40 protein-coding genes and 3 pseudogenes (1 of these 43 only partly in view) are annotated in these 40,946 nt (G+C 71.6%); 27 read left to right on the plus strand and 16 right to left on the minus strand.

Translation table 11 applies throughout. The features are described 5' to 3' along the window. The 9 genes and pseudogenes from GEV28_RS03010 to GEV28_RS03045 form a co-directional block, all read left to right on the plus strand. A protein-coding gene (locus GEV28_RS03010) for a lysine 5,6-aminomutase subunit alpha (RefSeq protein WP_291408318.1) crosses the window boundary here: on the plus strand, positions 1 to 70 show its 3' end. The gene continues 1,505 nt to the left of window position 1, outside the view; the window shows 70 of its 1,575 coding nt (coding positions 1,506-1,575); its start codon lies beyond the left edge, outside the window; it ends in the stop codon at positions 68 to 70. Then, entirely contained in the window at positions 67 to 825 is a 759-nt protein-coding gene (locus GEV28_RS03015) for an OAM dimerization domain-containing protein (protein WP_291408320.1), read from the plus strand. The genes GEV28_RS03010 and GEV28_RS03015 overlap by 4 nt, the downstream gene beginning before the upstream one ends. Then, positions 822 to 1,232 (plus strand): hotdog domain-containing protein, encoded by a 411-nt coding sequence (locus GEV28_RS03020; RefSeq protein WP_291408322.1) that lies wholly within the window; start codon positions 822 to 824, stop codon positions 1,230 to 1,232. The genes GEV28_RS03015 and GEV28_RS03020 overlap by 4 nt, the downstream gene beginning before the upstream one ends. A 66-nt stretch (positions 1,233 to 1,298) precedes the next feature. Then, positions 1,299 to 1,469 (plus strand): helix-turn-helix transcriptional regulator, encoded by a 171-nt coding sequence (locus GEV28_RS03025; protein ID WP_291408325.1) that lies wholly within the window; start codon positions 1,299 to 1,301, stop codon positions 1,467 to 1,469. A 50-nt stretch (positions 1,470 to 1,519) separates the two neighbouring features. Continuing rightward, positions 1,520 to 1,867, plus strand: a pseudogene (locus GEV28_RS42105) (DUF5753 domain-containing protein); the annotation flags it as partial. A 25-nt stretch (positions 1,868 to 1,892) separates the two neighbouring features. Next, on the plus strand, positions 1,893 to 2,216 hold the full coding sequence (locus GEV28_RS03030; RefSeq protein ID WP_291408397.1) for a Scr1 family TA system antitoxin-like transcriptional regulator: 324 nt from the start codon (positions 1,893 to 1,895) through the stop codon (positions 2,214 to 2,216). Beyond that, positions 2,164 to 2,340, plus strand: coding sequence for a DUF397 domain-containing protein (locus tag GEV28_RS03035; protein ID WP_291408327.1), 177 nt, complete (start codon positions 2,164 to 2,166; stop codon positions 2,338 to 2,340). The genes GEV28_RS03030 and GEV28_RS03035 overlap by 53 nt, the downstream gene beginning before the upstream one ends. A gap of 174 nt (positions 2,341 to 2,514) precedes the next feature. After that, positions 2,515 to 2,829 carry an N-acetyltransferase gene (locus tag GEV28_RS03040; RefSeq protein ID WP_291408329.1) on the plus strand — a complete coding sequence of 105 codons (315 nt, stop codon included), beginning with the start codon at positions 2,515 to 2,517 and terminating at the stop codon, positions 2,827 to 2,829. Positions 2,830 to 2,925: 96 nt separating this feature from the next. Then, on the plus strand, positions 2,926 to 4,980 hold the full coding sequence (locus tag GEV28_RS03045) for an AMP-binding protein (protein ID WP_291408330.1): 2,055 nt from the start codon (positions 2,926 to 2,928) through the stop codon (positions 4,978 to 4,980). A 139-nt stretch (positions 4,981 to 5,119) separates the two neighbouring features. On the opposite strand, the gene GEV28_RS03050 is transcribed toward GEV28_RS03045, so the two are convergent. After that, positions 5,120 to 6,811 carry a hypothetical protein gene (locus GEV28_RS03050; protein ID WP_291408332.1) on the minus strand — a complete coding sequence of 564 codons (1,692 nt, stop codon included), beginning with the start codon at positions 6,809 to 6,811 and terminating at the stop codon, positions 5,120 to 5,122. Here GEV28_RS03050 and GEV28_RS03055 point away from each other — a divergent pair. Continuing rightward, positions 6,771 to 7,166: pseudogene (locus GEV28_RS03055) on the plus strand (DNA-binding response regulator); the annotation flags it as partial. The gene GEV28_RS03050 and the pseudogene GEV28_RS03055 overlap by 41 nt on opposite strands. A gap of 96 nt (positions 7,167 to 7,262) precedes the next feature. On the opposite strand, the gene GEV28_RS03060 reads toward GEV28_RS03055, so the two are convergent. The 6 genes from GEV28_RS03060 to GEV28_RS03085 form a co-directional block, all read right to left on the minus strand. Further along, positions 7,263 to 8,252 carry an inorganic phosphate transporter gene (locus tag GEV28_RS03060; protein WP_291408334.1) on the minus strand — a complete coding sequence of 330 codons (990 nt, stop codon included), beginning with the start codon at positions 8,250 to 8,252 and terminating at the stop codon, positions 7,263 to 7,265. 3 nt (positions 8,253 to 8,255) lie between these two features. Continuing rightward, positions 8,256 to 8,876, minus strand: coding sequence for a DUF47 domain-containing protein (locus GEV28_RS03065; protein WP_291408336.1), 621 nt, complete (start codon positions 8,874 to 8,876; stop codon positions 8,256 to 8,258). Positions 8,877 to 8,946: 70 nt separating this feature from the next. After that, positions 8,947 to 10,185, minus strand: coding sequence for an NAD(P)/FAD-dependent oxidoreductase (locus GEV28_RS03070; protein ID WP_291408337.1), 1,239 nt, complete (start codon positions 10,183 to 10,185; stop codon positions 8,947 to 8,949). Positions 10,186 to 10,260: 75 nt separating this feature from the next. Beyond that, positions 10,261 to 11,520 (minus strand): LuxR family transcriptional regulator, encoded by a 1,260-nt coding sequence (locus tag GEV28_RS03075; protein WP_291408339.1) that lies wholly within the window; start codon positions 11,518 to 11,520, stop codon positions 10,261 to 10,263. 711 nt (positions 11,521 to 12,231) lie between these two features. After that, complete coding sequence (locus tag GEV28_RS03080; RefSeq protein WP_291408341.1) at positions 12,232 to 12,561, minus strand: helix-turn-helix transcriptional regulator; 330 nt, start codon at positions 12,559 to 12,561, stop codon at positions 12,232 to 12,234. Further along, positions 12,558 to 13,007, minus strand: a complete 450-nt coding sequence (locus GEV28_RS03085) for an SRPBCC domain-containing protein (RefSeq protein ID WP_291408343.1) — start codon at positions 13,005 to 13,007, stop codon at positions 12,558 to 12,560. The genes GEV28_RS03080 and GEV28_RS03085 overlap by 4 nt, the downstream gene beginning before the upstream one ends. A 128-nt stretch (positions 13,008 to 13,135) precedes the next feature. Between GEV28_RS03085 and lnt the strand changes: the two genes are divergently transcribed. The 3 genes from lnt to GEV28_RS03100 are packed head-to-tail and all read left to right on the plus strand — an operon-like array spanning position 13,136 to position 15,871. Next, positions 13,136 to 14,716, plus strand: coding sequence for an apolipoprotein N-acyltransferase (gene lnt, locus GEV28_RS03090; protein WP_291408345.1), 1,581 nt, complete (start codon positions 13,136 to 13,138; stop codon positions 14,714 to 14,716). A 43-nt stretch (positions 14,717 to 14,759) separates the two neighbouring features. Then, positions 14,760 to 15,515 carry a polyprenol monophosphomannose synthase gene (locus GEV28_RS03095; protein ID WP_291408347.1) on the plus strand — a complete coding sequence of 252 codons (756 nt, stop codon included), beginning with the start codon at positions 14,760 to 14,762 and terminating at the stop codon, positions 15,513 to 15,515. Further along, positions 15,512 to 15,871, plus strand: coding sequence for a hypothetical protein (locus GEV28_RS03100; protein WP_291408349.1), 360 nt, complete (start codon positions 15,512 to 15,514; stop codon positions 15,869 to 15,871). Before GEV28_RS03095 ends, GEV28_RS03100 begins: the two co-directional genes overlap by 4 nt. 69 nt (positions 15,872 to 15,940) lie before the next feature. On the opposite strand, the gene GEV28_RS03105 is transcribed toward GEV28_RS03100, so the two are convergent. The 3 genes from GEV28_RS03105 to GEV28_RS03115 form a co-directional block, all read right to left on the minus strand. After that, positions 15,941 to 16,285 (minus strand): RNA polymerase-binding protein RbpA, encoded by a 345-nt coding sequence (locus tag GEV28_RS03105; protein WP_291408351.1) that lies wholly within the window; start codon positions 16,283 to 16,285, stop codon positions 15,941 to 15,943. A gap of 237 nt (positions 16,286 to 16,522) precedes the next feature. Then, positions 16,523 to 17,284, minus strand: a complete 762-nt coding sequence (locus GEV28_RS03110) for a thymidine kinase (protein WP_291408353.1) — start codon at positions 17,282 to 17,284, stop codon at positions 16,523 to 16,525. Between the two features lie 27 nt (positions 17,285 to 17,311). Further along, the gene (locus GEV28_RS03115) at positions 17,312 to 18,739 is read right to left on the minus strand and encodes an MFS transporter (RefSeq protein WP_291408356.1); all 1,428 of its coding nucleotides are present in this window, start codon (positions 18,737 to 18,739) and stop codon (positions 17,312 to 17,314) included. Positions 18,740 to 18,988: 249 nt separating this feature from the next. Between GEV28_RS03115 and GEV28_RS03120 the strand changes: the two genes are divergently transcribed. Then, the gene (locus GEV28_RS03120) at positions 18,989 to 19,618 is read left to right on the plus strand and encodes a transglycosylase family protein (RefSeq protein WP_291408358.1); all 630 of its coding nucleotides are present in this window, start codon (positions 18,989 to 18,991) and stop codon (positions 19,616 to 19,618) included. A gap of 586 nt (positions 19,619 to 20,204) precedes the next feature. Here GEV28_RS03120 and GEV28_RS03125 read toward each other — a convergent pair. Beyond that, positions 20,205 to 20,870 carry a hypothetical protein gene (locus GEV28_RS03125; RefSeq protein WP_291408359.1) on the minus strand — a complete coding sequence of 222 codons (666 nt, stop codon included), beginning with the start codon at positions 20,868 to 20,870 and terminating at the stop codon, positions 20,205 to 20,207. Positions 20,871 to 21,009: 139 nt separating this feature from the next. Here GEV28_RS03125 and GEV28_RS03130 point away from each other — a divergent pair, with 139 nt between their 5' ends. Both GEV28_RS03130 and GEV28_RS03135 read left to right on the plus strand, forming a co-directional pair. Next, on the plus strand, positions 21,010 to 21,543 hold the full coding sequence (locus GEV28_RS03130) for an RNA polymerase sigma factor (protein ID WP_291408361.1): 534 nt from the start codon (positions 21,010 to 21,012) through the stop codon (positions 21,541 to 21,543). Beyond that, positions 21,536 to 22,279: a hypothetical protein gene (locus GEV28_RS03135; protein WP_291408363.1), complete on the plus strand. Its 744-nt coding sequence runs from the start codon at positions 21,536 to 21,538 to the stop codon at positions 22,277 to 22,279. The genes GEV28_RS03130 and GEV28_RS03135 overlap by 8 nt, the downstream gene beginning before the upstream one ends. Before the next feature lie 75 nt (positions 22,280 to 22,354). Here GEV28_RS03135 and GEV28_RS03140 read toward each other — a convergent pair whose 3' ends face one another. Together GEV28_RS03140 and GEV28_RS03145 are read right to left on the minus strand one after the other, a co-directional pair. Beyond that, positions 22,355 to 22,831: a DinB family protein gene (locus tag GEV28_RS03140; protein ID WP_291408365.1), complete on the minus strand. Its 477-nt coding sequence runs from the start codon at positions 22,829 to 22,831 to the stop codon at positions 22,355 to 22,357. Between the two features lie 42 nt (positions 22,832 to 22,873). After that, entirely contained in the window at positions 22,874 to 23,653 is a 780-nt protein-coding gene (locus tag GEV28_RS03145; RefSeq protein WP_291408367.1) for a glycerophosphodiester phosphodiesterase family protein, read from the minus strand. A gap of 102 nt (positions 23,654 to 23,755) precedes the next feature. Between GEV28_RS03145 and GEV28_RS03150 the strand changes: the two genes are divergently transcribed. The 11 genes from GEV28_RS03150 (at position 23,756) to GEV28_RS03200 (ending at position 37,760) form a co-directional block, all read left to right on the plus strand. Next, positions 23,756 to 24,118, plus strand: a complete 363-nt coding sequence (locus tag GEV28_RS03150; RefSeq protein ID WP_291408369.1) for a hypothetical protein — start codon at positions 23,756 to 23,758, stop codon at positions 24,116 to 24,118. A gap of 59 nt (positions 24,119 to 24,177) precedes the next feature. Next, positions 24,178 to 25,899 carry a bifunctional diguanylate cyclase/phosphodiesterase gene (locus tag GEV28_RS03155; RefSeq protein WP_291408371.1) on the plus strand — a complete coding sequence of 574 codons (1,722 nt, stop codon included), beginning with the start codon at positions 24,178 to 24,180 and terminating at the stop codon, positions 25,897 to 25,899. Positions 25,900 to 26,029: 130 nt separating this feature from the next. After that, entirely contained in the window at positions 26,030 to 26,227 is a 198-nt protein-coding gene (locus GEV28_RS03160) for a hypothetical protein (protein ID WP_291408373.1), read from the plus strand. A gap of 251 nt (positions 26,228 to 26,478) precedes the next feature. Next, on the plus strand, positions 26,479 to 26,727 hold the full coding sequence (locus tag GEV28_RS03165) for an acyl carrier protein (RefSeq protein WP_291408375.1): 249 nt from the start codon (positions 26,479 to 26,481) through the stop codon (positions 26,725 to 26,727). 41 nt (positions 26,728 to 26,768) lie between these two features. Further along, positions 26,769 to 27,755 (plus strand): acyl-CoA desaturase, encoded by a 987-nt coding sequence (locus tag GEV28_RS03170; protein ID WP_291408377.1) that lies wholly within the window; start codon positions 26,769 to 26,771, stop codon positions 27,753 to 27,755. After that, entirely contained in the window at positions 27,745 to 29,388 is a 1,644-nt protein-coding gene (locus GEV28_RS03175; RefSeq protein ID WP_291408379.1) for an AMP-binding protein, read from the plus strand. The genes GEV28_RS03170 and GEV28_RS03175 overlap by 11 nt, the downstream gene beginning before the upstream one ends. Positions 29,389 to 29,403: 15 nt before the next feature. Next, entirely contained in the window at positions 29,404 to 30,450 is a 1,047-nt protein-coding gene (locus tag GEV28_RS03180) for an SDR family oxidoreductase (RefSeq protein WP_291408381.1), read from the plus strand. Then, positions 30,447 to 31,367 (plus strand): SDR family NAD(P)-dependent oxidoreductase, encoded by a 921-nt coding sequence (locus GEV28_RS03185; RefSeq protein WP_291408383.1) that lies wholly within the window; start codon positions 30,447 to 30,449, stop codon positions 31,365 to 31,367. The genes GEV28_RS03180 and GEV28_RS03185 overlap by 4 nt, the downstream gene beginning before the upstream one ends. Continuing rightward, positions 31,364 to 32,251, plus strand: coding sequence for a cyclopropane-fatty-acyl-phospholipid synthase family protein (locus tag GEV28_RS03190; RefSeq protein ID WP_291408385.1), 888 nt, complete (start codon positions 31,364 to 31,366; stop codon positions 32,249 to 32,251). Before GEV28_RS03185 ends, GEV28_RS03190 begins: the two co-directional genes overlap by 4 nt. A 34-nt stretch (positions 32,252 to 32,285) precedes the next feature. Continuing rightward, positions 32,286 to 33,671: an FAD-binding oxidoreductase gene (locus GEV28_RS03195; protein ID WP_291408387.1), complete on the plus strand. Its 1,386-nt coding sequence runs from the start codon at positions 32,286 to 32,288 to the stop codon at positions 33,669 to 33,671. A 21-nt stretch (positions 33,672 to 33,692) separates the two neighbouring features. After that, positions 33,693 to 37,760 carry an alpha/beta fold hydrolase gene (locus tag GEV28_RS03200; RefSeq protein WP_367115021.1) on the plus strand — a complete coding sequence of 1,356 codons (4,068 nt, stop codon included), beginning with the start codon at positions 33,693 to 33,695 and terminating at the stop codon, positions 37,758 to 37,760. 26 nt (positions 37,761 to 37,786) lie between these two features. Here the strand turns inward: GEV28_RS03200 and GEV28_RS03205 are convergent, their stop codons facing one another. The 3 genes and pseudogenes from GEV28_RS03205 to GEV28_RS03215 all read right to left on the minus strand — a co-directional run bounded on the left by GEV28_RS03205 (position 37,787) and on the right by GEV28_RS03215 (position 40,483). Beyond that, complete coding sequence (locus GEV28_RS03205) at positions 37,787 to 38,464, minus strand: zf-HC2 domain-containing protein (protein ID WP_291408389.1); 678 nt, start codon at positions 38,462 to 38,464, stop codon at positions 37,787 to 37,789. Then, entirely contained in the window at positions 38,461 to 39,006 is a 546-nt protein-coding gene (locus tag GEV28_RS03210; RefSeq protein ID WP_291408391.1) for a sigma-70 family RNA polymerase sigma factor, read from the minus strand. Before GEV28_RS03210 ends, GEV28_RS03205 begins: the two co-directional genes overlap by 4 nt. Before the next feature lie 142 nt (positions 39,007 to 39,148). After that, a pseudogene (locus GEV28_RS03215) lies at positions 39,149 to 40,483 on the minus strand (amidohydrolase). Positions 40,484 to 40,946 lie beyond the last annotated feature (463 nt).

Below are 40,946 nucleotides of genomic sequence, written 5' to 3' on the forward strand. Positions count from 1 at the left end.
CGTCATCGAGAAGGCGCCCGGGTACGTGAACCCGGCGGCCGACCTGCTGGACGAGGGGGCCACGAAGTGACTGCTGCCAAGGAGAAGCGACACGTCAGGCCCTACGGCGACACGACCGGTGACGGCATGGTGCAGGTGTCGTTCACGCTTCCCGTGCCGCCCGGACCGAAGGCCGAGGGCGCGGCGATGCAACTCGCCAACAAGATGGGCCTCGACCCGGCCATGGTCGTGCACTCGCACGGCATCGGCGCGGAGTTCACCTTCTTCGTCGTCTACGGCTCGGCCAAGCACATCGTCGACCTCGACGAGGTCACCGTCGTCGAGCGCGAGTACCCGCTGCTGTCACCGTCCGAGGTGAACGGTTCGGTCCGGAAGACGTTGCGCCGCAAGCTGGTCGTGGTCGGCGGCTGTATCGGGACGGACGCGCACACGGTCGGCATCGACGCCATCCTCAACATCAAGGGCTTCGCCGGCGAGAAGGGGCTCGAGTACTACCGCGAGCTGCGCGTGGTCAACCTCGGCGCCCAGGTGACGGTGCCCGAGCTGGTGAAGCGGGCCCGTGCCGAGAAGGCCGACGCCGTGCTCGTGTCCCAGGTGGTCACCCAACGCGACGCGCACATCCTCAACACGCAGGAGATGTCCGCCGCGTTCCGCGAGGCCATGGGTGATCGCTGCCCGGTGCTGATCGCCGGCGGCCCCCGGTTCGACCCGCTGATGGCCGGAGTGCTCGGCGTCGACCGGGTGTTCGGCCGGGGGACCACGCCGGGTGAGGTGGCGAGCTATCTTGTGCACGCGATGGTGCGGAGCAGGGGAGTGGCGGCGTGAGTCTGGTCGAGGGTTTCTCGGTGACGCACCGGCGGTACGTGCCGTACGCGCATGCCCACTACGGCGGCAACCTGGTCGACGGCGCGTACGGGTTGGCGCTGTTCGGTGACGTCGCCACGGATCTGTCCATCCACACCGACGGCGACGAGAGCCTCTTCGCCGGCTACTCCGACGTCGAGTTCCTCGCGCCGGTGCAGGCGGGTGATGTCGTCGAGGTGACCGCGACGCTGGTCCGCATAGGGAACCGCTCCCGTGGCATCGAGTTCGAGGCCAGGGTGCTGTGCCGGGCGGCGCCGGAGCGGGGCCCGTCGGCCGCGGACGTGCTGTCGCCGCCGGTGGTCGCCACCCGCGCGAAGGGGACCGTCGTCGTCCCGGTTGCGCACGCGCCAAGCCCGGCGGGGTCCTGATACTTCCGGGTGGACTTCGGCGCGCCGGCTGGGAAATTGCGCGGTGGGCCCGGTTAGCGTTGCCACATGGGTCGAAAGGGAGCCGCCGCGCGTTTTCGCGAGCTGGGCAGTGAGCTACGCAAGTGCCGGGAACAGGCGGGCTTGAGCGGGCAGGTGGTCGCGGAGCGGACCGGCTGGGACAAGTCGAAGATATCGAGGGTGGAGTCGGGCCACCAGCAGCTGACCGACGGGACGTGATCCACTACCTCGGCGCCTGCGGGGTATATCTGGGCACCGCGGGCGAGTACATGGACCTCTGCCGAGACGCCCACCGCTACCGTGACTACTGGCTGGGCCCACATGGCGAGCACCTTGAGGACTCGCTCAGCACCTTGATCTACCACGAGTCGACCGCGACCTCATCCACGAGCTATGAGCCGCAATGGGTGCCCGGCCTGCTGCAGACCGAGAGCTACGCCCGGGCGATGATCAATCGCACGAACAGACGAAGCGCCGACAACCTGGAATTTTGCGTGCGTGCGCGGATGGAGCGGCAGCGGATCCTCTGGCGGCCGAGGCCGGCGCGGTTCGAGTTCTTCGTGCACGAGGATGGTCTGCGCCTCGACGTTGGCGGGCCTGATGTCATGCACGAGCAGATGCTGACGCTGACGATCAAGCGGCCTGCCCACTGTGGTGATCCGGATCGTGCCCTCCTCTGCAGGAGCGGCGGGAGTCTTCGGCGGACCGTTCCGGGTGCTCCGGTACGCCGAGCACCAGCCGCTGGTCTACCTGGACACCACAGTTGGCGGGCTCTTTCTGGAGGATCAGGAGTTCGTTGCGACCTACGGCGAGCTGATTCCCACCGTCGCGGACCTTGCGCTGGATGAGGGACAATCCCGGGAGTTCATTGCCGCACTGGCAAATGAGCTCGACCGAGGGAGCGATCAGCGGCATGGCCACGACCGTGTGGAGGAAGAGCAGCTTCAGCAGCGGTGGCAACAGTGATTGTGTCGAGGTGGCGTTCGGGCAGGTGAGCGTCGCCGTGCGGGATTCCAAGAACCCCACCGGCCCCGTCCTTTCCTTACCCGAAGCGGACTGGCGCGCGGCCGTAACCCGACTGCCCGGCTGAGCATGATCACGGCGCGTCGGCTGGGGCCCGACGACTGGCAGACCTGGCGTGAGGTCCGCCTCGCGTCGCTCGCGCAGGCCCCCCGAGGCCTTCGGCTCGTTGCTCAGGCGTGAACAGCGGTTCACCGAAGCGGACTGGCGTGGGCGGCTGAGCTCGTCGGACCGCGTAACGGTGGTGGCGAGGCTCGGCGTCGAGACCGTCGGGTGCGCGGGCGGGGTCGTGCCGGACGGCGCCGACGCCGTGCTGCTGATCGCGATGTGGATCAGCCCGGGCCATCGCGGGCGAGGCATCGGCGATGCGCTTGTCACAGAAGTCGTTGACTGGGCGCGGGAGAACGGCTGGTCACGGGTTGAACTGCGGGTCGCGGACGGGAACGAGGCGGCCCGTCGGTTGTTCGTCCGCAACGGGTTCGAGCCGACCGGACAGCGGGAGCCCCTGCCGAGCAATCCGACCGTTGACACGGAGATGTTGGTACGCAAGGTTTCCTAGGGTCCATATATCGGGAGTAGGGTCTTGCTCCGAATGGAGCACACTGCTAGTAAATCTAGCTTCGGGGCGTTCGCCCGCGCGAACGGAGGACCTTCGTTGTCGACAGACCTCGTCGAAGTGGTCAAAGTGCTCGACCACCCGCAGAACCGGCTGTGGACCGTGCTGAACGACCTCGAGTCGTACCCTCGGTTCGTCCGCGAGATCGCCTGGTCACACCGGACCGGCCACGCCGAGGCCGGTGTCGGCACCCAGTACGAGGTCAGATTCAGCGTCGACCAGGGACCGGTGGCGCGCCACGACGTCGAGGTTCTCGTGCACCGGCCGCCGGAGCACCTGGTGCTGGTGAGCGACCGCTGGCCGGGCGGGCACGTCGCGATCCGGCTGACCGCGGTCGACCGGAGGCGGACCGAGCTGCACCTCGCGATCTCGTTGCCGGACAGCACATCGCTGCACGCGTCGTGGCTGCGTAAGCGGGCCCGCCGGGCGATCGAGCTGGTCGACGACCATCTGGCCGGCCGGGCGAACACTGTGTCCCGGGGCGGTCTGGACCAGACCGCGAAGGGGCAGTCGCAGCTGGTCGTGGCGCGGATCCTCACCAAGGCGGGGGTGATCTCACCCGGCCGCCCGGACCGGGTGGCGAAGCAGCTGACCGCGCTGGCCAAGTGGGGCGCGACGATGGCGGGCGGGTACAGCGCGGCGGCCGCGCGGGTGCCGCGGGAGGACGCGATCGCGGACGAGCTGGGCGCGTTGACGTTCGGCGATGTCGAGACTCGTACCGACCGGTTGGCGAACGGGCTGTACAAGTACGGCGTCCGGCAGGGCCGGCGGGTGGCGTTGATGTGCCGCAACCACGGCGGGCTCGTCGAGGCGATGATCGCGTGCGGAAAGCTCGGCGTCACGGTGTTGCTGCTGAACACGGGCCTGTCCGCGGCGCAGGTCAGCGACGCGGTGGAGGCGCACCGGCCGGTGGCGGTGCTGGCGGACGAGGAGTTCTTCCCGCTGATGTACGAGCTGCCACCGGCACTTCCGCGGATCAGCACGTGGGCGGGCGGCGAGCCGACGCTCGACGGGCTGATCGAGCACGGGTCGCCGGAGAAGGTGAAGCCGCCGACGTCGGCCGGCAAGATCATCGTGTTGACGTCCGGGACCACCAGCAACCCCAAGGGTGCGCGCCGGCGCAACCCGCACGGCCTGCGCACCGCGGCGGCCGTGCTCTCGCGGATCCCGCTGCGGGCGGGGGAGCGGATGCTGGTCGCGGCGCCGCTGTTCCACACGTGGGGCCTGGCGGCGATGCAGCTCGGCATGCCGCTGCACGCGAAGCTGGTGCTGCAGCGCCGGTTCGACGCGGAGTCTGCGCTGCGGTTGATCGAGGAGCACGGGTGCACGTCGATGTTCGCGGTGCCGGTGATGCTGCAACGCATCATGGACCTGCCGCGGCAGGTGATCCGCAACTACGACACGTCGTCGCTGCGGGTGGTGGCGAGCAGCGGGTCGCCGATGTCGGAGGTGTTCGTGACGGGGTTCATGGACGAGTTCGGCGACGTGCTCTACAACCTGTACGGCTCGACCGAGGTGTCGTGGGCGAGCATCGCCGACCCGATCGACCTGCGCGCGGCGCCGACCACGGCCGGCCGCTGCCCGGTCGGCACCCGCGTCGGCATCCTGGACGCGCGGGGCAAGCCCGTGCCGCCGGGGGTGGTGGGCCAGATCTGTGTCGGGAACGACATGCTGTTCGAGGGCTACACGGGCGGCGGGAGCAACCGTCTGTACGACGACATGATGGTGACGGGCGACCGGGGCTACCTGGACGCGGACGGCCGCCTGTTCGTCTCCGGCCGGGACGACGACATGATCATCTCCGGCGGCGAGAACGTCTTCCCGCGCCCGGTGGAGGAGCTGCTGCTCACCCTGCCGCAGGTGCTGGACGCGGCGGTCGTCGGCGTGCCGGACCGCGAGTACGGCCAGCGCTTCGCCGCGTACGTCGCGCTCCGCCACGGCGCGCTGCTGAGCGCCGACATGGTCCGCGACTACGTCCACGCGCACCTGCCCCGCTTCGCGGTGCCGCGCGACGTGATCTTCGTTGACCGGCTGCCACGCAACGCCACCGGCAAGGTGGTCCGCCGCCTCCTCGCCTCCGAGGGCCTGGCTTAGGTCCGGGACGTAATCGGACCTTCGAGCTGCCGCACCAGGTCGCGAGCCAGCCGTAGCCACGTGGCCCAACGCGCCCAGCTCGGTGTGCCAGCCGACATGAACCGCTCCGCGAACTGGAGCCGCAGCTCGACAGCATCCGTCATCGCGCGACCCAATGCGTGAGACGCTCGATGTTCCGGATGAAGGGACGAAGATCCTCGTCTAGGCCGACGTGTGCACCGACCTTGCACGCCTTGAGTGCCCCGACGGCTCGGTGATCGAGGTCGGCGCTCAGGCGGCGATACAACTCGCCTTCGTGCCCCGTTGCGTCGAACACCGCCAGGCTCAGCACCGCGTGGGTCGTGGGGGCGGCCGACAACACCGACTCGACATCGGCAAGTGACTCGCCGCGCCGCAGATGGGCTGTTCGGTACTTGCGGTGCGCCGCCGCCTCGAGCGCGCCCCGGCAGCAGTTGGCCACCAGCTCGCCGCGGATGTCGCGCGGCATCTCACTGGTGTTCGCCAGTGCGCGGGCGTCGTCCAGATAGCGGTCTATCGGATCCATGGAGCGCACCACGTGCACGGCCGACTGGCGGCGGCGTTGGACCTCCCACATGGTGGGTGGGTCCGGAAGGCGGCGCACGGCCTCGGCGAGCCGGTCGTCGTGGCTGAAGACGATCACCTGCCGGGTCGTCGCGATGCGTGCCAGCACGTCGGCCAGCCCGGAGACCTTGCCCGGGTCCATCGCCTGCACCGGATCATCGATGACGACGAACCGGAACGGGCTCGCGTCCATCGTGGCGCGGGGGAGGAACAGCGACAGGCCCAGCGTGTGCAGCTCACCCTGGCTCATCACGCTGAACGCCGCGGTCTCCGTGCTGCCGATCACGGCTCTGAGGCTTACCCGCCGGCGCGTGCTCGCCCCCGCGAGCTTCACACTTTCCAGGGACACGTCACTGTGCTGGCGCATGCTCTCCCAGATGCGCTGGGCCTCGTCGCCGATCGGCGCCATGCGATCGTCCCGCAGGCTCGCTGTGGACTGCTTCAACCAGGCTTCGGCCTTCTTGAGTAGGCTGAGCAGCTCGGACTCGGCGTACAAGACGTCCGCGGCGTCGTGCCAGCCCATCAGGCGCACGGCGACCGGCTGCCAGAGCTGGTCGAGCTCCTTGAGCCTCGTCGTGGCCGAGTCGCGGGCGTGATCGAGTGCCTTCGAGAGCTCGACGTGGGCGGACACACCGGCCGAGACGAGCTCAGTCGGCGACATCGGTCGGAGATCGGTCCACGCCTGCCAAGCTTCCGCGAGGGTCGTGACGGTCGAATCACCCGTGTTCTCGCGAAGAACAGCCGGCAAGGCACCCACCAGGGACAACAACCGCTCCCGTGTGGTCGTGACGTCGGCACGCGCCTCGCGGATGTTCCGCGCCAGAGCGTGCATCTGGTCGAGATCTCGCTCCGCGCGTCGCCGCCAGGCAGTGTCGAGGTTTCCCGCACCGCACACCGGGCATGCTCGGTCGCCGGCATGTTGGTGCAGGCTCAGGGCCTCGGCCAGCAGTCGCCCAGCGCTCTCGGCCGTCTCCGCTGCCTGAGTGCTCGCACCGGCCTGCCGCTCGAGAGCGGTCCGGATCTGCTCGACCGCGGCATGGACATCCTGCCGCGCCGGGATACCGAGACCGACCAGACCGTTGAGGCGGTCGATCTCGGCCGTGTCGTCGGCGTAGAGCGCGATGTCGACCAGTTCATCAAGGTCGACCTTCCCTGCGGCGAGCAGCGATTCAGCACGTCGGGCACGGGGGTCGACGATCGTGGCGAGTTCGGCGAGGAGCGCGACCGGTGCCAGCGGCTTCCTGCTCAAGGACGCGACGCCCGACGAGCTCGTGTCCGCGGTCCGGGTGGTCGCCGCGGGTGAGGCACTGCTCGCGCCGACCGTCACCAGCCGGCTGATCGCGCACTTCGCCCGCCAGCCGAGCGTGATCGGCACGCCGCCCAGGCTCGACGGCCCCACCCCGCGCGAGCGCGAGGTGCTCGTGCTCATCGCGCGCGGCCTGTCGAACAAGGAGATCGCCGCGCGGCTCGTGGTCGCCGAGCAGACGGTGAGGACGCACATCGGCCGGATCCTCGGCAAGCTCGCGCTGTGCGACCGGGCGCAGGCGGTGATGGTCGCCTACGAGTCGGGCCTGGTGGCGCCGGGTGCCGACCCGATGCCCTGAACGCGTCGCCGGGGACGTTCAATGCCCCGAGCGCGTCGTTCAGGGCATGCCGGGCCACGCGGGGCGGCCGGGCGACTTGATCAAGCCGGGTTGTTGCTAGAACAGCGAGATCACGCCGTAGGCGAGCGCGGCCAGGGTCGCGGCCGCGGGTGCGGTGAGCACCCAGCCGATCGCGATGTCGCCGGCCACCGACCAGCGCACGGCCGACCGGCGCCGGGTCGCGCCGACGCCCATCACGGCCGAGGTCACCACATGCGTCGTGGACACCGGCGCGGCGAACACGAACGCGGTCAGGTACAACACCGACGACGCCGAGATCTCCGCCGCGAAGCCGTGCGCGGGGGTGAGGTGGAAGATCCGCCTGCCGAGCGTGCGCATGATCCGCAGCCCACCGGACCAGGTGCCGGCCGCGAGCGCGGTGGCGCACAGCACGATCACCCAGAACGGCACGGTGTAGTCGTCCTGACGCCCGGTGACCACGAGCGCGAGCACGATCACGCCCATGCTCTTCTGCGCGTCCTGCAGGCCGTGGCCCAGCGCCAGGCTCGACGCCGACACGATCTGCGCGCGGCGCAGCAGCCGGCCGGCCTTGTGCGCGTTGGCTCGCCGGAACGCCCACATCAGACAGATCATCACCAGGTAGCCGAGCGCCAGGCCGACGAGCGGGGACAGCACCATCGGGATCGCCACCTTGGTGACCACGCCCGTCCACTGCACCTGGGTCGCGGACGCGAGGGCCGCGCCGACCAGCCCGCCGATGAGCGCGTGCGAGGACGACGAGGGCAGCCCGAAGTACCACGTGGTGATGTTCCACACGATCGCGCCGATCAGCGCCGCGCCGACCACCATCAGGCCGCCGGTGGTGTGCGGGGTCGCGATGACGCCCTTCGCCACGGTGATCGCCACACCGGTGCCGGCGAGCGCGCCGACCAGGTTCATCACGGCGGCCAGGGCCAGCGCGCCGCGCAGCGACAGCGCCCGGGTGGACACCGCGCTCGCGACCGCGTTGGCGGCGTCGTGGAACCCGTTGGTGAAGTCGAATGCCGTGACGAGAACGATGATGAGGACGAGCCCGACGAGCTCCACGCGTCAGGACTCTTTCACCGCGATGCTGTGCACGACGTCGGCGACGTGCTCGAACGCGTCGGCCGCCGACTCGAGCTGGTCGATGATCTCCTTGAGCTTCATCACCGTCAGCGCGTCGAGCTCGCCGCTGAACAGCCACGACAGCAGCCGCCGGTAGACCTGGTCGGCGTCGTTCTCCAGCTCGTTGATCTTGACCCAGTAGTCGGTGAGGTTGTGCAGTGTCGACAGCCGCGGCATGGCGGCGGCGGTCAGCCGGGCCATCTGGTCGAGCAGTTCCACCTGCGCGCGCACGCCGTCGGGCAGCGCCTCCGGGTTGTAGAGCGCGGCGAGGTCGACGGCGGCGTCCATGAAGTCGATCACGTCGTCGAGCCGGACCGCGAGCCGGTAGATGTCCTCCCGGTCGAACGGCGTGATGAACGAGCGGTCGAGCTGGTCGATGATCGCGTGCGTCGCGTCGTCGCCGGCGTGTTCGGCGTCGTGCATGCGTTTGGCCAGGTCCGCGCGTTGCTCGGTCGGCGCCGACGCGAACTCCCGCAGCACGGTGACGGCCGAGACGATGTTCGTGCCGGCCACGCTGAACAGGTCGAAGAACCGGTTGTCCCCCGGCTTGAGACGTAGGCGCATCGAGGCTCCCCTCCGTGATCGTGCGGCTGAGTATGACCGCACGTCACATGAGCGAAACCCCCAGTCCACCCTACGTTCGTCGAATGTCCACTATGTGCCGAACGACGTGCTCCGCGTCCGCGCCCACGCCGGCCAGGACCGAGGACGGCTCGGAGTGCAGCCAGCGCAGGCCGATGGCGTAGAGGCCGGGGTGCCCGGTGACGCCGCGCTGGTGGCGCGGGTAGCCCCACTCGTCGAGCACGGGCAGGTCCAGCCAGCCGAAGTCGAGCTGGTAGCCGGTGGCCCAGAGGACCGTGGTGATGCCTTCCTCGTCGAGGTCCAGCTCGGTCCTCGTCGGCGGTGTCCAGCTGTCCGGCGGCGGGCGGTCGTCCGGCGGCGCGTCGATCTTCGCCGCGGCGATGTAGGCGTCGAAGAGTGGCTTGAGCTCCTGGTCGAACCCTGTGTCCACCTGGGTGAGCCGCTCGTCGAGGTCTGCGGAGAACCGCACCGTGGTGCCGTGGGCCTCGTCGAGGTGGCCGTAGAGCTTCACCCCGGCGCGGGCGAGGCCGCGCAGGTCGATGTCGTGGCCGCCGCCGGTGCCGGAGATGAGCGGGTCGCAGGCGAAGCGGGCGGCCGGCGTCGGGAGGTCGGCGACGGTGGGGAACGGGACGCCGACCTCGGCGCCGTTCAGGAAGGTCTGGAGCAGCCACCAGACGATGTCGCGGCCGCGGTACCGGCGGGGTGCCTTGGGGCACACCGAGACGGCGACGTGGACGTCGCGGCCGGCGAGGTGGAGCTCCTCGGCGAGCTGCCCGCCCGACTGGCCGGTGCCGACAACGAGCACGCCGCCGTCCGGTAGGTCCTCCGGCCTGCGGTAGTCCTGCGTGTGGAGCCGGTGGATGTGCTTCGCCAGCCGGTGCGCCGGGATCTTGGGGCGCGGGTACGGACCGGTGGCGAGGACGACGTTGCGGGCCTCGATGGTCCCGCCGTCCGTGTGGGCCTCCAGGTGGCCGTTCGCGGCGCCGAGCCGGCGGACCGCCGTGTTGAGCCGGACGGGCGCGGCGATGTCCCCGGCGTAGTCGGCGACGTACCGGGCGATGTCGTCGCGGGGCATGAAGGCGTCCGGGGCCTGGCCGCGGTAGGGCTTGCCGGGCAGCAGGATCGTGAAGTTGGGCGCGACGAGGTGGAAGCTGTCCCAGCGGTCCGGCCAGCTGCCGCCGAGCCGGTCGCGCCGGTCGACGACGAGGTGCTCGATGCCGGCCCGGGTCAGCCAGTAGCTCGTCGCGAGGCCGGCCTGCCCGGCGCCGATCACCAGCGTGTCGATGTTCATGCCTTGCGACGTTAGGTGCGGGGAGTCGTTGGCGCGTCGGGAGAATCGTGTAGTTCGGCCCGTGGGTGGTTCTGTCTAGACGAGGTGTTGCTCGTAGGCCCACGCGGTGGCCGCCGACCTCGTGGAGACGCCGAGCTTGGCGAAGATGTTGCTGACGTGGCGGGCGACCGTCTTCTCGCTCAGGAACAGCTCGGCGGCGATCGCCTTGTTGGTCCGCCCGGCGGCGACGTGCCGCAGTACCTGGGTCTCCCGTGCGGTCAGGGCGCCCTTGCCGGGCTGCCTCGCGCCCAGCTGCCGCAGGACCCAGTCGGCGGCGTCGCGTTCCATGCGGGCGGTGTCCTCGTCGCCGAGCGCGGCGCACGCGCGGCCGAGGAGGACGCGCGCGCGGGCGGCCTCGTAGGGGATGTCGAGGTCCTGCCACCGCGCCCAGGCCCGGCGCAGCTCCGTGGCCGCGTCGCGGGCGTGGCCCTCGGCCAGGAGGACGGCGCCGGTGGCGTGCCGGGCGGCGGCGTGGAGCAGCGGCGCGCCGAGTGCGTCCGCGTGCTGTGCGAGCTCGTCGGCCGCGTCGCGGGCGCCTCGCGGATCGCCGGCGGCGATCGCGATCTCGACATAGGCGGGGAGGAGGCGGCACCGGGTCGCCTGGTCGTCCGCGTCCTCGAGCGCGCGGTGGATGGAGGTGTGCGCGGTGGTCGGGTCGTCCTGGGCGAGCCGCAGCAGCGCGAGGCCGGGTTGGGGGTGGCGGCCCCAGCGGTTGGCCTGGCGGGGTAGTGCTCCTCGGCCTTGGTCAGCTCGCCGGTGAGCCGGTGCAGCTCGGCGACCTGGTAGCAGGCCGCGCCGGCCGCGGGGTGGTTCGACCCGAACCGCTGGGTCGCGCGCCTGGCGGCGTCGAGGGCCTCGGGCCAGGAGCCGTGGAGCCGCATGATCTCGGAGCGGTGGACCTGGCAGTGGCCGGCGTAGCGGGCGACGTCGGGCTGGGCGTCGCACCAGCGGGTGAGCGCGGTGGTCCACTCGGGCGCGGCGCAGGTCGAAGGTCTCCTGGCAGGCTTCGATGACGCCGCAGTAGATGTCCCCGGCGACGATGGCGGACACCTCGCCGGCCGTGACGGCGACCACGGCACCGGCATGGAGCTCGTCGAGCAGCGCGATGCCCTCGTGCGGCCGGCCGAGCCGGATGAGCGCGCGGGCCTGGATGTGCCGGGCCAGCGCGACCAGGTCCGGGTCGTCGAACCGGTGACCGATGGCGGCGGCGTGCTCGGCCCGCTCCATGCCGGTGCCGTGATCGCCGTCGAGCACGTGCTGCCGCGCGTCCGGCAGGAGCAGGTACCCGCGGACCACGCACTCCGGCTCGTCCTCGATCGCCTTGGCCGCCCGCCGAGCCAGCCGCTGCCGAGCGCGACCTCGCCCCGGTCGAGGAGCACGAACGCGAGCCAGAAGGCGCAGCGGGCGACGCTTTCCGGCGCGCTGTGTGCCCGGTAGGCCCGGGTCCAGAACTCGACGCAGTCCCGCCCGACGAGATGCGCGGCGGTGGCGAGCCGCTCGAGATCGTCGGCGTCGAGCGTGCGTTGGTCGTCGGACAGGGGCTTGGTAGGCCTGCGCCCAGGCACCGTCGAGGAACGCCTGCCGGCCTTGCTCGGTCGCGGTCATGGGCTCCACCCGCCACGCTCGCCCGCTGAGCTGCCGAATGTACCGCCGGCCTCCGGCCCCCGGTATCGATTCTACGGAGGCGCACCGACAGAACCGCCCGCCGCGGACCGCCGGCCGCGGACCGCCCGCTGTGGACAACGCCGAACCCGCGGGGGCCCCCCGCTTTCCACGCTACCGGCGGGAACCGACGGTTTCGGCCTGTCCACAGGACGTTGTCCACTGGCGCCTGTTTCGTCGGTGCCCGCCAGTACGCTGGATTCCGGGGGCCGGAGGTCAACCGCCGCGGGCCGGGAGGCCTCGCGGCGGCGGTCATCGCTCGGCTACGCGGGCCCGGAGGTCGGACGGCCGCCGGTTTACCGCTCGGCTGTACGCGGCCGCGGACCGGCCGCCGCCGGCCGAGGGTCATCGCTCGGCTATGCGCTTGATCGCGGCCAGGCGGGCGTCCCACCGCACCGCCACCGCGGACATCCAGCGGGCCGCCGCGCCCAGCGGCTCCGGGCGGACCGTGTAGCGCATCTCCCGGCCCTGCTTGTGGCCCTCCACCAGGCCCGCCCGGTCCAGCACCGCCAGGTGCTTCACGATCGCCTGCCGCGACACCGGCAGGCGCGCGGCCAGCACGGTCGCGGTCGCCTCGCCGCGGGCGGCCAGCTCGTCCAGCAGCAGGCGGCGGGTCGGGTCGGCGAGGGCCACCAGCACCACGGTGACCGCGTCGTCGCCGGCCAGTGCGGTCATCGCGACGTCAGGTACGCGCGCAGCTCGTCCAGCTCCATGCGCCAGCCGTCGGTGTTCTCGGCGATGTGGTCGGCGCGCTCGGACTCCGTGCGGTCCAGCTCGGCGAAGCCGCTCTCCACGACCCGCAACCGGGTCCCGGCACCGTCCGGGTGCAGGGTGAACTCCACCAGGGTCGTGTTGCCGGGCGTGGGCTCGACACCCGGGCGCGCCCAGCGGTAGGAGAACAGGTGCGGCTCGTCGACCTTCTCCACCACCCCGTGGACCGTGTCGACGGCCTCACCGTTGCGCCAGGTGCAGGTCATCGCGCCGCCCGGGCGCAGGTCGATGGTCGCGCCGGCGTTGCCGAACCACGTGCCGATGTGCGACGCCTCGGTCACCGCGGCCCACACCTCGGTCACCGGCGCGTCGATGAGAATCTCCCGCTCGATCTGCGAAGGAATGGTCATGTCGGATCTCCTCCTCAACTCAACGTGCTACCGAAGGGTTGCACATCGAGCTACAAAAGCGCAACCCGTGGGTTGCGAATGACGGACGCCCACGGGGAGTGAACACGGCCACGCCGTACGCTGGCCGGGTGGTCGCACCCGCTGTGTCGCAGGAGTCGCCGGCAGCGTCCGACAAACCGGACGAACACCCGCCGCGCTGGCATGTCCTGGTCAGGGTGCTCATCGCCGCCGCCGCGGGGGTGCTGCTCTATCTCAGTGGGCCGCCGCGCACGCTCTGGTGGTTCGCGCCGATCGCGTTCGCCGTCCTCGCCTGGCTGATCCACGGGCGCCGCGCCCGCGCGGGCTTCGGTTACGCACTGTGCTTCGGCCTCGGGTACCTGGTCCCGCTGCTCGCGTGGACGGGCGAGTACGTCGGCGTCGTCGCGTGGCTGCCGCTGGCCCTCGCCGAGGCGCTGCTGGTCGGCCTGGTCGGCGCCGCGATCGCGGTGGTCGGCGTGCTGCCGGTGTGGCCGCTGTGGGCCGCCCTCCTGTGGGTGGCCGGCGAGGCGCTGCGCGCGATCTTCCCGTTCGGCGGCTTCCCGTGGGGCAACGTCGCGTTCACCCAGCCCGAGGGCGTCTACCTGCCGCTCGCCACGGTCGCCGGCGTCCCGCTCATCGGGTTCGCCGTCACGCTGACCGGGTTCGGCCTCGCCGCGCTGGCCCAGCGGCTCGTCAGTCGCGAGCTCGGGGTGCGTCAACTGCTCGCGCCCGTGCTCGCGACGCTGCTGCCGATCGCCGCCGCGTTCGGCTCGCTGCCGCTGGTCGGCACGGACGCCAACGACGGCGAGGCGACGGTCGCGGTCGTGCAGGGCAACGTGCCGCGTGCGGGCCTCGACTTCAACGCCCAGCGCCGGGCCGTGCTCGACAACCACGTCGCGCGCACCGAGAAGCTCGCCGACGACGTCGCGGCCGGCCGGCTCGACCAGCCCGACCTCGTGATCTGGCCGGAGAACTCCTCGGACATCGACCCGTACCGCAACCCCGACGCGTGGGCCGGCATCGTCCGCGCTGCCCAGGCCGTCAAGGCACCGATCGCCGTCGGCTCCGTGCTGGTGGGCGACGACGGCCTGCCGCGCAACACGATGCTGCTGTGGAACCCGGCGAAGGGGCCGGTCAACCAGTACACGAAACGCCAGCTGCAGCCGTTCGGCGAGACGATGCCGTGGCGGCCGTTCTTCCGGCTGTTCACCTCCACGGTGGACCGGGCCGGCCAGTTCGTGCCGGGCACCGAGGCGACCCTCTTCGACATGGCGAACGCCCGGGTGGGCCTCGCGACGTGCTACGAGGTGGCCTTCGACGGCGTCGTGCGGGAGTCGGTGAAGGGGTCGAACCTCCTCGCGGTGCCGACGAACAACGCCACGTTCGGCTACACCGAGATGACCTACCAGCAGCTCGCGATGGACCGGGTGCGGGCCGTCGAGCACGGCCGGACCGTGGCCGTCGCGGCCACGAGCGGGGTCAGCGCGTTCGTCATGCCGGACGGCTCGGTCACCCAGCAGACCGGGCTCTTCGTCGACGCGGCCCTGGTCCAACGGGTCCCGCTGCGGTCTACGACTACGCTGTCAGATCGACTCGGTCCGAGCCCGGAGTGGGTCATGACGATCGCCGGGCTGGGTGCGTTCGCCTTCGCGATCACCGTGCGGCGGCGCAGGCGGTCGAGCAAAGCCTGACAAAGTTGCGGCGCGCCCGCGCCGGCGAGGAGGAGAACGACGTATGGCAGACCAGCTCGAGCCGGTGCTGGTGGTTGTCCCGACCTACAACGAGCGGGACAACCTCGAGCCGATCGTGACCCGGCTGCATGCGACGCTGCCGAAGGCGCACGTCCTCGTCGTCGACGACGGCAGCCCGGACGGCACCGGCGAGATAGCCGATGAGCTGGCCAAGGACGACGAGCGGGTGCACGTCATGCACCGCACGGAGAAGAACGGCCTCGGGGCCGCCTACGTCGCCGGGTTCCGGTGGGGGCTGGACCGGGACTACGCCGTGCTGGTCGAGATGGACGCCGACGGCTCGCACGCGCCGGAGGACCTGCCCCGGATCCTGGACGCGCTGACCGACGCCGACCTCGCGATCGGCTCGCGGTACGTGCCGGGCGGCAAGGTGGTCAACTGGCCGGCACGGCGGGAGTTCTTCTCCCGGGGCGCCAACCTGTACTCGCGGCTGGCGCTCGGCGCGAAGATCAAGGACATCACGGCGGGCTACCGCGCGTACCGGCGGGCGGCGCTGGAGAAGATCCGGATCGACAACGTGGCCTCGCAGGGCTACTGCTTCCAGATCGACCTCGGCTGGCGCACGATCGAGGCAGGGTTCACGGTCGTCGAGGTGCCGATCACGTTCACCGAGCGGGAGCACGGCGTGTCGAAGATGACCGGCGACGTCATCCGCGAGGCGCTGATCCGGGTGACGAAGTGGGGCCTGCGCCGCCGGGGCAACCAGCTGAGGTCGCTGTTCACCCGGCGATCCGCGTGACGCACGACGTCATCGGGGAATGGCGTTGGGGTGCGGAGCTCGACTCGGTGGTGGTCGCACCGAAGTCGCACCGGGTGGTGTTCGAGAACGAGCATGTGCGGGTGCTGGAGATCGAGGTCCAGCCCGGCTCGCGCGAGCCGGAGCACACGCACCGCCTGCCGAGCGTGATGATGACCGACCGGCCGGCCAGGATCCGTTACCGCATCGGCGACGAGGTGATCTTCGAGTCGCCGGACCCGCTACCGCCGCCCGTGGAGCTGACCGCCACCTGGTACGGCCCCCAGGGCCCGCACTCGGTGGAGAACATCGACACGGTCCCGATGCGCGCGATCCGGGTGGAGCTCAAGGACGCCTGACGCCGAATGCCACACCGGGACGGGCTGGTCCCTGGTGTGGCATTCGGCGTGGGTAAGCCGCGGGAGGGCTTACGCGGATCGGCTGCGACGGACCTTCAGCTCCTGCAGGCGCTCGGCCAGCAGGTCCTCCAGCTCGGGGATGGAACGGCGCTCCAGCAGCATGTCCCAGTGGGTGCGCGGGGGCTTGACCTTCTTGGCCTCCGGCTCGGTGCCGTCGATCAGCTTCGAGGCGGTGCCATGGAGGCGGCACTCCCACATCGCCGGGACGTCGGCGTCGTCCGAGAAGGGGACCTCGAACTCGTGGTCCTTGGGACACGCGTAGCGGATGGTGCGGCGTGGTGCGAGATCGTGGTTACGATCTGTCTCGTAGCTGACCGCGCCAAGTCGGCTTCCACGGAGTACACGGTCGGCCATCGTGACATCCTTTCGTTCGGCTCCCGCTGGAGCCAGGGTCGTGCTCACCAAGAGCAACGCTGGTGTGGGTCGATTCGTTCCCACCTGCCACACGTGGTTGCTCTGGGTGACCTGCGTCAGCCCCACAACTTAAGCTTCCACCGTTGAGAGGGCGCTTAAACGTGTTCGTGACGCAGCTGTCTCAGGTTTGGTCGCAATCATCGCCCATGTGGGGGATGAGGCTGCGCCTGATGGCCGTCAGGCCAGACTGAGTTGTCCCTTCGCGGCCACATTGGGGCCGAGATCGCCCAACCGGAAGTGTCGGCGGCATAAAACCTGGTAACGGACCGTAGTCGCCCTCGCGGATTCGGACAACGCACGTTCCGTGTCTGTCGTATCCGCTACGAGTACGGTGTCGCCGGCCCGCATCACCGCGCCGTCCACGACCCGCGCGTTGAACCGCGCCGGCAGCCCGCACCAGCACAGCACGTCGACCTGCACCGGCTCCAGCTCGTCGGCCAGCTCGAACAGCCGGCGCGACCCCGGGAACAGCTCGCTGCGGAAGTCCGTCGCGATGCCGAAGCAGTACACGTCGACCTGCACGTCGTCGGCGAGCTCGGCCAGCTGGTCGACCTGCTGGGGGGTGAGGAACTGGGCCTCGTCGACGATCAGGTAGTCGACCCGGCTGCCGGCGGCCCACCGCTCCCGCACGAGGTCGCGCAGGTCGATCCCGGCGTGCACCTCGATCGCGGTGCGCGTGATGCCGATCCGGCTCGAGATCTGCGGCTTGCCGGACCGGTCCAGGTGCACCAGCAGCAGCCCCTTGCGACCCTGTCGTGCGTGGTTGTGGTCGACCTGCAGCGCCAGCGTCGACTTCCCGCAGTCCATCGGCCCGTAGTAGAACCGCAGGTGCCCGATCACCGGCACGGCTCGGCGCGACCCCGCGGCGGGCACCGCGGACAGCGCGTCGGTCGGGTCGGTGACGGTCGGGTAGTCGAGGTTCGGCGGGATCGGCTCCACGGACCGGCAGCCTATCGACAGGACCGGCTACAGGACGGCGGGCTCCGGGTTGCCGACCGCGCGGATGGCCCTGCGGACCGGCACGAAGAACATCAGCACCAGGCCGACCGCGAAGAACACCACCAGCGAGATGATCGCCGGCCGGTACGAGCCGGTCGCGCCCGCGACCGCGGCGAACAGCAGCGGACCCATCCACGACGTCGCCCGCTCGCCGATCTCGTAGATCGAGAAGTACTGCGCCTCCTTGCCCGGCGGCACCATCTGGCTGAACAGCGACCGGGACAGCGCGTTGGTCCCACCCAGCACCAGGCCGATGCCGGCCGCGAGGAGGTAGAACTGCAGCGCCTGGCCGGCCTGCACGAAATATGCGGCGCCGATCACGACCAGCCACACGGACAGGCTGATCATGATCGTCCTCTTGGCGCCGAGCCTGCGGGCGACGAGGCCGTGCAGCACGCCGCCGAAGAACGCCACGAACTGCACGATGAGGATCGTCGAGATCAGCACCGTGTCCTCGAAGTTCAGCTCCTCGCTGCCGTACTGCGCGGACACGTTGGCGACCGTCGCGATGCCGTCGGTGTAGATCAGGTAGGTGCCGAGGAACGCGAGCGTCAGTGGGTAGGCGCGGGCGAGCTTGATCGTGTTGCCGAGCTCGCGGAAGCCACCCCTCAGCACCCCGGCGCCGTGCTCGCCGCCATGCGGGCGCTGGTGGTTCTTCAGGCGCCGCAACGGGATCAGCGTGAACGCCGCCCACCAGATGCCCGACATGAGGAACGCGATCTGCGCGGCGTTGCCCTCGGAGAGCCCGAGCGAGTCGTGTGCGAGGTAGATGGCGAGCTGCAGCAGGAGCGCGGTCCCGCTGCCGAGGTAGCCGAACGCCCAGCCCTTGGTCGAGAGGCCGTCGCGCTCGTCGGCGGTCGCGATCTCCGGGATGAACGAGTAGTAGATCACCACCGACGTGCCGTAGCCGATGTTGCCGAGGATGAACAGGATCACGCCGAGCTGCCAGTTCGTCCCGGCCACCAGCGACATCAGCGCGGTCGCCGCCGCGCCGCCGAACGCGGACACGGCGAGCATCCGCTTCTTGTTCTGCGTCCGGTCGGCGATCGCGCCCATCAGCGGCACGATCAGCACCTGGACGACCGTGGCGACGGCCAGCAGGTAGCCCCACAGCGTGCCGGCCTGGAAGTGCAGGCCGAACACGTCGATCTGGCAGTCGAGGAGCTTGTTCGTGCCGCCGTCGCCGTCCGAGGGGCACGGGTTGGGCCCGTTGGTCGCCTTGTCCGCGAGGGCGGCGTCGCCGGCCACCGACGTGAGGTAGAGAGCGCCGAACACGGTGATGACCGAGGTCGGGAACACCGAGTTGGCCCAGTCGTACCAGACCCATCCGCGCTGCTCACGGCGCCGGTCGGGCGCGCTGCCCACCGTCTCGGGGCTGTCGTCCACGACACTCATCGATCCTCCATCTGCGGGCTGGCACGCGGGACCTTATCTGTCGGCCGGCCGAGGATGATCGACTCCCGTGACCTGATGCCAAACGGTGCTCTACCAGCCGGGAAATGTTCAGCGTGTCGCTACCGGGCCGCGTATGAGTGACGTGTGATGCTTGTGTGTTGAAAGTTGCGGTTGTGACTTCTGTGACTGTCGCTTACCGTCCGATGCATGAGCGGTAGGCGTGTCTTCGTCGGATTTGTCCTAACTCTCATGGCCACTGTGCTGGTCTCCGCCGGTGTTCAGCTCGCCATGGCCGGGACGGCCGCCGCCGACCCGCCGTCGAGCGCGTGGGCGAAGCTGCGGATGTGCGAGGCCAGCGGCCGCTACGACATCGTCGCGTCGCACGGCGGCTACTACGGCGCTTACCAGTTCGACCTGCCGACGTGGCGCAGCGTCGGCGGCAGCGGCTACCCGCACCGGGCGAGCCCCGCCGAGCAGGACTTCCGGGCGCTCTACCTCTACCGGATGCGCGGTTGGCAGCCGTGGGTCTGCGCCCGCAAGCTCGGCCTGCGGGCGGACGGCGACGCGCGGAGCAAGCGGGTGCCGACCCGGGCCGAGGCCGCCTACATCGGCGGCGGCGGCGCGCCCGCCCCGGTGCCGCCGTCCGGGATGCCGGCATGGCCGGGCCGGGTGTACGCCTACGGCGACTGCGCCCCGGCACTGCGGACCTGGCAGCTGCGGATGAACAAGTACGGCTACGACTTCGAGGGCACCGGCTGCTACTACGCCGAGACCCGCGCGGCGGTCCTGGCGCTGCAACGGGCCAACGGCATCAAGGACTCCGGGCTGCTCGGCCCGAAGACCTGGGAGGCGGCGTGGAAGGGGAAGCCGCCGCGCTGAGCGGCCGGGTCAGCGGTTGGCTCGGGCGTACCGACGCCCGAGCCACACCGCGAAGCCGATCGTCGCCGCGCCGCCCAGCACGACCAGGCCAACGGGCAGGTTGGCGGCCGGCCCGTCCGCGGCGTCGACTCGACCGGGACCGCGAGGCCCGTCGGCTCGGTCATTCTCTCGTGGTGCCCGACCGGCGGCACGCGTGTCGCATCCGGTGCGCTTGGCGGGAACGACGGCGCGTGCTCGCCCCACTCCCACGGGGTCCGATACGCCAGCTCGCTCGGTGTGATCACCACGCCCCCGGGCACGGTGATCGTCGCGACCGACATGTCCGCCCCGAGGACACCCTGGGTGGCCGACACCGTCCAGGTGTCCTCGAACGGGAGCGTGACCTCGGCCGCGTAGTGGCCCTCCGACGACATCGGCCGGCCGGGGAACGCGATGGAGAGGCCCTCGCCACTGGTCAGCTGCGGGGCGGTCGAGCCGGGGTCGGCGGGCTGGTAGGGGTACGAGCCGTGCTGGAGGACCCACTAGCCGAACGTGTAGGTCACGCCGGGCTCGATCATCGCCGGCAGCGGTACGAGGACGCGCCGCGTCACGTCGCCTTGTTCGAGCGGACGTACCGGCGGCCCAGCCAGACGGCGAAGCCCACCGTCGCGACGCCGCCCAGGATCACGAGGCCGACCGGCAGCGACGAGCCGGGCTCGTCGATCGCGGCGTCGTTGCTGCGGGGCGCCACCTGTGGCGCCACGCTCTCCGAGGTGGGTGCCGCCCCCGGGCCGGCCATGCTCGCGTCCGGTGCGGTGGGCGGGAACGACGGCTGGATCACGCCCCAGTCGTAGGGCGCGCGCTTCTGCATGTCGCTCGGCGCGATCTCCACGCCGCCCGGCACGGTGACCGTCGCGACGAGGGCGTCGGGCATGAGGATGTCGTGCTTCGAGCTGATCGTCCACGTGCCGTCGTGCGGGAACAGGACCTCCGTCGAGTAGTGGCCCTTCGTCATGCTCGGCGTCCCGGTGAACTCGACCTCCTCGCCCTTCTCGTCGGTCGCGAGTAGCGCGGTCGGCCCGAGGTCGCCGCCCATGTACGGGTACGAGCCGTGCTGGAGGATCCAGTAGCCGAACGTGTAGGTCACGCCCTGCTCGATCATCGCCGGCGGCGGGTCCAGCAACGTCTCCTCCCAGTTGCCGGCCTGCGCGGTCGACGTGGCCAGCAGCCCGCTGGCCAGTACGGTGCCCAGCACCACCAGGATTCTCTTCATGCCATGACTACACCGCCGCGCCCGCGCCGGTTCCGCGCCGATCTCGCGTGTACTGGGCGGAACCCCGGCGGGCCGGCCGGTGTATCAGGGTTGGTCGAGGAGGACGCCCACGGACGACCAGACAGCCGACGACGACGCGGTGGCACGGGCCCGCGCGGGTGACCGGGACGCCTACGCGCTCCTGGTCGCGCGCTACGCCGCGCTCGCACACCGGACCGCCTACCTGCTCGGCGCCGGGGACGACGCCGAGGACGTCGTGCAGGAGGCGTTCGTGAAGGCATACCGCGGGCTCGGGTCCTTCCGGGCCGGGGCGCCCTTCCGGCCGTGGCTGCTGCGGATCGTCGCCAACGAGACCAACAACCTGCACCGCGGCGTGCGCCGGCGCCGGACGCTCGAGCTGCGGCTGGCCGAGCCGGACGTCGAGCCGGTCGAGCCGGAGCGGGAGGCCGTCGCCGCGGACGCGCGGGCTCGGGTGCTGGCCGCGGTCGACGCGATGTCCTATCGCGACCGCCAGGTGCTGACCTGCCGGTACTTCCTCGACCTTTCCGAGGCCGAGACCGCGGAGGTGCTCGCCTGGCCGCGCGGCTCGGTCAAGTCCCGGCTGTCCCGGGCGATCGTGAAGCTGCGCCGGACGCTGCCGGCCAAGCTCGTGGAGGAGGTGGCCCGTGACTGACGACGACATCGCTCGTGACATCGAGGCCGCCCTGCGCGAGCTCGGCACCAGACTCGACGTCCCGTCGCCGCCGTCCGGCCTGGCCGCGGCGGTGCTGGACCGGCTCGACGAGCCCGCCTCCGCGCCGCGCCTGCTGCCCAAGCTGGTCGCCGCCGCGGTCGCGCTGCTGGTCGCGCTCGCGGTCGCCATGACCGTATCGCCGACCGTGCGCGCCGCGGTGCTCGACTTCTTCCGCATCGGCGGGGTGGAGGTGCACTACGAGCCGCCGCCGGTACGCCCGTCGACGTCGGACGCGACGCAGCCGGGGGAGCACGCGGTGACCCTCGAGGAGGCGCGGGCCGCCGTCCGGTTCGACATCAAGGTGCCCGCGCGGCTCGGCGAGCCCGAGGCCGTGCGGGTGATCGACAACTACCCGCTCGACGGCACCCCGCCGCGGGTGGTGTCGCTGCACTGGCAAGGCGCCCGGGTCGACGAGCTCGACGGGCGGATCTCCCCGGTCTTCGAGAAGTTCCTCGGCGCGGAGGACGTGGTCCGCACGACAGTCGACGGCAACGCCGGGGTGTGGATCCCGCGGCCGCACCCGGTGCTGTACGTCGACCGGTCCGGCACGGTCCACGAGGAGTCCGCCCGCCTGTCGGCGAAGACCCTGATCTGGGAGGCGGACGGCGTCACCTACCGCGTGGAGGGCGACTTCACCCGCGAGGAGGCCGTGGCGATCGCGGAGTCGATGCGCTAGACGCCCTGAACGACGCGTTCGGGGCGTCGAGCGTCTCGAGCGCGTCGTTCAGGGCGTGAAGGCCGCGGGACCGTGTCAGAGGCCGGTGGCGCCGTCGGTCAGCTCGCGGAGGATGTCGGCGTGGCCGGCGTGCCGGGCGGTCTCCTCGACCATGTGGGCCACGATCACACGCAGTGAGTCCAGGCCGTCCTCACCCGGGTTGGGGGTCGCGGACATCGTGGACAGGTCGTGGGCGCGGACGATCTCGTCGTGCCGGGCGCACGCCGCCCGGTAGGCCGCGACGACCTCGGCGCGGGTGGTCGGGTCAGGCACCGTCCACGCATTCCGCAGGCCGGTGTCCGACCCGAGGAAGACGCGCTGGAACCAATGCTCCTCGACATAGGTGAGATGCCGCACCAGCCCGAGCAGGCTCGTCCCCGACGGGACCCCCGGTGCGCGCTGCTCGGCGTCGGTCAGCCCCTCCGACACCCGCACGACCGCGGCCCGCATCTTGTTGAGGTAGTGCAGGAGCACCTCGCGCTCGTCGCCGACCTTCTCGTAGATCGTCGTCATGGCGCGGGACACTAGTGTCCCCCGGTGGCCGCGGCTACCCGATCAGGCGACCGCCCAGAGCCCCCGCTCGCGCAGGACGTCGCGCAGCACGGCCGGCCGGTCGGTCATCAGGCCGTCCACGCCGAGGTCGATCAGCTCGTTCATCTGGGTCGGCTCGTCGATGGTCCACACGTGCACCTCGATGCAACGCCGGCGCGCGGCCGCGACCAGCCGCCTGTCGACCACCGTGAGCCGGCCGTGCCGCACCGGGACCTGCGCGATCCGCTGGTGGCCGCGCCTGCGCTGCACCCACTGCGGGAGGCGGCCCGACGCCCACAGCCTCGCGATCGCCCGGGTGCCCATCGCGGTCAGCAGCTTCTCGCCGCCGAACCGGCGGACCTTCTCCAACCGCGCCTCGGAGAACGACGCCACGCACACCCGGTGCAGCGCGTTCGTCCGGCGCAGCGTGTCGACCAGCGGCTGGATCGCCGACTCGGCCTTCACGTCGATGTTCAGCAGCGCGTCCGGCAGCTCCTCGAGCACCTCCTCCAGCCGGCTCACCGGCTCCCGGCCGCCGATCCTGGCGCCCCGCACGACCGACCACGGCAGCCGCGCGACCACGCCGCTGGCGTCTGTGGTGCGGTCCAGGACGGGGTCGTGCTGCACCACGACCACACCGTCGCTCGTGGCGCGGACGTCGGTCTCCAGGTAGTGGTAGCCCTCGTCGACGGCCCGGCGGAACGCGGACAGCGAGTTCTCCATCCCCGCGAGGTCGTCGTAGTGCCAGCCACGGTGGACGAACGCGCGCGGGTACGGTCCGGTGAGAAAGGCGTGGTCCTGCACGCTGCCGAGTCTGCCAAAGCGGCGTGGCGGGTGGGTGCACGAACCGTGGCGAGATAGCGTCGAGCACATGGCGCCCCGATCGACTACTCCGTTCGGCCGACGATGACCGCACCGGAACGGCTCAAATCCCGCGCCGAGCCTCGACACTGCGGATGGTGCGGTCTGCGGCTCCCGGACGAGCGGGACGGGCGTGGCCGGGTGGGCCGGCCACGCCGGTACTGCTCGCAATCCTGCAGGCAGCGGGCCTACGAGCGGCGCTCCGCCGTGCAGCGCGGTGGCCTGCCGGAGGACGCCGTCGTGCTGTCGGCCGCCGAACTGGCCGACTTGCAGGACCGCCTGTTCCAGCTACGCTGCGCCGCTGAGGACGTGGTGACCGCCGCTGACGACGGCGCCGCGCCCGGGGAGTTGAAGGACCTCGCGGCTCAGGTCGTTCGAAGTGCCCACGGGCTTGAGCGGCTGCGCTGAGGCGGGTCCGTCGGCTACCCTTCGTGGCCAGTTGTCAAATCAACCAATCGAGGCGTTCCATGAGCACCGACAGCACCTCGCGTGCGGAGGTGCTGACGGCCGCGCTGGAGGCGGTGCTGACCGCGACGGACACCGCGTTCGCGGTCACCGATCCGCGCGGCCGGGTGCGCTGGGCGAACCGCGCGATGGTCGAGCTCCTCGACCTCACCCCCGAGCAGGCCGCCGGCCGATCCTTACCCGCGCTGCTCGCCGGCGCCCCCGACGAGCCCCATGACGGGGTGGTGATCCCACTCGCCGGCACCGGCGGCGGGCAGCGGTGGCTCGAGGTGCGCTGCAGCGCACTGGCCGACGAGCGGCTGCTGTACCAGGCATCCGACGTGAGCAGGTGGCAGGAGCGCACGCTCGACCCGGAGCGGCGTGGCGAGTGGCAGGCCGAGCTCGGCCGCCTCGCCGACGAGGACCCGCTCACCGGCCTGCTCAACCGTCGCGCGCTGACCAGGGAGCTGGAGCGCAGGCTCGCCCTCGGCGGCGCCGGCGCGCTCCTGCTGATCGACCTCGACAACTTCAAGGACATCAACGACCTGCGCGGCCACCCGGCCGGCGACCGGGTGATGTGCACGCTGGCCAACGCGCTGCGCGAGCGGCTCGGCAACGCCGACCGGAACGGGCACGCGCTGGGCAGGCTCGGCGGCGACGAGTTCGCCGTGGTGCTCGCCGACACCGACGAACGGGCCGCCGCCGACGTGGCCGACGAGCTGCGCAACGCGGTGGCCACGATCCCGCTGATCGGCGCGGGCGGCACCACCCGGGTCACCGCCAGCGCGGGCGTCGCCGAGTTCACCTCCGGGGACACCTGGCAGGCCGTGCTCGCCAACGCCGACCTCGCGCTGCACGCGTCCAAGACCGCCGGCCGCAACCGGGTCACCGTCTACGAACAGGGCCACTACACCGACACGGCCATGCGGGTCACCGTGCTCGACCGGGTGCGGGACGCGCTCGCCGGCGGCGGCTTCGCGTTGCACGCCATGCCGATGGTGAAGCTCGGCAGCAACCGGATCGTCGGCCATGAGTTGCTCCTGCGCCTGGAGGACGGCCGCGAGCCCTACCTCGGCCCGGGGGACTTCCTGCCCGCCGCCGAACGCAGCGACCTCGTGTTCGACATCGACCGCTGGGTCATCGGGACCGCCATCGACACGCTCGTCGCGCATCCGTACCCGGGGCTGCGGTTCAACGTCAACGTGTCCGGGCGGACGTTGGAGGACGAGGAGTTCGGCGACTTCGTGCTCGACCGGCTCGCCGCCGCGGGGGTTGCGCCCGGCCGGCTCGGGTTCGAGATCACCGAGACCGCCGCGGTCACCAACCTGAGCGCCGCGCGCACCCTGGCCCAGCGGCTGCGCGCCACCGGCTGCCGGATCTCCCTGGACGACTTCGGTGCGGGCTTCGGCTCGTTCGTCCACTTGAAACAGTTGCCGATCACCGGGGTGAAGATCGACGGCGAGTTCGTCCGCGGCATCGACTACGGCAGCCGGGACACCGTGCTGGTGCAGGGAATCGTGGACATCGCGCGCGGGCTCGGCATCTCCGTGGTGGCCGAGTGGGTCGAGCGGTCCACCCAGGTCGACGCGCTCGCCCGGCTCGGGGTGCGGGTCGCGCAGGGCTTCCACCTCGGCAAGCCCGCGCCGCTCTCGGAGCTCCTGGCCCGCCCGCACGCGGCGTGGGTACGCCGGCCGCAGCTGATGTCGCGGGCCATCGAGACGCCGGTCACCGAGAACACTCCCTGATACCGCGCCGACCGGGCCACAGCCATAATCAAGCGGCACTCGACCGGGCAGGACGACCATGGGTGGAGATCCCGCGAACGGGCCCGGGGTCCCCACGATGCTCCCCACATGCCTGCGGCGGTGATATCCGATGTCCCAGTCGACTGCGAAGACCGACAGCAGCGCGGAGATCAGCGGGTTGACGATCTGTATCCAGAACACCGACGCGCAGATCGACGCCGCCCTGGACTCGGGTGACCAGCGCGCGTTCCGGGTGTGGTGCCTGCGCCGCGCCTCGCTGCTCGCGCGGGTCGAGCGGGTTCTCGTCGAGGCCGCGACAGCCGCCTGAGGCGATATCGGGAAAACCGCCCAACAGAATAGAACTCCGGTTCGCCGGCAGCCTGTGCATGGCTGCCGGCATTTCTTTTTGGATGGTTCCCGTGGTTGGTCGAGTGGTTCTCGACCAGTTCAACGGTGTCACCTCGGGCCAATCGTCAGTGGGTTGAATGTGGTTCGAGAACTGCGTCGTCCGGCAATTTCCGGCGGTATGTTCGCTGCTGTTCCGCCCGATATTCCGCCGAATTCATGAGGTGCAGACGAATGATCACCATTGACGAGATGGCCGGCCTGATCCGCCAGGAGATGCGCGGCAAGCTGCCCAAGGACGTGCGGATCGACGAGTCGACCCGGCTGGACGAGCTGGGTCTGTCCAGCCTCCAGGTGTCGGAGATCGTGTTCACCCTCGAGGACGAGCACGGCGTCGAGTTCGACCCGGCCAAGGCCGCCGACGCGCAGACCTTGGGCGAGCTGCTGGCCCTGGGCAACGAAGCGGTGCTGGAAGTCAGCTGACCGGCCGGTGAAGAACGTCTAGGAGAGCAAGGAGTCAGCCCATGGACGGGCGCGAGCACTATACCTTCATTCTGATCTCGGCGCTGCTGCCGCTGTTCGGCGTCGCGGCCGCGGTCGTGCTGCTGTGGAACCGGCTGGTCGGCCCCGCCGACCTGATCGTGTTCGGGATCATGTACGTCATCGCCGGGCTCGGTGTGTCCACCGGCTACCACCGGCTGCTGGCACACCGGGCGTTCAAGACCACCCGCCCGCTGCGGATCTTCTTCGCCTCGGCCGGCGCGGTCGCCGGTCAGGGCCCGCCGGTCATCTGGGTGGCCCACCACCGCCGCCACCACCGGGTGGCCGACAAGCCGGGCGACCCGCACAGCCCCTACTCCGACGAGGAGCCGGGCATCAAGGGCGCCCTGAAGGGCCTGTGGCACGCGCACATGGGCTGGCTCTTCGACCGGGGTCTGTCCTCGGACCCGATGCGCTACTGCCCGGACATCCTGCGGGACAAGGACATGCGCTTCATCTCGAAGTACTTCGTCTGGTTCGTCGCGGGCGGCGTGGTGCTGCCGGGCCTGCTCGGCCTCGCGCTGACCGGGACGCTCTTCGGCGCCATGACCGGCGCGCTCTGGGGCGGGTTCGTGCGGTTCTTCGTCGCGAACCACATCACCTACGCGGTGAACTCGATCGGCCACTACTTCGGCCGGCGCCGGTTCGCCACGCCGGACGAGTCGCGCAACGTCGGCTGGCTCGCGCTGTTCTCGTTCGGCGAGGCCTGGCACAACAACCACCACGCGTTCCCGCGCTCGGCGAGCCACGGCATGCGCTGGTACGAGCTCGACATCAGCGCGCTGGTCATCCGCTCGCTCGAGAAGCTGGGGCTGGCGACCAACGTCATCCGCATCGACCGGGAGCGCCAGGACCAGAAGGCGATCGCGTGGGAGAAGCTCGGCGGTGGCCGGCACGCCCGGTCCAACCCGGACAAGCCGCTGGCCCTGCGGTCCCGCACGTCCGCGGTCGGGATCGTCGATGTCGAGTGACGCCCTGTGGAACGCGCTGACCGGCGCGGACCGCTCCGGATCGTTCCGCACGTCGCTGCGCTGCTGGGTCGAGGACCGGTGGGAGGCGGCGACGTGGAGCGAGGTGGTCGCCGACGCCGAGAACATGACCGCGGGGCTGCGGCGGTGCGGGGTGCGGCCGGGGACCCGGGTCGCGACCGTGCTCACCAACGGTCCACACGCCGTGCGCGGTCTGCTCGGCGTGTGGCTCGCGGGTGGGGCGGTCGCGTCCCTGCCGGTGCCGGCGCGCGGCATGGACGGCGCGGAGTACGCCAAGCAGCTGCGCACGATCTGCGAGCGGCTGCGGCCGGAGGTGTTCCTGCTCGAGGAGCGCATGTTCGGGCTCCTCGACGAGGACCTGCGGACGAAGCTCCGCGCCCGGACCTGGGAGTCGTTGCACGGCACCGGAAGGGTCGACGCCTCCCCGCCGGGGGACGACGACCTGGCGTTCGTGCAGTACTCCTCGGGGAGCACCAGCGCGCCCAAGGGCTGCATGCTCACCCCGCGGGCGATCGGGCACCAGCTCGAGCTGATCACCACGATGCTCGACGGGCGGCCGGAGGGCGAGACGACGGTGTCGTGGCTTCCCCTGTCGCACGACATGGGCATCTTCGGCACGCTGCTCACGCCGTGGATCAACGACTGGACGCTCTATCTGTCCACTCCGGAACGGTTCACCTTCGCGCCGCGGACGTGGTTCGGCGACATGGCCGAGTTCGGCGGCACGATGACCGCGGGCACGAACACCGCGCTGCACCTGGGTTCCCGGATCGGCCGGTCCACCCGGCTGGCCAGCGGGCTGGACGTGCGGGCCTGCATCATCGGCGCCGAGCGGGTCGAGGCGGACACGTTGCGGCGGGTCGTCGACTCGCTGGGACCGTTCGGGTTCCGGCCCGAGTCGCTGATGCCGGCCTACGGGCTGGCCGAGGCGACGCTCGCGGTCACCGCCACGCCGGTGCACGAGGCGCCCCGGCACCTCGTGGTGGACTCGATCGCGCTCGCGGACGGTGAGCTGCACGAGGTCGACCCGGACGCGGAGTCAGCCACGGCGGTGGTCAGCGCCGGCACGCCGTGCCTGGGCGTCGAGGTGCTCGGCGCGCCGACCGACCGGCTCGGCGAGATCGGCGTGCGGTCCCCGGCGCTGGCCGCCGGCTACTACGCGGACCCGGCGCGCACGGCGGAGCGGTTCACCGGCGACACCGTGCGCACGGCCGACCTCGGGTTCGTCCGGGACGGTCACCTCTACCCGGTCGGCCGGATCGACGACGTGATCTCGGTGTCCGGGCGCAAGGTCTACGCCCGGGAGATCGAGAACGCGGTCGACGGGCTGGCCGGGGTGCGGCGCGGCTGCACCACGCTGATATCCGCGGATGGCAGTGGGCGCGAGCTGACCCTCTTCGTCGAGGTGAAGCGGCGGCTGGCGGACTACCGCCCGCTCGCCGAGGCGGTCGCGTCGCTCGCGATGGCCAAGGCGGCGGTCGCGCTCGACGAGTGCGTGTTCCTGTCGCGCAACAGCCTGCCCAAGACCCCCAGCGGCAAGATCCAGCGGCACCGCTGCCGGCAGATGCTCGACGCCGGCCGCTTCGAGCCGCTGGCCACGGTTCGGCTCGGATAGCCCGGAAGGTTCGTCATGCAAACAAACGTGGCACGCACGATCCTGCTCACCGGCGCGTCCGGGGTGATCGGCCGGGCCGTCGCCGAGCAGCTTCGCCCGCACCGGGTGATCGGCCTGGTGCACAGCGACACCTCCCAGCCCGACGTGGCCGAGGTGCTGCGAAGCGACCTGGCCGAGCCCCGGCTCGGTCTGTCCCAATGGGACTGGGACCGGCTCGCCGACGAGGTCGACGCGATCGTCCACTCGGGAGCGTTGACCGAGTGGGGCCAGCCGTGGCCCCGCTACGAGGCGATCAACATCGGCGGCACCCGGCGGGTCATCGAGCTGGCCAGGGCGGCCGACGCGCCGGTGCACTACGTCAGCACGTGCTTCGTGCACGCCATCGAGCGCGACGAGCTGGCGAAGCTGGGACCGGACAACGTGGTCCGGCCCTACATCCGGTCCAAGTTGGACTCCGAGCGGCTGCTCCAGGACAGCGGGGTGGCCTGGAACATCCACCGGCCGACAAACCTGGTCGGCGACTCGCGCACCGGCGCGAGCAGCCAACCGCAGATCGTGCAGGCCATGTCCGACTGGTTCTGCCGGGGGAAGGCGCCGTTCTTCCCCGCCCACAAGGGAAACCTGGTCGACGTCATACCCCTGGACGTCACCGCCATCGCGATCGCCCGCGGGGTGCTGGCCGACGATCTCGGCCACATCCGCTGGCTCACCTACGGCGCCGACGCGATGACCGTCGCGCAGGCGCAGGAGATCCTGGTCGCGCACAGCGCGCGGAACTGGCGGGAGATCCCGCGGGTGCCGATCATCGACCCGCGGCTGCCGCTGCCGGTGCCGCTGGCCGACATCCCGGCCACCTCGCGGGCCTTCCTCAAGGTCCTGATCGACGTCAGCGAGGTGACCCACGCGTGCGGCGGCGTGCTGCCCACCTCGATGCGCGAGCTCGTCGAGGGGCTGGACGTCCCGATGCCGTCGGACCGCGACGCCTACCGGCGCAGCCTCACCTACTGGACGAACGTGCGGAACGCCGCGCGGCACAAGGCAACCATCAAGGAGGTCGCATGAGCACCACCGACTGGACGCCGCCGGACCTGCGCGGGAAGGTCGCGCTGGTCACCGGCGCGAGCCGCGGCGTCGGCCGGGGCGTCGCGCGGGCGCTGGGCGAGGCGGGCGCGAAGGTCTACGTCACCGGCCGGAGCACCCGCGGCTCGGACACCACGGAGAACCTGCCCGGCACCGTCGACGACACCGCCGACGAGGTCACCACCCGCGGCGGCACCGGGGTCGCGGTCCGCTGCGACCACACGGTCGACGCGGACGTCGAGGCGCTGCTCGCGCGGATCACCGACGAGGACGGCCGGCTCGACCTGCTCGTCAACAACGCGTGGGCGGGCTACGAGCGCAGCGACGAGGAGCGGTTCGACGCGCCGTTCTGGAAGCAGCCGCAGTGGCGCTACGACCTGTTCGCCGCGTCGCTGCGCGGCCAGTTCGTGGCGAGCCGGCTCGCGGTTCCGCTGATGCTGCCGGACAAGAGCGGGCTCGTCGTCAACATCTCGTTCACCGACGGCGAGGTCTACCTCGGCCAGGCCGCGTACGACATGTGCAAGACCGCGTCCGACCGGCTGGCCCTGGGCATGGGCCACGAGCTGCGCAAGCACGGCGTGGCCGCGGTCGCGCTGCACCCCGGGTTCGTGCGCACCGAGCGGGTCGAGGCGGCGTGGGACTTGCTCGGCGCCGGACCGGCCGAGGTCGTGCACTCGCCGGAGTACGTGGGCCGCGCGATCGCCTCACTCGCCGTGGACCCGGAGGTCATGTCGGTGTCCGGGCAGCGGCTCGCGGTCGGCGACCTCGCCGCGCGGTACGGGTTCACCGACGTGGACGGCCGGCAGCCGCCGGCGTTCAAGCTGGAGGGTCGGATGACGCTGGCCGCCAGGATGGAGCGGCTCAACCGGGTCGTCGCGGCGGCAGGAGCCGGCAAATGACCAGTCAGATCGACTACCAGGGCGCCTCCGCCGAGGCGATCCAGAGCCACTACGACCGGGGCAACGACTTCTACGCGCTGTGGCTGGACCCGACCCGCAGCTACTCGTGCGCCCTGTGGCAGGGCCCGGACGACACGCTGCGGGCCGCGCAGGAGCGCAAGCTCGACCACCTCGCCACCGGCGCCCGCGTCCGCGGCGCCGGCCGGGTGCTCGACGTCGGCTGCGGCTGGGGCGGCATGATGCGCCGGCTCGTCGACACGCACGACGTGTCCGAAGTGGTCGGCCTGACACTCGCCAACGAGCAGGCCGCGCACATCGCGACGTTCGCCGACGCGCGCTACGACGTGCGGGTGCAGAACTGGGTCGACCACGCGCCCGGGGCCCGGGACGGCAAGGCACCCTACGACGCGATCGTCTCGATCGGCGCGTTCGAGCACTTCGCCGACTTCGGCCTCGCCCGCGCGGGCCGGGTCGCCGCGTACCGCCGGTTCTTCGACAGCTGCGCCGAATGGCTGCCACCGGGCGGGCGGCTCGCGCTGCAGACCAACGTCAAGGGCAACAACGTCAAGCTGGACCGCAAGACCGTGAAGGACCTGCTGTTCATCTGCGACCAGATCTTCCCCGAGTCCGAGCTGCCGTGGGTCTCGGAGATCTTCGAGGCGAGCGAGCGCAGGTTCGACCTGGTGTCGGCCCGAAACGATGCCGACCACTACGCGCGCACGTGCCAGGAGTGGCACGACAACCTCGTGGCCAACCGGGCCGCGGCGGTGGCGATGGTCGGCGAGCAGCGGGTCGCGGACTACGAGCGGTACCTGCGCGCGTCGGTGGACGGGTTCCGCAACCGCCACCTCGGCCTGGTCCGGATCGTCTTCGAGCGCACGTAAAGCCCACCACAACACAGCGAACCAGGGGACGGACATGGCGACCATCAGCTCGACGGGCACCTCGGCGCCCGCCGACGGCTCAGGGATCACACACTCGATCTACTGGCGGGACACCGAGGCGGTCGAGCCCGGACCGCCGCTGGCCGGCGACGTCCGGTGCGACGTCGGCATCATCGGCGGTGGCTACACCGGCATGTGGACGGCCTACTTCCTCAAGCAGGCCGACCCGTCGCTGGACATCCACATCGTCGAGATGGACTACGCGGGGGCCGGCGCGTCCGGGCACGCCGACGGGTTCGTCACGCCAACGATCGGGCACAGCCTCGCCGGGCTGGTGCACGGCTTCGGCACCGAGCGCGCCAAGACCGCCTACGCGGTGGTCGGCCGCTCGATGCTGGAGCTGGACCGGTTCTGTCGCAAGCACGACGTGGACGCCGAGCTCGAGTCCACCGGCTACTTCTCGGTGGCCGCGTCGGAGGCGCAGCTGCGGCTGCTGCGGCGCGACGTCGACCTCGCCGAGAAGATCGGCGCCAAGAACTCGCTGCAGCTGCTGGGGCGGGCGGAGGCGCGGGAGCGGATCGGCTCGCCGGCCATCCACGGCGCGTTCAAGGTCGGCGGTGCGCTGCTCAACCCGCACCGGCTCGCCCGCGGCCTCGCCCGGGTGGTGCGGGGGATGGGCGTGCACATCCACGAGCGCACCACCGCGACCGGAGTGACCAAGGAGAACGGCCGGCACGTGATCACCACGCCCGGTGGCCGGGTGGTCGCCGACAAGCTCGTCCTCGGCACGGACGCCTACCAGCACCAGTTCTCCGGGTACAAGCACGGCGTCAAACCGGTGTGGAGCTATGCGGTGGTCACCGAGCCGCTCACCGAGGAGCAGCTCGCGCAGGTGCACTGGCCGGACCGGGAGGGCTTCGTCGAGTCGCGCAACTTCATCATCTTCGGCCGCTTCACCAAGGACAACCGGCTGCTGTTCGGCGGCGGGCCCGCGCCGTACTACTACGGCCGGGACATGGCCGAGGACAAGTACATGCGCCGGGACGCCTCGACCCAGTTCCTGCGGGACGCGCTCGTCCGGTACTTCCCCGCGTGGCGGGACGTGCGGATCGCCTACTCCTACGGCGGTTGCGTCGGCATGACGCGCGACTTCGTGCCGCATGTCGGCAACACCGACGACGGCGTGTACCACGCCTACGGCTACTGCGGCAACGGGATCGCGCTGACCCACACGGCCGGCAAGATCCTGCGCGACCTGATCCTGGGACGCGACTCCGCGTACTCGAACCTGCTGTTCGTGAACCGCAAGGAGCGCCGGTTCCCGGTGGAGCCGGTGTCGTGGATGGGTGCCCGCGCGCTGACCGCGCTGCTGTCCTTCCAGGACCGGCACCCGAACCTCATCAAGAAGCAGCTGGTCTAGTTCTCTGTGGACGGAGTGGTGATGAGCGCGCACGAGGGACCCTTTGCCAGCGGATTGACCGACCTGTCCGATCGGGACCGGGAGCGGCGCGTGACCGACCTGGTGTGCGCCACCACCGCCGAGCTTCTCGGCTGGGAGGCCGGTTCGGTCGACCAGGACAAGCCCTACCAGGAGTACGGCTACAACTCGATGGCCGCGGTCGAGCTGAGCCGGCTGCTGTCCGTCGCAACAGGACTCGAGCTGCCGCTGACGCTGCTGTTCGACTGCCCGACGCCCGCGGCCGTCGCCGCGCACCTGCTGTCCTCGCTGGGGCTGCGCACCGAGGCGGATGCCGTCGCGGACGTCGACGGGCCGGCGGCCGTGGCCGACGAGCCGATGGCGATCGTCGGGATGGCCTGCCGGTACCCCGGTGGGGTGACCTCGCCCGACGCGCTGTGGGAGCTGGTCGACGCCGGCCGGGACGCGGTGTCCGCGTTCCCCGGCGACCGCGGCTGGGATCTGCCGGCACTGTTCGCCTCGGACGGTCCGGGAACGTCGGTCGCCCGCGCCGGTGGGTTCCTCGACGACGTCGCCGGGTTCGACGCGGACTTCTTCGGGGTCTCGCCGCGGGAGGCGGTCGCGATCGACCCGCAGCAGCGGCTGCTGCTGGAGACGGCGTGGGAGTCGGTGGAGTACGCCGGGATCGACCCGACCTCGTTGCGTGGCACGGCGACCGGGGTGTTCGTCGGGGTGAGCACGGCGGAGTACGCGTGGCTCGCCCGGTCCGGCCCGGTGTCGCTGGAGGGGTACTGGGGGCTCGGCACGGCCGGCTCGGTGGCGTCCGGGCGGATCGCGTACAAGCTCGGTCTCGAGGGGCCGGCGCTGACCATCGACACGGCGTGCTCGTCGTCGCTCGTCGCGTTGCACCTTGCCGGGCAGTCGTTGCGCCGCGGGGAATGCTCACTCGCGTTGGTGGGCGGGGTCGCGGTGCTGGCGACACCGACGATGTTCGTGGAGTTCTCCCGGCAGGGCGGGCTCGCCGCGGACGGCCGGTGCAAGTCGTTCTCCGCGGCCGCGGACGGCACCGGGTGGGCCGAGGGCGTCGGCATGGTGCTGGTGGAGCGGCTGTCCGACGCCGAGCGTCTGGGGCACCTGGTGCTGGCGGTGGTGCGCGGTTCGGCGGTGAACCAGGACGGTGCGTCGAACGGGTTGACGGCGCCGAACGGGCCGTCGCAGCAGCGGGTGATCCGGGCCGCGCTGGCCGATGCCGGGTTGCGACCGTCCGATGTGGACGTGGTGGAGGCGCACGGCACCGGTACCACCTTGGGCGACCCGATCGAGGCGCAGGCGATCATCGCCGCCTACGGGCAGCGCCGCGACCGCCCGCTGTGGCTCGGGTCGCTGAAGTCCAACATCGGGCACGCGCAGGCCGCGGCCGGGGTCGGCGGGATCATCAAGATGGTGCAGGCGATGCGGTACTCGCGGCTGCCGGCGACCCTGCACGTGGACGAGCCGACGCCGAAGGTCGACTGGTCGGCCGGGTCGGTTTCGCTGCTGACCAGTGCGGTGCCGTGGGAGCCCGGTGACTCGCCGAGGCGGGCGGCGGTGTCGGCGTTCGGCATCGGCGGGACGAACGCGCACGTGGTCCTGGAGGAGCCGCCCGCGGCCGTACTGCCGTCCGTTGTGGACGGCCCGGCGGCGTGGCCGCTGAGCGCGAGGTCCGCCGCCGCGCTGCGGGCGCAGGCCGCCGCGCTGCGCGGACTCACCGACCCGTCACCGGTGCTCGTCGGGCACGCGCTCGCGGTGAGCCGGGCCCGGTTCCCGCACCGGGCCGTCGTGATGGGGGAGTCGGCGCAGGAGTTGCTGGCCGGCCTGGCCTCCCTCGCGGCCGGCGACCTTCCGGCCAACGCGGTGCGCGGCGTCGCCGGCCGGCCGGGCCGGCTGGCGGTCCTGTTCACCGGCCAGGGCAGCCAACGCGCCGGCGCAGGCCGCGCGCTGGCCCGGCGGTACCCGGTCTTCGCCGAGGCGCTCGACGCGGTGTGCGCCTGCCTCGACCCGAGGCTGGACGTGTCGCTGCGCGAGGTGATGTTCGGCGAGTCCGAGCTGCTGCACCAGACCCGCTACACCCAGGCGGCGCTGTTCGCCTTGGAGGTGGCGCTCTACCGGCTGGTGGAGTCGTGGGGCGTGCGGCCGGACTTCCTGATGGGCCACTCGATCGGTGAGCTCGCCGCCGCGCATGTGGCCGGCGTGCTGTCCCTGCCCGATGCCTGCGCCCTGGTCGCGGCCCGCGGCACGTTGATGGGAAACCTGCCGCAGGGTGGTGCGATGGCCGCCGTGGAGGCCACCGAGGCCGAGGTCCTGCCGGAGCTGGCCGCCGGTGTGTCGATCGCCGCGATCAACGGCCCGACGTCGGTGGTCCTGTCCGGTGTGGAGGCACGGGTCCTGGCCATCGCCGCGAGCTGGAAGTCCCGGGGCCGCCGGACGAAGCGACTGCGGGTCAGCCACGCCTTCCACTCCCCATTGATCGACCCGATGCTGGCGGAGTTCGCCAGGGTGGCTGCCGGGCTGCACTACGCCGAGCCGGCGATCCCGATCGTCTCCAACGTGACCGGTGCGCTGGCCGGCCCCGAGCTGCGCACGCCGGAGTACTGGGTCCGGCACGCCCGGGACGCGGTCCGGTTCGTCGACGGCGTCCGCGCCCTGCACGAGGCCGGCGCCACCGCCTACCTGGAGCTGGGCCCGAACGCCGCGCTGACCACTATGGCCCGCGACTGCCTGCCGCCCGGCGCCGCCCTGGTGTCGGCCCTGCGCGGCCACCGCCCAGAACCGATGTCGCTGGTCACCGCCATGGCGGAGCTGCACGTCCGCGGTCTCGATCCGGACTGGCCGGCGGTGCTGGGTGTCGCCCCGCAGGTCGCGCCGGTGCCGCTGCCCACCTATGCCTTCCAGCGCGACCACTACTGGGTGCCGTCCTCGGGTGCGCCGGTGCGGCCGGCCGAGCCCGCGGCTGACTCCGTGTCTGTGTCCATGTCGGAGTCCGCGCCGAAGCCCGGGTCGTTGCTGGACCTCGTGCGCACCCAGGCGGCCGCCGTGCTCGGGCACTCCGATGTGGACAAGATCGATCCGGCGCGCTCCTTGCTGGAGCTGGGTATCGACTCGATCGGTGGGGCGGAGCTGCACCGCCGGCTGGCCGACGCCGCCGGCGCGGACCTGCCGCCGACGCTGCTGATCGACCACACCACCGCGGCCGCCGTCGCCGCCGCGCTGGGCGAGCTCGGGGAGCCGGCGGCGCCGGCGGCCGCGGTGGTGCTCGGCACGCTGACCCAGCTGGTCCGGCAGGCGCACGAGCAAGGCGCACTCCCGGACGCGGTTCCCGTGCTGGCGAACGCGTCCCGGTTCCGGCAGGCGTTCACCGCGGCGGACCACGTCGAGGCGCAGTCCGTGCTCGTGTCCAACGGCGCGGCCGAGCCGACGTTGATCTGCGTCCCGTCGTTCCTGGCCGGGTCCGGGCCGCACCAGTTCGCCAGGTTCGGCACGGCGTTCCGGCGGCGCAGGCGGATCGCGGCGCTCACCCTGCCCGGTTTCGGCGCGGACCCGCGGCTGCCGGCGTCGTGGGCGGTGGCGGTCGAGGCACTGGCGTCGGCCACGAAGCTGGCCGCCATGGGTGGGCCGGTCGTGCTGGTCGGGTACTCGATCGGCGGGGTCGTGGCGCACGCGGTCGCCGCCGAGCTGGCCGGCGCCGGGCAGCCGCCCGACGGGGTGGTCCTGATCGACACGTTCGAGCCGGCCGCCGAGGACCGTGCGGGCACCTTCGGCTGGGCGATGGGCCAGATCATCGACCGGGACCACGAGTTCGTCGTGATCAACGACGCCAACGTCCTGGCGATGGGGGCGTACCTGCGCATCTTCGACGACTGGCGGCTCGCCGAACCGCCCGCGCCGTCGTTGCTCCTGGCGGCCGACCGGCCGAACGCGGGCCGCCATGCCGCGAACTGGCGCATGTGGCAGGCCGCCGACCAGGTGACCGAGGTGCCCGGCGACCACTTCTCCGTGCTGGAGCAGGACGCGGCCACCTCGGCACGGGCCGTGGAGGACTGGCTGGACCGCTGAGCCCGCGGCGGGCTCAGCGGGTCTGGTCAGAGCGGGACCGTGACCATCGTGTCGCCGTCGGTGGTGACCACCCGGACCGACTCGACCTCCGCGGGGTCGACGAGCGCGGCGCCGTCCAGCGGGGTGCCCTCATGCTCGCCGGTCGCGGACACCTTCCAGCTGCCCGCCAGCACCGGGTCTCCGTCGCGCGGCACCACGAACAGCTCGCAGTCGAGGCCCTTCGGGAGGCCGCTCACGTCGGCGTGCACCGTGACCCAGCCGGCCTTCGGGACCATCGTCACGGCCATCGTCGCGCCGGTGCCCGAGTCGGTGACCTTCTCGGTGACGGCGTTCGCCGGCAGCGCGGCGACCTGGTCGGGTGCCGTCTGCCGGCCGATCAGGACCCCGCCGCCGAGCGCGATCGCCACGGCGACCGCCGCGGCCACGAGGATCAGCGGCGACCGCCGCCGGATCTCCGGTGGCGCGTCGCCACGGGCGCGGCGCAGGGTCTTCTGCAGCAGGATGTCGTCGGCGGGCGGGCCGTCGAGGAACGCCTCCGGCGGCACCTGGTCCAGCGACACCCGCAGGTTCCCGATCTCCTGGACCTCGCGCTGGCATTCGGCGCAGCCGGCAACGTGCGCGTGCACCACGCTCTGCTCGGCCGGGTCGAGCGCGCCGAGTGCGTACGCCACGAGCTGGGGACCGTCGTGCTCGACGGAGTTCATCGCGCACCTCCCCGCGGCCCGCCCAGCGTCGCCCGCAACGCGCGGACGGCGTGAAACGTCCTCGATTTCACCGTACCCGGGGCGATCCGCAGCGCGGCGGCCGTCTCGTTGACCGTGCGCCCGCGGTAGTACAGCTCGACCAGCACCGCGCGATGGTCGGGAGAGAGGTGTTCCAGGGCGCCGAGCACGGTGATCGTGTCGACCACCTCGTCCGCGTGATCACGCTGCGATGTCGGCACGTCCACCTGTTGATTGACCTCGGCGGGGCGAACGGCCTTCGCTCGTGCGCGGTCGGTGATGATGTTGCGGGCCACCGTGAGCAGCCAACCACGCACCGAGCCTGTGCCGTGCTCGAGGTCGTCGGCGTGCTTCCAGGCGCGCAGCAGCGTCTCCTGCACGACGTCCTCGGCGGCGGCGCGGTCGCCGGTGAGCCGTACGGCGTAGGCCAGCAGGCTCCGGCCGTGCTCCTCGTAGAGCGAGCGGATCAGGTCCTCGCCGGGCACCCGTCGCGCTCGCCGCGACTTCCTGCCTGGGATTACCACGCCTGCCATCACCTGCCCCGACATCGGTTTTCGAGGTTGCACCACAACCGCCCGGGTGAGCCAGGCAGGGCTTCGCTCGACGAGGAGGGTACTGGACAGGGGCGCGGTCACAATCACCACACGAGTGGATCGCGTGAACGGTTCACTCTGCCCTGTACGTAAGCCTCCCCTCGAGGACCGTTGCGGCGACCGGCATGTCACGCAGCTCGCCCGGCGGCAGACCGGCCAGGTCGCGGCCGGTCAGGACCAGGTCGGCGCAGTCACCCACTTGTATGGTGATCGGGCCTCCGGTGCTGGCCGTAAGGGCCGCGGCCAGTGGGATCGCGTGTTCGGGGTGCCAGGCCGGCCGGTCGTCGGTGCGGGTGACCGCCGAGGCGATGCCGTCCCACGGGTCGAGCGGCGCGACCGGGGCGTCGGAGCCGAACTCCAGCCGGGTGCCGGCGTCGAGGAGGGCGGCGTAGGCGAAGGCGCGCGCGGTGCGGCCGGGCCAGTGCCGGTCGGCGGCGTCGCGGTCGTCGGGCGCGTGCGCGGGGTGGACGCCCGCGGTGATGTCCCGCTCCGCGAACCTCGGGACGTCGCTCGTCGCCAGCAGTTGGGCGTGCTCGATCCGGGCGTTGGTCCTGACCGTGGCGAGGACGGTGGTGAGGACGTCGAGCGCGATCCGGTTCGCGTGGTCGCCGATCGCGTGCAGGGCCGGTTCGATGCCGTGCTCGGCGGCGTGCCGGACGATCTTCTCGAGCTCGTCGTGGTCGAGGAGCAGCTCGCCGTGCCCGCCGCCGTCGGGGTAGCGGTCGTCGCAGTACGCGGTGCGGGTGTTGAGCAAGCCGTTGAGGAAGAGCGTGAGCGGGCCGACGGTGAGGAGCTCGGCGAGTACGTCACCCGTGCGGTGACCGCGCTGGATCGTCTGTCGAGGAGGAAACGCGCGACGACGCAGCGGATCCTGGTCGACGGCCGCCGGACGGCGCTCCTGCGGAGCCAGTCGGTGACGGTGTCGGCGTACTCGTAGTCGGCGATCGCGGTCACGCCCCGCGCGGCGGCCGCGTCGGTGGCATCGAGGACCCAGCGGTCGGTGGCCGGCGCGGGCAGCGCGGCGGTGAGCGCCATGCACTCGTCCTCGACGAACACGCCCGTCGGGTGGTCCCTGCCGACGAGCGCGAGCGCGGCCGAGCTGAGCCACAAGGTGTGCAGGTCGTTGCTGAACAGCGCGGCCGGCTGGTCGGGCAGGCCCGGTCCAGCAGTGTCTTGTGTGGACGGTTCGGCCAGAGCGCGGCACCGAAGTGCGCGGCGGTGAGCAGCTCGCCCGGCGTCCCGTGCCCTCGGAGGAGCTCCACCGCGTGCACGGCCGAGGTCGCGCCCGCAAGCGAGACCCGCCGCCGCGCCGAGGCCCACTGCACCATGTGCACATGAGCGTCGACGAGCCCGGGCAACAACGTGCCCCCCGCCCGTCGATGACCTCGACCCCACCACCGGGTACCACGCGCCGAGCCGGTCGCGGTCGCCCGCGGACATGCCACGCGCGTCGGCCAGCGCACGCAGCACGGCCGTGCCGCCGCGGATGTTCGCGGCCGGGTCGGTCCGAAGCTCCGACCCGGGTAGCCCGGTGAGCGTCGCGGCCTGCTCCAGCGGGTGCCTCGACGGGTTGCTCACCAGGTGCATCACGCCGAAGCCGTTGTCCTGGCCGGGTTCCCGTCGTGCCCGTTGAGCCGCGTCTCGCCCTAGCCGACCGCGACGATGAGGTCGCGGGGCACGTCGAACTCCGCCGCCGCGTCCGTGACCGGGCGTCCACAGTGGACTGTGCGGCCGTCGCGGGGAGTGCGCCGGCCACGGCCGCGCCGACCATGGCCGAGGCGTGCCGCCTTACGCATCACGGAACCCCCCGACCTCGGCGAGCATCTCGTAGGCCTTGCCCTCGGCCTGGTCGTAGCGCTCCGGGCAGCACG

This window comes from Actinophytocola sp., from assembly GCF_009379765.1.
Taxonomy (GTDB): domain Bacteria; phylum Actinomycetota; class Actinomycetes; order Mycobacteriales; family Pseudonocardiaceae; genus Actinophytocola.

What these genes read in the sequence shown, in the direction of transcription:
- GEV28_RS03025 (WP_291408325.1), top strand. Translation starts at nt 1,299, where the DNA reads ATGGGTCGAAAGGGAGCCGCCGCGCGTTTTCGCGAGCTGGGCAGTGAG.
- GEV28_RS03035 (WP_291408327.1), top strand. Translation starts at nt 2,164, where the DNA reads ATGGCCACGACCGTGTGGAGGAAGAGCAGCTTCAGCAGCGGTGGCAAC.
- GEV28_RS03065 (WP_291408336.1), bottom strand. Translation starts at nt 8,876, where the DNA reads ATGCGCCTACGTCTCAAGCCGGGGGACAACCGGTTCTTCGACCTGTTC.
- GEV28_RS03070 (WP_291408337.1), bottom strand. Translation starts at nt 10,185, where the DNA reads ATGAACATCGACACGCTGGTGATCGGCGCCGGGCAGGCCGGCCTCGCG.
- GEV28_RS03080 (WP_291408341.1), bottom strand. Translation starts at nt 12,561, where the DNA reads ATGACCGCACTGGCCGGCGACGACGCGGTCACCGTGGTGCTGGTGGCC.
- GEV28_RS03085 (WP_291408343.1), bottom strand. Translation starts at nt 13,007, where the DNA reads ATGACCATTCCTTCGCAGATCGAGCGGGAGATTCTCATCGACGCGCCG.
- GEV28_RS03095 (WP_291408347.1), top strand. Translation starts at nt 14,760, where the DNA reads ATGGCAGACCAGCTCGAGCCGGTGCTGGTGGTTGTCCCGACCTACAAC.
- GEV28_RS03105 (WP_291408351.1), bottom strand. Translation starts at nt 16,285, where the DNA reads ATGGCCGACCGTGTACTCCGTGGAAGCCGACTTGGCGCGGTCAGCTAC.
- GEV28_RS03115 (WP_291408356.1), bottom strand. Translation starts at nt 18,739, where the DNA reads ATGAGTGTCGTGGACGACAGCCCCGAGACGGTGGGCAGCGCGCCCGAC.
- GEV28_RS03120 (WP_291408358.1), top strand. Translation starts at nt 18,989, where the DNA reads ATGGCCACTGTGCTGGTCTCCGCCGGTGTTCAGCTCGCCATGGCCGGG.
- GEV28_RS03125 (WP_291408359.1), bottom strand. Translation starts at nt 20,870, where the DNA reads ATGAAGAGAATCCTGGTGGTGCTGGGCACCGTACTGGCCAGCGGGCTG.
- GEV28_RS03140 (WP_291408365.1), bottom strand. Translation starts at nt 22,831, where the DNA reads ATGACGACGATCTACGAGAAGGTCGGCGACGAGCGCGAGGTGCTCCTG.
- GEV28_RS03150 (WP_291408369.1), top strand. Translation starts at nt 23,756, where the DNA reads ATGACCGCACCGGAACGGCTCAAATCCCGCGCCGAGCCTCGACACTGC.
- GEV28_RS03155 (WP_291408371.1), top strand. Translation starts at nt 24,178, where the DNA reads ATGAGCACCGACAGCACCTCGCGTGCGGAGGTGCTGACGGCCGCGCTG.
- GEV28_RS03160 (WP_291408373.1), top strand. Translation starts at nt 26,030, where the DNA reads ATGTCCCAGTCGACTGCGAAGACCGACAGCAGCGCGGAGATCAGCGGG.
- GEV28_RS03165 (WP_291408375.1), top strand. Translation starts at nt 26,479, where the DNA reads ATGATCACCATTGACGAGATGGCCGGCCTGATCCGCCAGGAGATGCGC.
- GEV28_RS03170 (WP_291408377.1), top strand. Translation starts at nt 26,769, where the DNA reads ATGGACGGGCGCGAGCACTATACCTTCATTCTGATCTCGGCGCTGCTG.
- GEV28_RS03175 (WP_291408379.1), top strand. Translation starts at nt 27,745, where the DNA reads ATGTCGAGTGACGCCCTGTGGAACGCGCTGACCGGCGCGGACCGCTCC.
- GEV28_RS03180 (WP_291408381.1), top strand. Translation starts at nt 29,404, where the DNA reads ATGCAAACAAACGTGGCACGCACGATCCTGCTCACCGGCGCGTCCGGG.
- GEV28_RS03185 (WP_291408383.1), top strand. Translation starts at nt 30,447, where the DNA reads ATGAGCACCACCGACTGGACGCCGCCGGACCTGCGCGGGAAGGTCGCG.
- GEV28_RS03190 (WP_291408385.1), top strand. Translation starts at nt 31,364, where the DNA reads ATGACCAGTCAGATCGACTACCAGGGCGCCTCCGCCGAGGCGATCCAG.
- GEV28_RS03195 (WP_291408387.1), top strand. Translation starts at nt 32,286, where the DNA reads ATGGCGACCATCAGCTCGACGGGCACCTCGGCGCCCGCCGACGGCTCA.
- GEV28_RS03200 (WP_367115021.1), top strand. Translation starts at nt 33,693, where the DNA reads ATGAGCGCGCACGAGGGACCCTTTGCCAGCGGATTGACCGACCTGTCC.
- GEV28_RS03205 (WP_291408389.1), bottom strand. Translation starts at nt 38,464, where the DNA reads ATGAACTCCGTCGAGCACGACGGTCCCCAGCTCGTGGCGTACGCACTC.